This is a genomic window from Bacillus sp. LQ01, assembly GCF_057624735.1.
The window spans coordinates 1,617,169-1,674,839 of record NZ_JBYEZL010000001.1; the positions used below are offsets into that span (position 1 = coordinate 1,617,169).

At 33.9% G+C, this 57,671-nt stretch carries 49 protein-coding genes, 6 pseudogenes and 2 riboswitches (2 of these 57 only partly in view); of the genes and pseudogenes, 42 read left to right on the forward strand and 13 right to left on the reverse strand.

What is annotated here, in order from left to right; genetic code table 11:
• From AC22L0_RS08375 to splB, 11 genes are all read left to right on the forward strand, one after another.
• A protein-coding gene (locus AC22L0_RS08375; RefSeq protein ID WP_487272193.1) for a S8 family serine peptidase crosses the window boundary here: on the forward strand, nucleotides 1-3,866 show its 3' portion. 376 nt of this gene lie to the left of the window's left edge; the window shows 3,866 of its 4,242 coding nt (coding positions 377-4,242); its start codon lies off the left edge, out of view; the stop codon is at nucleotides 3,864-3,866.
• A 260-nt stretch (nucleotides 3,867-4,126) separates the two neighbouring features.
• Complete coding sequence (locus tag AC22L0_RS08380) at nucleotides 4,127-4,726, forward strand: TasA family protein (protein ID WP_000525503.1); 600 nt, start codon at nucleotides 4,127-4,129, stop codon at nucleotides 4,724-4,726.
• Nucleotides 4,727-6,552: 1,826 nt separating this feature from the next.
• Nucleotides 6,553-7,626 (forward strand): patatin-like phospholipase family protein, encoded by a 1,074-nt coding sequence (locus tag AC22L0_RS08385; protein ID WP_000331137.1) that lies wholly within the window; start codon nucleotides 6,553-6,555, stop codon nucleotides 7,624-7,626.
• A gap of 837 nt (nucleotides 7,627-8,463) precedes the next feature.
• Entirely contained in the window at nucleotides 8,464-8,718 is a 255-nt protein-coding gene (locus tag AC22L0_RS08390) for a hypothetical protein (RefSeq protein WP_487272194.1), read from the forward strand.
• Nucleotides 8,719-9,356: 638 nt separating this feature from the next.
• Nucleotides 9,357-10,055, forward strand: coding sequence for a serine dehydratase beta chain (locus AC22L0_RS08395; protein ID WP_087965908.1), 699 nt, complete (start codon nucleotides 9,357-9,359; stop codon nucleotides 10,053-10,055).
• Between the two features lie 21 nt (nucleotides 10,056-10,076).
• Nucleotides 10,077-10,967 carry an L-serine ammonia-lyase, iron-sulfur-dependent, subunit alpha gene (sdaAA, locus tag AC22L0_RS08400; protein WP_000281779.1) on the forward strand — a complete coding sequence of 297 codons (891 nt, stop codon included), beginning with the start codon at nucleotides 10,077-10,079 and terminating at the stop codon, nucleotides 10,965-10,967.
• Between the two features lie 290 nt (nucleotides 10,968-11,257).
• Nucleotides 11,258-12,577, forward strand: coding sequence for an aromatic amino acid transport family protein (locus tag AC22L0_RS08405; RefSeq protein ID WP_087965906.1), 1,320 nt, complete (start codon nucleotides 11,258-11,260; stop codon nucleotides 12,575-12,577).
• A 310-nt stretch (nucleotides 12,578-12,887) separates the two neighbouring features.
• Complete coding sequence (locus AC22L0_RS08410; RefSeq protein WP_087965904.1) at nucleotides 12,888-13,112, forward strand: DUF2187 domain-containing protein; 225 nt, start codon at nucleotides 12,888-12,890, stop codon at nucleotides 13,110-13,112.
• Between the two features lie 288 nt (nucleotides 13,113-13,400).
• Entirely contained in the window at nucleotides 13,401-13,574 is a 174-nt protein-coding gene (locus AC22L0_RS08415; protein ID WP_016110009.1) for a hypothetical protein, read from the forward strand.
• Between the two features lie 175 nt (nucleotides 13,575-13,749).
• The gene (locus AC22L0_RS08420) at nucleotides 13,750-14,013 is read left to right on the forward strand and encodes a transcriptional regulator SplA (protein ID WP_000396091.1); all 264 of its coding nucleotides are present in this window, start codon (nucleotides 13,750-13,752) and stop codon (nucleotides 14,011-14,013) included.
• Nucleotides 14,010-15,038 (forward strand): spore photoproduct lyase, encoded by a 1,029-nt coding sequence (gene splB, locus AC22L0_RS08425; RefSeq protein ID WP_001039641.1) that lies wholly within the window; start codon nucleotides 14,010-14,012, stop codon nucleotides 15,036-15,038. Before AC22L0_RS08420 ends, splB begins: the two co-directional genes overlap by 4 nt.
• Nucleotides 15,039-15,406: 368 nt before the next feature.
• Here the strand turns inward: splB and AC22L0_RS08430 are convergent, their stop codons facing one another.
• Nucleotides 15,407-15,670 (reverse strand): lipid II flippase family protein, encoded by a 264-nt coding sequence (locus tag AC22L0_RS08430; RefSeq protein WP_087965901.1) that lies wholly within the window; start codon nucleotides 15,668-15,670, stop codon nucleotides 15,407-15,409.
• A 221-nt stretch (nucleotides 15,671-15,891) separates the two neighbouring features.
• Between AC22L0_RS08430 and gad the strand changes: the two genes are divergently transcribed.
• Together gad and AC22L0_RS08440 are read left to right on the forward strand one after the other, a co-directional pair.
• A complete protein-coding gene (gene gad, locus AC22L0_RS08435) occupies nucleotides 15,892-17,361 on the forward strand; it encodes a glutamate decarboxylase (RefSeq protein ID WP_087965899.1) in 1,470 nt (489 codons plus the stop codon).
• 207 nt (nucleotides 17,362-17,568) lie between these two features.
• Nucleotides 17,569-18,088: pseudogene (locus AC22L0_RS08440) on the forward strand (linear amide C-N hydrolase); the annotation flags it as partial.
• 4 nt (nucleotides 18,089-18,092) lie between these two features.
• Here the strand turns inward: AC22L0_RS08440 and AC22L0_RS08445 are convergent.
• Nucleotides 18,093-18,512, reverse strand: a complete 420-nt coding sequence (locus AC22L0_RS08445) for a DUF1259 domain-containing protein (RefSeq protein WP_000067577.1) — start codon at nucleotides 18,510-18,512, stop codon at nucleotides 18,093-18,095.
• Nucleotides 18,513-19,250: 738 nt separating this feature from the next.
• On the opposite strand from AC22L0_RS08445, the pseudogene AC22L0_RS08450 reads away from it, so the two are divergent.
• Nucleotides 19,251-19,511: pseudogene (locus tag AC22L0_RS08450) on the forward strand (Ger(x)C family spore germination C-terminal domain-containing protein); the annotation flags it as partial.
• Nucleotides 19,512-19,692: 181 nt separating this feature from the next.
• Nucleotides 19,693-19,761: pseudogene (locus tag AC22L0_RS08455) on the forward strand (HXXEE domain-containing protein); the annotation flags it as partial.
• A gap of 241 nt (nucleotides 19,762-20,002) precedes the next feature.
• Here the strand turns inward: AC22L0_RS08455 and AC22L0_RS08460 are convergent.
• On the reverse strand, nucleotides 20,003-20,950 hold the full coding sequence (locus tag AC22L0_RS08460; protein ID WP_087965897.1) for an aromatic ring-hydroxylating oxygenase subunit alpha: 948 nt from the start codon (nucleotides 20,948-20,950) through the stop codon (nucleotides 20,003-20,005).
• Nucleotides 20,951-21,137: 187 nt separating this feature from the next.
• Complete coding sequence (locus tag AC22L0_RS08465) at nucleotides 21,138-22,259, reverse strand: FtsW/RodA/SpoVE family cell cycle protein (RefSeq protein ID WP_087965895.1); 1,122 nt, start codon at nucleotides 22,257-22,259, stop codon at nucleotides 21,138-21,140.
• 184 nt (nucleotides 22,260-22,443) lie between these two features.
• Nucleotides 22,444-22,620: riboswitch (M-box (ykoK) riboswitch) on the reverse strand.
• A gap of 506 nt (nucleotides 22,621-23,126) precedes the next feature.
• A riboswitch (M-box (ykoK) riboswitch) is annotated at nucleotides 23,127-23,292 on the forward strand.
• Between the two features lie 281 nt (nucleotides 23,293-23,573).
• Between AC22L0_RS08465 and mgtE the strand changes: the two genes are divergently transcribed.
• The 5 genes from mgtE (at nucleotide 23,574) to AC22L0_RS08490 (ending at nucleotide 30,159) form a co-directional block, all read left to right on the forward strand.
• Nucleotides 23,574-24,902, forward strand: coding sequence for a magnesium transporter (gene mgtE / locus AC22L0_RS08470; protein ID WP_087965893.1), 1,329 nt, complete (start codon nucleotides 23,574-23,576; stop codon nucleotides 24,900-24,902).
• Between the two features lie 157 nt (nucleotides 24,903-25,059).
• A complete protein-coding gene (locus AC22L0_RS08475) occupies nucleotides 25,060-26,157 on the forward strand; it encodes a phosphodiester glycosidase family protein (protein WP_000681825.1) in 1,098 nt (365 codons plus the stop codon).
• Between the two features lie 279 nt (nucleotides 26,158-26,436).
• Entirely contained in the window at nucleotides 26,437-28,404 is a 1,968-nt protein-coding gene (locus AC22L0_RS08480; protein ID WP_087965891.1) for a penicillin-binding transpeptidase domain-containing protein, read from the forward strand.
• Between the two features lie 404 nt (nucleotides 28,405-28,808).
• A complete protein-coding gene (locus AC22L0_RS08485) occupies nucleotides 28,809-29,342 on the forward strand; it encodes an RNA polymerase sigma factor (RefSeq protein ID WP_000438327.1) in 534 nt (177 codons plus the stop codon).
• A complete protein-coding gene (locus tag AC22L0_RS08490; RefSeq protein WP_001060751.1) occupies nucleotides 29,332-30,159 on the forward strand; it encodes an SH3 domain-containing protein in 828 nt (275 codons plus the stop codon). The genes AC22L0_RS08485 and AC22L0_RS08490 overlap by 11 nt, the downstream gene beginning before the upstream one ends.
• 14 nt (nucleotides 30,160-30,173) lie before the next feature.
• Here the strand turns inward: AC22L0_RS08490 and AC22L0_RS08495 are convergent, their stop codons facing one another.
• Nucleotides 30,174-31,931 (reverse strand): peptidoglycan D,D-transpeptidase FtsI family protein, encoded by a 1,758-nt coding sequence (locus tag AC22L0_RS08495; protein ID WP_061139277.1) that lies wholly within the window; start codon nucleotides 31,929-31,931, stop codon nucleotides 30,174-30,176.
• A 384-nt stretch (nucleotides 31,932-32,315) separates the two neighbouring features.
• On the opposite strand from AC22L0_RS08495, the gene AC22L0_RS08500 reads away from it, so the two are divergent.
• The 7 genes from AC22L0_RS08500 to AC22L0_RS08530 all read left to right on the forward strand — a co-directional run bounded on the left by AC22L0_RS08500 (nucleotide 32,316) and on the right by AC22L0_RS08530 (nucleotide 39,766).
• Nucleotides 32,316-34,448: a peptidoglycan D,D-transpeptidase FtsI family protein gene (locus tag AC22L0_RS08500; RefSeq protein WP_000678283.1), complete on the forward strand. Its 2,133-nt coding sequence runs from the start codon at nucleotides 32,316-32,318 to the stop codon at nucleotides 34,446-34,448.
• Between the two features lie 218 nt (nucleotides 34,449-34,666).
• On the forward strand, nucleotides 34,667-35,593 hold the full coding sequence (gene bla, locus AC22L0_RS08505) for a class A beta-lactamase Bla1 (protein WP_140160714.1): 927 nt from the start codon (nucleotides 34,667-34,669) through the stop codon (nucleotides 35,591-35,593).
• 257 nt (nucleotides 35,594-35,850) lie between these two features.
• The gene (locus AC22L0_RS08510; protein ID WP_000727194.1) at nucleotides 35,851-36,693 is read left to right on the forward strand and encodes a metallophosphoesterase; all 843 of its coding nucleotides are present in this window, start codon (nucleotides 35,851-35,853) and stop codon (nucleotides 36,691-36,693) included.
• A gap of 214 nt (nucleotides 36,694-36,907) precedes the next feature.
• A complete protein-coding gene (locus AC22L0_RS08515; RefSeq protein ID WP_000548621.1) occupies nucleotides 36,908-37,159 on the forward strand; it encodes a hypothetical protein in 252 nt (83 codons plus the stop codon).
• A gap of 187 nt (nucleotides 37,160-37,346) precedes the next feature.
• Nucleotides 37,347-38,072 (forward strand): ABC transporter ATP-binding protein, encoded by a 726-nt coding sequence (locus AC22L0_RS08520; RefSeq protein ID WP_001187071.1) that lies wholly within the window; start codon nucleotides 37,347-37,349, stop codon nucleotides 38,070-38,072.
• Nucleotides 38,069-39,088, forward strand: a complete 1,020-nt coding sequence (locus AC22L0_RS08525; protein ID WP_087965944.1) for an ABC transporter permease — start codon at nucleotides 38,069-38,071, stop codon at nucleotides 39,086-39,088. The genes AC22L0_RS08520 and AC22L0_RS08525 overlap by 4 nt, the downstream gene beginning before the upstream one ends.
• Before the next feature lie 24 nt (nucleotides 39,089-39,112).
• The gene (locus tag AC22L0_RS08530) at nucleotides 39,113-39,766 is read left to right on the forward strand and encodes a TetR/AcrR family transcriptional regulator (protein WP_001168198.1); all 654 of its coding nucleotides are present in this window, start codon (nucleotides 39,113-39,115) and stop codon (nucleotides 39,764-39,766) included.
• Nucleotides 39,767-39,888: 122 nt separating this feature from the next.
• Here AC22L0_RS08530 and AC22L0_RS08535 read toward each other — a convergent pair whose 3' ends face one another.
• Nucleotides 39,889-40,188 carry a WGxxGxxG family protein gene (locus tag AC22L0_RS08535; protein ID WP_000728151.1) on the reverse strand — a complete coding sequence of 100 codons (300 nt, stop codon included), beginning with the start codon at nucleotides 40,186-40,188 and terminating at the stop codon, nucleotides 39,889-39,891.
• A gap of 233 nt (nucleotides 40,189-40,421) precedes the next feature.
• On the opposite strand from AC22L0_RS08535, the gene AC22L0_RS08540 reads away from it, so the two are divergent.
• The 10 genes from AC22L0_RS08540 (at nucleotide 40,422) to AC22L0_RS08585 (ending at nucleotide 50,497) form a co-directional block, all read left to right on the forward strand.
• Nucleotides 40,422-41,390, forward strand: a complete 969-nt coding sequence (locus AC22L0_RS08540) for a YbgA family protein (protein ID WP_001248645.1) — start codon at nucleotides 40,422-40,424, stop codon at nucleotides 41,388-41,390.
• 216 nt (nucleotides 41,391-41,606) lie between these two features.
• Nucleotides 41,607-42,752 (forward strand): acyl-CoA dehydrogenase, encoded by a 1,146-nt coding sequence (locus tag AC22L0_RS08545; RefSeq protein WP_000397282.1) that lies wholly within the window; start codon nucleotides 41,607-41,609, stop codon nucleotides 42,750-42,752.
• A gap of 15 nt (nucleotides 42,753-42,767) precedes the next feature.
• Complete coding sequence (locus AC22L0_RS08550) at nucleotides 42,768-44,105, forward strand: acetyl-CoA carboxylase biotin carboxylase subunit (RefSeq protein ID WP_000486742.1); 1,338 nt, start codon at nucleotides 42,768-42,770, stop codon at nucleotides 44,103-44,105.
• Nucleotides 44,106-44,131: 26 nt separating this feature from the next.
• A complete protein-coding gene (locus AC22L0_RS08555) occupies nucleotides 44,132-44,347 on the forward strand; it encodes an acetyl-CoA carboxylase biotin carboxyl carrier protein subunit (RefSeq protein WP_001987345.1) in 216 nt (71 codons plus the stop codon).
• 21 nt (nucleotides 44,348-44,368) lie between these two features.
• A complete protein-coding gene (gene mvaB, locus AC22L0_RS08560; RefSeq protein ID WP_000775437.1) occupies nucleotides 44,369-45,280 on the forward strand; it encodes a hydroxymethylglutaryl-CoA lyase in 912 nt (303 codons plus the stop codon).
• Nucleotides 45,281-45,284: 4 nt separating this feature from the next.
• Nucleotides 45,285-46,073, forward strand: coding sequence for an enoyl-CoA hydratase (locus tag AC22L0_RS08565; RefSeq protein WP_087875389.1), 789 nt, complete (start codon nucleotides 45,285-45,287; stop codon nucleotides 46,071-46,073).
• A gap of 2 nt (nucleotides 46,074-46,075) precedes the next feature.
• A complete protein-coding gene (locus AC22L0_RS08570) occupies nucleotides 46,076-47,617 on the forward strand; it encodes an acyl-CoA carboxylase subunit beta (RefSeq protein WP_000886744.1) in 1,542 nt (513 codons plus the stop codon).
• A 49-nt stretch (nucleotides 47,618-47,666) separates the two neighbouring features.
• The gene (locus AC22L0_RS08575; RefSeq protein ID WP_087965946.1) at nucleotides 47,667-49,607 is read left to right on the forward strand and encodes an AMP-binding protein; all 1,941 of its coding nucleotides are present in this window, start codon (nucleotides 47,667-47,669) and stop codon (nucleotides 49,605-49,607) included.
• Nucleotides 49,608-49,942: 335 nt separating this feature from the next.
• A complete protein-coding gene (locus AC22L0_RS08580) occupies nucleotides 49,943-50,158 on the forward strand; it encodes a hypothetical protein (protein ID WP_000236249.1) in 216 nt (71 codons plus the stop codon).
• Nucleotides 50,159-50,203: 45 nt separating this feature from the next.
• Nucleotides 50,204-50,497 (forward strand): hypothetical protein, encoded by a 294-nt coding sequence (locus tag AC22L0_RS08585; protein WP_487272195.1) that lies wholly within the window; start codon nucleotides 50,204-50,206, stop codon nucleotides 50,495-50,497.
• Nucleotides 50,498-50,514: 17 nt separating this feature from the next.
• Here the strand turns inward: AC22L0_RS08585 and AC22L0_RS08590 are convergent.
• The 3 genes and pseudogenes from AC22L0_RS08590 to AC22L0_RS08600 form a co-directional block, all read right to left on the reverse strand.
• Nucleotides 50,515-50,571: pseudogene (locus AC22L0_RS08590) on the reverse strand (exosporium leader peptide-containing protein); the annotation flags it as partial.
• A 197-nt stretch (nucleotides 50,572-50,768) separates the two neighbouring features.
• Nucleotides 50,769-51,137, reverse strand: coding sequence for an FtsB family cell division protein (locus AC22L0_RS08595; protein WP_000526886.1), 369 nt, complete (start codon nucleotides 51,135-51,137; stop codon nucleotides 50,769-50,771).
• A 392-nt stretch (nucleotides 51,138-51,529) separates the two neighbouring features.
• Nucleotides 51,530-51,907, reverse strand: a complete 378-nt coding sequence (locus AC22L0_RS08600; protein ID WP_048535344.1) for a hypothetical protein — start codon at nucleotides 51,905-51,907, stop codon at nucleotides 51,530-51,532.
• A gap of 596 nt (nucleotides 51,908-52,503) precedes the next feature.
• On the opposite strand from AC22L0_RS08600, the gene AC22L0_RS08605 reads away from it, so the two are divergent.
• The 4 genes and pseudogenes from AC22L0_RS08605 to AC22L0_RS08620 all read left to right on the forward strand — a co-directional run.
• Complete coding sequence (locus tag AC22L0_RS08605) at nucleotides 52,504-52,860, forward strand: hypothetical protein (protein ID WP_000535577.1); 357 nt, start codon at nucleotides 52,504-52,506, stop codon at nucleotides 52,858-52,860.
• Nucleotides 52,861-52,965: 105 nt separating this feature from the next.
• Nucleotides 52,966-53,499 (forward strand): GNAT family N-acetyltransferase, encoded by a 534-nt coding sequence (locus tag AC22L0_RS08610; RefSeq protein WP_114160179.1) that lies wholly within the window; start codon nucleotides 52,966-52,968, stop codon nucleotides 53,497-53,499.
• A 45-nt stretch (nucleotides 53,500-53,544) separates the two neighbouring features.
• Complete coding sequence (locus tag AC22L0_RS08615; RefSeq protein WP_000513265.1) at nucleotides 53,545-54,114, forward strand: nucleoside/nucleotide kinase family protein; 570 nt, start codon at nucleotides 53,545-53,547, stop codon at nucleotides 54,112-54,114.
• Between the two features lie 51 nt (nucleotides 54,115-54,165).
• Nucleotides 54,166-54,425, forward strand: a pseudogene (locus tag AC22L0_RS08620) (DinB family protein); the annotation flags it as partial.
• Nucleotides 54,426-54,681: 256 nt separating this feature from the next.
• Here the strand turns inward: AC22L0_RS08620 and AC22L0_RS08625 are convergent.
• Nucleotides 54,682-54,819 carry a DUF3956 domain-containing protein gene (locus AC22L0_RS08625; protein WP_000376554.1) on the reverse strand — a complete coding sequence of 46 codons (138 nt, stop codon included), beginning with the start codon at nucleotides 54,817-54,819 and terminating at the stop codon, nucleotides 54,682-54,684.
• Nucleotides 54,820-54,984: 165 nt separating this feature from the next.
• On the opposite strand from AC22L0_RS08625, the pseudogene AC22L0_RS08630 reads away from it, so the two are divergent.
• Nucleotides 54,985-55,143 (forward strand): annotated as a pseudogene (locus tag AC22L0_RS08630) (DinB family protein); the annotation flags it as partial.
• Between the two features lie 9 nt (nucleotides 55,144-55,152).
• On the opposite strand, the gene AC22L0_RS08635 reads toward AC22L0_RS08630, so the two are convergent.
• The 3 genes from AC22L0_RS08635 to AC22L0_RS08645 form a co-directional block, all read right to left on the reverse strand.
• Nucleotides 55,153-56,169 (reverse strand): D-alanyl-D-alanine carboxypeptidase family protein, encoded by a 1,017-nt coding sequence (locus AC22L0_RS08635; protein ID WP_001160052.1) that lies wholly within the window; start codon nucleotides 56,167-56,169, stop codon nucleotides 55,153-55,155.
• Nucleotides 56,170-56,344: 175 nt separating this feature from the next.
• The gene (locus AC22L0_RS08640; protein WP_001243309.1) at nucleotides 56,345-57,502 is read right to left on the reverse strand and encodes a sensor histidine kinase; all 1,158 of its coding nucleotides are present in this window, start codon (nucleotides 57,500-57,502) and stop codon (nucleotides 56,345-56,347) included.
• Nucleotides 57,492-57,671, reverse strand: the final stretch of a protein-coding gene (locus AC22L0_RS08645) for a response regulator transcription factor (protein WP_001038807.1). Its footprint extends 516 nt past the window's final position; only the last 180 of its 696 coding nucleotides appear in the window; its start codon lies beyond the right edge, outside the window; its stop codon occupies nucleotides 57,492-57,494. Before AC22L0_RS08645 ends, AC22L0_RS08640 begins: the two co-directional genes overlap by 11 nt.

A 57,671-nucleotide genomic window follows, 5' to 3' on the forward strand; every position in this document is an offset into this window, starting at 1 on the left:
AGCTTGAGCAGCTTCAAAAGAATAAAGAGAAAGGGACAAGTGTAAAATCTGCAAAAATAACAAGAGAATATAAGAATGCTTTTAATGGTGTAGCGATTTCTTTACCAGCAAATATGATCGAAGACTTAGTTCGTACCGGTATCGTTAAGCGCGTATGGGAAGATCATGAGGTTAAAATTGATTTGCCGAAAGAAACAACTAAGACTGTTGTTGAACCGAAAATGGCGGATAGTGTACCGCAAATTGGTGTGGACAAGCTGCATGATGAAAAAATAACAGGGAAAGGAATTAAGGTAGGTGTACTGGACACAGGTATTGATTACAACCACCCGGATTTGAAAGATGCATATAAAGGATATCGTGCAAAACAAGGTGAAGATCCAAGTAAAATAGATCCGAACTCCATAAAAGGATGGGACTTTGTTAATAATGATGCTGATCCAATGGAGACAACGTATAAGGATTGGCAAAATTCTGGAGGATATCCAGAGATTTATGAGGGGAGTGCATATTATACATCCCATGGTACGCATGTAGCTGGGACAATTGCTGCAGACAAACAGAATAGTGTGGATTATGCAGTGAAGGGTGTTGCTCCAGATGTAGATTTATATTCATATCGCGTATTAGGCCCATATGGAAGTGGACAAACAAGCGGTATTCTTGCTGCGATTGATAAAGCAGTGAAAGACAATATGGATGTTATCAATTTATCACTAGGTGCGTCTATTAATGATCCTTTATATCCTACTTCTGTCGCAGTGAACAATGCGATGTTAGCTGGTGTTGTTACAGTTGTAGCAGCAGGTAATAGTGGTCCGGAAGAAGGTACCATTGGATCACCTAGTGCAGCGGCACTTCCGATTACAGTTGGAGCCAGTAACGCTGCAATGAAAATCCCAACGTTTTCCGTCGATGCAGGTGATTTACATGTGGATAAGATGATGCTACTTGGAAAAAGCTTTACTGATAAGATTGAAGATTTGAAAGGTCAATCCGTATCAGTTGTATATGCAGGGCTCGGGAAATCAGATGATTTTACAGGAAAAGATGTAAAAGGAAAATTAGCTCTTATCCAACGCGGTGAGATTACATTTGATGAGAAAATTAAGCATGCTAAGGAAGCAGGCGCAAAGGCGGTAATCGTATATAACAATGTAGATGGTGAAATTACAAGTTATCTTGGGGAAAGTACTGCATCTATTCCATCGTTCCGCTTAACAAAAGTAGATGGTGAGAAATTACAAGCAAAAGCTGTACAAGGAGATGTGTCGTTAGCGTTTGGGGAACTAAGTAATATAAAAACAGAGGGAGATCACTTAGCTGATTTCAGCTCCCGTGGTCCTGCAACTAAGACAGATGATATTAAGCCAGATATTGTAGCACCAGGTGTGTCTATTTTCTCAACTGTTCCTGAATATATTAATGATCCAAAAGATGGAGAAAATTATCCGATAGGGTATGGACGTATGTCAGGTACCTCTATGGCAACTCCTCATACTACAGGGGTAGCGGCACTCATTTTACAAGAACATCCAAATTATAGTCCATTTGAAGTAAAAGAAGCACTCATGAATACCGCAGTTGACTTAAAAGAAGAGCGTTCTGTATTTGAGGTGGGCTCAGGACGAATTGATGCATACCGTGCAGTTCATGCAGATACATCAATCGAAGTTGTTGATAAAACATCAAACGTTGTAGGTGATGAAGAAGTAGAAATTGAAGAAAAAACAGGTTCTATTGCATTTGGGTATAAAAATCAAATTGAAAATGGTCCTATTAAAGATAGTCGAAAAGTTTTAATTAAGAACAGCAGTAAAACAGATGGGAAAGAGTTTAAATTAGAGGTGAAATTTTCACCTACAAGTGTAGGTGTGCAAGATGCAGCGAAGAATGGTGTGAAGCTAAACGTACCAGATTCTATTAAAGTAGCTCCTGGTGCATCAGAGGAAATTAGCCCTGAAATTACCATTCCAGAAAACGCTGAATTTGGTAGATATGAGGGCTATATTCATATTTCAAATAAAAACAATGAAAAAGAAGTATATCAAGTACCATTTGCAGTTAAATTCACAGAAAAAGGGATTGCGTCTGTAGATTTACTGAGAGATGCAATGGCAACAGATGCTTCTAAATTCCATCCATTTATGGAAAGACCAAGTTCGCCGTTGACATTTAAATTAAATAGTCCTCTCGAAACCATTGATGCAATTGTAAAGGACCGAACGACAGGGAAGGCATTAGGAGTCGTTGGTACACTTAATGCAAGTAGTCTAACACCGAATGTTGAATATATGATGTTTTCTGGTATGGGAGGGTATGTACTTCCATTCACAGGAGATCCAGCTCATCCAATTGCGGATAAACCTGTTATGTTGCCTGATGGAGATTACGAATTGAACTTCGTTGGATATGATAAAGAAGGAAAATCTTATACAAAAGGCGATAGCATTATCATTGATAATGTAATACCTGAAATGAAATTTAAGGATGTACAACCTGGTATACACGAAGTCAATGATTCTATGTTTAAAGAAGAAGACGGCCAGCGTGCATTATGGGTGCATGGTAATATTTATGATTCTACAGTAGATGCATTAAAGGCAAAAGGCTTGCAATATGATCAAAAAGCGAATCAAATTGTATATTATCAAAACTCAGCCTTCCCATCAGGATGGTTGAATACAATTCAAGCAAATGGTGATTTTAAATTTGGAGTACTTCCAGAGGAAATAAATGAGCCGTTAAATTTAAAATTATTTGGATATGATCTTGCAACTGCAGGGAATATGGCAACTGGATATAAAGATTACGTCTTTGTAAAAGAAGGGACAGAATACGCTGTTCCAAGTTATGACAAAGATAAAATCAAATTAGGAGAGAAAATTACATTAACTTTGAATCTTAATAATGTAAAACAGCTTATGTCAGGTACATTTGAAATTCCTTATTACAAGCAGCTATTTAAATTTACAGATGTGAAACCGAATCCAGCACTTACGGAATATGTAGAACAACATGGATTGAACCTTAAATTAGAAGATCCGAAGATAAGTGAAGCAGGAGCTTGGGAAAACAAGGTGAAAGTTGGCGCATCATTGGAGGGAAAAGAATTTAAAGGATTAGATGGAGATAAACCATTTTTAGATGTTACATTCGAGATGACGAACGATGAATACTTTAATGATTTGACTGCATTTGGAGTAGATAAGTTCTCTTATACAAAAGTTGGTGCATCAGAAGGCATTGAGATTCCTGCGTTTAAAGATAAATCTTTTGCTATTGTTTCGAAACATTCAACGGTTACAGGATATATTGGCCCGGAAGCTTTCTTGAATGAAGAGGGGTATTTAGGTAAGAAAGACTATACAAAACTAGGAGCAAAAGTGTACGCAGTTGGCAAGGATGGAAAGAAATATACAGGAACGATTGGTGATAACGGACAATTTGAAATTCATAGTGTTCCAGTAAGCGATAAGGAATATGATATTTTCGTAGAAATGCCAGGTCATTTAAATAGTAAATTAACAACAAAAATAGGGAAAATGCAGGATGGAGAATTAGTGGGACAAAACTTTAGAGCTGACGTGGATGATAACCTTGCAGGTGATGTAAACGGCGATAAAATGGTAGATATTCAAGATGCTAGAATAGCAGCTTTATCGTATGGAAAAGGAAAAGTATCTGTAAAAGATGGAGATATAAATCAAGATGGTGTTGTAGATGAAATGGATGTTCGTTTAATTGAGAAAAACTTCTTGAAAAAGGGCCCAGATACTAAAGGAAACGAGAAACCGAAAGAAAATGTAGGGCCAGTGACGTTAGAGAAAATTTTACGCTCTATCGGTTTAGAACCCAAAAAATAAGTGGACAAACTTCTAGAGTAAATAAAGCCATCAGACAATGGATATTAAATGAAATGGATTGGTTAACAAATGACCGGTAATGATTTACGGTAACATTACCGGTCATTTTAAGAGTCATAGTCGTTTGGGTACATGAAGTAACTAGTTTAAAGTAAGTTCGCTTTCATTATGGGACAAGGAAGTTGCTTAATTATTATTGTTGTTTGTGGGATGGAAATAAGGTTTGTAGTTTAAACTTTAACAATAGGGGGACTTGTGAAATGGGTATGAAGAAAAAACTTGGTATGGGTGTTGTAACTGCAGCGCTTGGCTTATCCTTAATTGGCGGGGGAACATATGCATATTTTAGTGATAAGGAAGTATCACAAAACACGTTTGCAGCGGGTACTTTAGATTTGAGTGTGAATCCAGAAGTTGTTATTAATGTCGACAATCTGAAACCAGGTGATGAAATGGAACGTGGTTTTCAATTAGTAAACAAAGGAACCTTAGCAATAGAAGATGTGAAACTCCTGACAGATTACAGTGTAATCGATGCGAAAGGGGATAATGGAAATGCTGATTTTGGTGATCATATCCGTGTTGATTTCTTGTGGAACTTGGATAAAAATGAGGTTCCAATTTGGTCTACTACATTATCTGAATTAAAGGTAGCTACGCAAAATGGAAATATTCCTAATCTTGTAAAGAACGGTATTGTAGATCGAGAAGGAAATGGACTTGCTCCAGGTGATGATGATACATTTTATGTAATGTTTACATTCGTAGATAACGGTGAAGAACAAAATGTATTTCAAGGAGATGCGTTGAAATTAAATTGGACTTTTAATTCCATGCAAGCAAGCGGTGAAGAAAAGTAAGGGTAATAATTTGTATACTATATGTGTGAGACATATCGTATACAAATGAAAAGAACTGTTTTGAAATGAAGGCGTTTATCCTCAATGGTAAAACTCCTTATAAAAATATGGGTGAAAAACTTGATGATGATTTCCCTTTTAAAACACATCGTAAAAATATTTTGCGATGTGTTTTGTTGTAAGTTGGAGAGTATAGAAATATTAAATGATTATCCGAATTTTGAGATATTTTGAGGGAATTTAGCACCTTACGCTAGCTTAGCAACTTTCCTGTCCCCTTTATCCCCAAGAAGACGTAATCCAGTTATGATGAGCATACATCCTCATACGCGAAATTGAAAGTAACAACTAGTGCATGCTCACAAAACTTTTCATCCTATGGCAGAGAAGTTCCAGAAAATCAAGAACACCCTGCAGAGAATAAGCTGAGGGACTTATTGGCTCATGTAAAAGAGAAGTATATGAAAGTGAAGGGCTAAATTTTAAAATTCTAAAAAGGGTGAATGGATGATGTTAGGGATAGGGTTGATTGTATTAAGTATTTTACTTGTCAGCATTGTATTTTTACCATGATGCTTTATTCCAAGTGAGACAGAAAACATGTAGTATTTTTATTCGTAATCATCCGAAAAAGAAAGAGGGATATTTGTTACAATCACGGCATTGTAGAAGAAATAGAATAAAAGAGGAAAATATATACTGTTACAAATTAATATTCCATGTGTTTTTTTGAACATACAATACTTATATTTAATGTATATATTGAATATATAAATATATTGTGTTATGATGTGAATTAGAAACTCGCGTGTTTCAAATACAACATTTTTATCTTTTTGATGACCTCTTATCTTTCCGTAAGAGGTCCTTTTTTTATCCCTCCGTATTGTATAGCCGCTAAAATACTATGAAAAGATACTAGAGACTACTACACTGTGATATCCTCTAGTATTTTTTCTTTATCTATATTATCTATTGTTAGGTAAACGACGAATTAGTACTTTTTGTATAATTTTCACAAAATAACTTTGAATCATTATTTATTTCAATATAAAGTAATGAAAGGACATATTTGACTATCGTCTTTAATTTTTCCGACAGCAAGCAAAGTTAGCATGTTTAATGCATAATCAGACGCCTGTAAATGAGCATTACTATTTAAATTTTTACCAGAGAGTAATTTAGTTAATTAGTAGAAAAAGGAAGGGGCCTATTTGGCTCCTTCCTTTTTCTCATACATACATAACGCTTGTTGACAACTTATGAAATAATAGCATTCATCGCTATTAAAATATAACATTAAAAGCAATTAATTAGATATGTAATTTTGCATATATTGTACTATTTCATGAATAGGAACAAAACTATTTATTCCTTTCTGTATGGAGACAAATAGATTTAGGTTTACTTAGGGTAAGAAGACCTGATCATTGATTGCTGGTTAAACCATATTTCTACGTATTTGAAACAAATTATTTCACTGAATTGTATGTTAAAGAGAGTGCGGGATTTATGAAATGTAGATTATTCCTTGATTTCTTACTCGTGATTTTACTTGGACATCGGAAAAGAAGTTACGTTATATACGATTTCAAAAGGGGATATTATTCAGTGCATCCAAAGATGCACTCCGTTTCCTGTTTCCTATCCTACTAAATTACCATTCCAAGCAAATTTCTTCTCTTTCAAACAATTCATCCATTGAATAAAGATAATTCGGCCATACGTATCGGAGGACATGAAACTTTCTTAATACCATTTGGAATATATTTCAATATACTTCCGATACTATAACAGATCGAAAATTTCTTGATTGGAGGTATATAATGGCATATCCATTTCGTAACTTAGTATTTGAAGGTGGCGGGGTAAAGGGAAGCGCTTATATAGGTGCTATCCGTGCACTAAATGAAGAAGGGATTTTACCAGAAATACAACGATTTGGGGGGACTTCAGCTGGAGCGATTACTGCATTACTTTTAGGTCTTTCCATTCCATTCGCAGATCTTGTAAAAATCCACAAAGACATGAATTTCAAAGCGTTTAAAGATGATGATTTTTCGATTGTACAAGATAACATTCGTTTGTTTTTTGATGGTTTTGGTATCTATAAAGGGGATTTCTTCACTGAGTGGGTAGGAAAGATCGTTGAAAAGTGGACAGGGAGTAAGGACACAACTTTTCAGCAGTTGTATGACAAAACAGGAAAAGACGTGTTTTTCCAAGGAACGAACGTTTCTACACACCAGCTTCGTACGTTTTCTCGCGAAACGACACCTGATGTCCCGTTAGTAGTTGCTGTGCGGATTTCGATGTCCATCCCATTCTTTTTTAAATCTGTGGAATGGGATAAAGATTATTATGTAGACGGAGGTGTACTCGATAACTACCCAATTCGTTTATTTGATCGGAAAAGTTTTGTGAATAAAGAAGAACACTTCACGACCACAGATACGATTGACGAGGTTAATAAACTGATAAGCAATATAGAGGATCATTCTACACTAAGAAGCTTACACACGAAATACAATGCATCTTTCTTTGATCCTACAGATGAAATTGTCTACAACAAAGAAACACTTGGTTTCCGTTTAGAATCTCAGGCGGAGGTTGCCATGTTAAAACATATCGCAACCTCAACAGAACATCATATTGGCCATTCTCTTATTCATTTTGCATGGAATTTGTCTCAAACCATGATCAAAGGTCATGAGAGCGGAAAAACCACCAAAGAAGATGCTGCCCGCACTGTATTTATTAATACATTCTTTACGTCGTCGTTTAATTTTGATATCACAGAAGAAGAAAAGAAAACACTCATGAATTCAGGTTATACTTCTACTAAAGACTATCTACATCAGTTTAATACGTCTGAAGTAAAATTGTTTAATCGACCATAAAGCCGAGTGCAATGCACTTGGCTTTTTTTTATCGTCCTGTAAATTCTTTTTTTAGTAGCTAATAAAAATTTAGATAGACTATGCATAGAACAAGAGAGAGGAGATAACAGAAAGTAATAAATATAAGTTTTGATGACTTCTTATTTTGTAAAACTAGGGTGTAGAAAGGGTGAAACAGGTGGAAGAAAAACGAATTATGATTTATACAATTTTTCGGCTAACACAGTACAAAAGAGAAGCCTAAAACGGTGGATAGGAATGTATCAAAAAATGAATAGAGTAGCAAGGCGGATTTATTGTGAAAGTAGGGATTTTCCTTTTTCTTTCTACTGATAATAAAGCGTTATGTAGACTGGGAATGTATAAGGTATTCATTGCTATTCCTTCAAAATGCTGATGTTACATCATATTAAAATAACCTCTAATTTAAGTATTGAAATTCTCTAAATCTCGATGTATTATATTCTTGTATTTTCTCACTTTGCTAAGCCTAGAAAACATCATCACTTCTGAAAGAACTCGAACTCCAGCGGGTTCTTTGAATTTACTTGAACTTATTTTTGAATCATTGTATTATATTTCCGAGTCTTACTCATATAAATCATTATCAGGAGAATCTGCAAATTTGCAGGTTCTTTTTTATTTTATTGAAAGTAAAATTTTAGCCAGTCGTTTATTTTCATATTGTTGGTTTTTATACGTGTTTGGTAAAAATCAATGAGTTGCAAAAAAATACTATGCTGAAATCTAGTTCGGTATAGCAATGTGCATATAAAAGATCCCACTTTGCTATATCCCCTAAAAAGAGTCATAAAAATCTATATTTTTTTAATTCAGTTGCATACTACAAAACTTCTTTTAAAAGAAATGTATGTACATACACATTATATTTTGTTCCATAACTCTCTAACTTTCGTTCACGATAGTCTGTTAAGTACAGGATTATTGGCGGGTGGTGCAATAGGTGCAGAAGATGTGAAAACAAATGAAAAAGTACAAGTTGCTGTTGCAGGTAAAGAGGGAAATGTAACGTATAAAGAAATTGATAAAGTAGAATCTCCATTGTTATTTGGAATGTATCCTTTATGTTAAGATCCTAATAAGAAGTTAGTTTTTTTTTGTTAATTAATATTTATACAAAATGTATAATTAATATACTAAAACGTTTTTAAATTTTATAATGTATTCCTTTTCATATGAATGAATTATTTATTGCAACAGGTTTCCCGTTCAAAATAAGATGTTCAAACAAAAGACAATATAAGTATCTTTATAATGATTTTTCAATATAATCAATGTGTTTATGAAAGGAACTCTGTGTTATTTTTGCTTTTTTACTAACTAATACAGCTTCAAACAAAGGACACAATTGCTACATACTAAGTGTAATTTATTACCTATTCAAAATTCTGTCTATTCAATCTTTCTAAAAATAAAAAAAGATTAAACTTATAAATATACAAGTTATAATGAGGGCGTCGAGACACAATTTATTACCTCTAGAGAAAATATCAAACCTCGTTTTGGATTAAAAATTCTAAAGAACTTGCCAGTAATTTTTTAAAATTGGACATACTGATATGATTACTATACGGAGGATAGCGGATTAGAAGGGAAGTTTATTCAACTCAATAAAGAAAGCGTTATCAAATGAAACTTGTTTTGAATCGATCATTCTAATAACTTAGATTCAACTACAGCTAAAAATAATAAATTATGGGGGTGCTTATATGAACATGAATGTAGCATCTATTAAAGAAAAAAAGATTGTTAAATACAAAAGTTGTTTTGATGTGATTGGGCCCATAATGATAGGCCCTTCAAGTTCACATACTGCAGGTGCTTTGGCTATTGGAACAGTTGCTAATAAATTATTTCAAGGTCTTCCCAAAAAAGTTGTGGTAAAGTATTATGAATCATTTGCTGAAACCCATAAAGGTCACGGAACTGATTTTGCAATTATTGCTGGTATATTAGGCTTAGCTGCTGATGACAGCAAAGTGCCAGATGCTATTAAAATAGCAGAGTCTAAGGGAATTGACATTACCTTTATTGAACAATTGGGTAATAGTCCTGCTGGTCATCCAAATACGGCAGATGTATATGCAGAGGATGAAAGTCGAAGTATTAGAGTAATGGGTATTTCGGTCGGTGGTGGGTTGATTGAAGTCAAAAATGTTGAAATTGATGGATTTAGCTTAAATCTGCAGGGGCCATTGCCAGTTGTTATTGCGATTTCAGAAAGAGCTGACTTTGAATTTGTTTTACGCAGGATCTTTAAACAATATGATGTGGAAATTAACAACTTTCATAGTTTGGAAGATAAAACAAAATATTTATATGCATTCGCTTTGGATTCGATATTGCCAGGTAATGCTCAGAAGGAATTAGGAGATTTAAGCAATATAGCTATTCTTATTATTCTTTAGTCACATTAAGGAGTGAAAAATATGTATATGGCCATAAAAGAAATTGTGGATGCAGCTAATAAAAGCCAAAAGCAAATTTATGAATTAGCAATCGAACAGGAAATCAAACAAACTAAAACTTCTTATGAAGAAGTATGGAGTAAAATGGAACGAAATTTAGCGACTATGCAACATGCAATAAATAAAAGTATCGAGGGCGACGGTGTATTTTCTCCAACAGGTTTGACCGGAGGGGATGCTGTAAAAATTAAAAACTATCGAGAAAATAGGAAAACTCTTTCTGGAGATTTGATGGTGTTAGGGATTCAAAGTGCTATCGGTGTTAATGAAGTAAATGCTGCATTAGGAGCTATTTGTGCAACTCCAACAGCAGGTGCGAGTGGGACGATTCCGGGAGTCCTATTTAGTATTAAAGATACGTTGCAGTTAAGTCATGAAGATATGATTCATTTTCTATTCACTTCAGCGTTATTTGGAACGATAGTCGCAAACAACGCTTGTATTTCAGGAGCGTATGGAGGATGTCAAGCTGAAGTAGGAAGTGCCTCAGCGATGGCGGCTGCAGCTGCGGTAGAAGCTGCGGGTGGAACGCCACAGCAATCTTCTGAAGCTTTTTCGATTGCATTACAAAATTTACTCGGTTTAGTTTGTGATCCGGTCGCTGGTTTGGTAGAAATTCCTTGTGTAAAGAGAAACGCCATTGGAACGGCAAATGCTTTAGCAGCAGCGGACATCGCATTAGCTGGCGTAAACAATCTCATCAATGCTGACGAAGTGATTGAAGCCATGTATAGAGTTGGAAGACAGATGCCTCGCGAATTAAGAGAGACAGGTTTAGGTGGTATTGCAGCTACACCTACAGGAATTTCCATTAAAAATAAAATCTTTGGGGAGAAACAATCAAATCAATAAGTTATCGAATATATTGTGAAGTTTTTAACAATCTTTACTCTATTGTTCGCCTAAGGATGTCTGTATATTGGGGGAGTTATCAATAAAATATACTACTATATAATTAAAATATTTTATAAGTGGTAACAAACCCTTCAGGTTGATGCTTCGCTAATTTTTTGATTTTTATTAACCTAGAAGGGGGATATTCGTTGTGGGGCACTATATAAGCTATTCATTTTTCAAGAACGGTCTATATTCCTATATCTTAAAAAGAGAATTAAGAATAGGACACAAGGAGGAATTATTATATGGATGGGGATACTGCAAAAAACATAGAATTTCAAGCTGATAACACTGCAGTAAAAAATGAGAAATATCTAGACCCTAAAAAGTGGCATAAACAGGATACTACCTGGGCATTGAGCCTTTTTGGAACAGCAATTGGAGCAGGAGTACTCTTTTTACCGATTAATGCAGGTTCAGGTGGTTTATTATCATTGCTGTTAATTACCATACTTGCATATCCTGTTATGTATTATTCACATAGGGCGCTTGCTAAAATGATTTACGCTTCGAACTCTGCCGATGAGGGGATTACAGGTACAATAAGAGAGTATTTTGGAAATAAGGCAAGTATCATTTTTAATATTGTATATTTTGTCTCCATTTATACGATCGTGCTGATGTACTCGGTCGCACTTACAAATACCGCTAGTAGCTTTATCGTGCATCAATTGCACATGTCGGAGCCTCCAAGGTCCATTTTATCGCTTGTTTTAGTACTCGGTCTTATCGCTATACTAAATTTTGGTCAAGATATAACTGTAAAGATCATGAGCATGCTAGTGTATCCTTTTATAGCTTCTCTACTTTTTATCGCAATATCTTTGATTCCACAGTGGAATACGTCAATGCTTAGTTTTTCAGCTGTTTCTACTGCTTCAACAGGAACAGGATATTTAGGAACGATATGGATGATACTTCCAATCATAGTATTCTCGTTTAATCATTCGCCTATGATTTCGTCATTTGTTATGAAACAGAGAGCTACGTATGGAATAGATGCTACTGATGCTAAATGTGCTCAAATACAAAAAGTTTGTTATATTATGACATTCGTAGTTGTTATGTTCTTTGTTTGGAGCAGTACCTTAAGTTTGACTCCAAATGATCTTAAGGTGGCAAAAGAACAGAACTTGTCAATCCTATCATATCTTGCTAATGAGCTTAATTCGCCAGTAATCACTATTGCAGCTCCTATCATTGCATTTGTGGCTATTACAAAGTCTTTCCTTGGTCATTATATAGGAGCGTATGAGGTAATGCGTGACATGATTATCAAGTCCAGTAAAAAACGTGGGAAAGATATAGGAGAAAAAACAGTTAAGACAATGATTCTTACTTTTGTCGTATTAACATGCTGGTATGTTGCTTATACAAATCCAAGTATTCTTGGAATCATTGATGCCCTTAGCGGTCCGCTAGTTGCTGCTATCTTATGTATACTACCAATGTATGCAATCCATAAAGTATCAGTACTTGCTAAATACAAAGGGAAATTGAGCAATGTATTTGTCATTATTATAGGTATTCTTACTGTCCTAGCAAGTATTAAGTCATTATTCTAATCCACTATTGTTAGTATCGATGCAAAAATCGTGGGATATGGAAAAAAGAAAGATTCTTATCGGAACTGAATTCTATATTGTTAAACTAAAGAAATCATATTTTTGGACAAACTCCTCACATTGGAGAGTTTGTCTTTTTTTATTATATGCATAACTTTTATCATTTTAGCCAAGAAGACCCCTTCCTCAAGGAACGCGAAATAAGTAGGTGGGAGATGAATTGGCTAAAATGATAAACTGGTGACCCAGTATGTAGAAGTAAAAAAGGGGAAAACTATTGTATAATTATCGATAATTTAGGGGGCGCCAAATGAAACATAATAAAGAAGTAACACTTGGGGATTACGTTCAATTTTCATATCGTAAAAATCATAATTTGAAATTAATGGGATTTATGGTGAATGTTTTACAAAATACAATTGTTGTAGATATTGCGGAAAGAATGGATATCGAGGTAGATGATTTTAGGCAAGTTGTAAAGCATGGTTATTATAATAAAGTGGTTCATAAGCAAATAAAGAATAGTGTTTCATAAAAAGTGCTCCTATATATATAAATTTAGGAGCACTTTTTATGGAGAGAATTTTCGCAAAGATTTTTTTGTCTGAGGTATAAAATTTTCATATAAAAATACGTTTTGAAGATATTTTCTTATTTGTTAATTAATAATTTTTTCAATCTTTATAGCTGTTATGGATTTAAAATATTATTCATAAGAATTTCACATAATTTTATTAAAAAGAAAAATACTAATACTTGTTTTAATACTTTACTTCGAGTCATTAAAACAAATTTACTAACTACGAAACAAGGAGGCATCACTGTGGACATTCGTGAAGGATTAATTCCAACAGCTTTAGGTGCAGCAGTGACAGCAGCAGGTTATGCTCTTAAACAAACTCGTGGAACTAATAAAATGATTGCAAATACAGTATTTGGTTTTGGTTTAGCACACGTCGTTTTAGGTGTAATCGATCTTGTTGAACATCGTCGTTAGAACGAAAGGCAAGCATTGATATATGCTTGCCTTTTTGGGAGTACATTTATTATTCATTTTTCAAAATATGTTTGTATGGCGTAATCATTATCAATGTAATTAAATAGTTACACTACAAGGAAATTAGAAAGTAAAACTGTGAGCATTGAATTTTATGAAATGAGATGGTGATGGAATGGAATTTTCTTCTGAAAGTAATACGTATCATGCTGGTGACATTGTCTATATTTTTTACCGAAATCCTCATACTCAAGACGTAGCTAACATACAAGCTGCAGCAGTTGTAAATAATCCTGAAAGACCTAATGAATTAGCACTATTTCTTTACGAAACGTATTATCCACTAACAAATGAGATGGCTATATATGCTACCGAAGATGAGGCAAACCAAGCTTACACTTACTATTATGGTGATATTTCAGAGGGGATGTTAGAATGAATAAGCCATTTATGCCTAAGCTCGTATATTTTGAACCGAAAGCATTGGATTATCCTTTGGGGAAAGAGCTGTTTGAGAAGTTTTCAAAGATGGATGTTGAAATTCGACATACTACTTCCCATAATCAAGTAAGAGATTTGCCAGGGGATAACGATTTTCAAAGGTATCGAGTAGCAAAATCCACGCTGGTTGTTGGTGTTAGAAAAACACTGAAATTCGATACTTCCAAGCCTTCAGCAGAGTATGCAATTCCTTTTGCGACGGGATGTATGGGACATTGTCATTATTGTTATTTACAAACAACGATGGGAAGTAAGCCTTATATACGAACGTATGTAAATGTTGAAGAAATTTTAGATGCTGCTGATAAATACATGAAAGAGCGTGCACCTGAAGTAACAAGATTTGAAGCGTCGTGTACTTCAGATATTGTAGGAATCGATTATTTAACGCATACCCTTAAACGGGCCATTGAGCATTTTGGAGAATCTGAATATGGGAAATTGAGATTTGTTACGAAATTCCACCATGTAGATCATTTACTTGATGCTAAACATAACGGAAAAACAAGATTTCGCTTTAGTGTAAACGCTGATTATGTGATTAAAAACTTTGAACCAGGAACTTCTCCCTTAGCTAAACGAATTGAGGCAGCAGGAAAAGTAGCTAGAGCTGGATATCCTCTTGGTTTCATTGTAGCTCCTATTTACCTGCATGAAGGCTGGAAGGAAGGATACTATCATATGTTTGAACGCCTAAATGCTGAATTACCTCTTGATGCACGGGATGATATTACATTTGAATTTATTCAACATCGTTTTACAAAGCCAGCTAAGAGAGTAATTGAAAAAAACTACCCGATGACAAAACTAGAATTAGATGAAGAGAAAAGAAGGTATAAATGGGGGAAATATGGAATCGGAAAATACATTTATCAAAAAGAAGAAGAAGAGGATATAAAAAACTATCTGTATTCCTATATGAAACAGTTCTTTCCTAATGCAAAACTAGAATATTTTACATAAAAGAAACGAACAAAATTCATTATATCATCAATCTAAAAAATTACTCACTCAAAAAAGTGATATTGGTCAACAATTCGCTAATATATCATTTGAAAAATTTATATACGAAAGTCTTTTATGTAAAAATATGTTTCATTATGAACTGAATCCCAACAGTTAAACAGAAAAATACAGCGGTTGTATGAATATAAGTCCGGTATTGTACCGGGCTCATTCTTTTTAACGTTGCATCAATTCTTTTGTGAACATATTAATTTGAACATGTTTAAAAACGAATCATCTTTTGACAATGGTATTAGCGCTTTAGAAAGAACTTTCATAAAAAATGGTACTAATAATCCCTCCAAGTATTACTCCCATAGTAGAATCTAATAACAAAAATCTAATTGTTTAATTAGTAATTCTAATCTACCATTTTTTGCTGTACTATCAACTAAAGAAACAGTAAATGGTTGTTGAAACATATTAGAAAATCGAGCAATTAAAGACATAATATTATATTTAGCAAAAGCCGATGCAACTAAAGCTAATTTCGCCCCAACAAGTTGAACTCCATATCCTAAAACTTCTATAGAAGTCATAAGCATTAAAAATAAAAAGATACCAATTACTTTAAAAGTAATAAACTCCATAATCATACCTCTTAAGTTTCTATAAATACATAACTCAATAATTATATTAAAAACATTCAATATTTTCATTAAAATATAAATCAATTTCTATTTTATAATCAAAAACTATACTCCTTTATTTTGAATGATGGCATCACCTTTTATTAGAATTGTCCCTTGGTTTAGCAAATGTTTTTTTGTAAATAATATATTTGTTAAACCATTAATTAAGGGGGACTAGTATGCCGCAGGATCGAAAAGAAGAAGTGCAAAACGATACATATGAAGGAAAAGAGGTTATGCCAGATAATCCACAATATCTACCGCGTCACGTGCAAATGGAGCTGCCTCCCGAATTTTCTATAAATCCTCTTTTTGCCCGCAAAGGAGAATCAGTCGTTCCGCGCTTTCACATGCCTGATGAAGGCATGTTACCAGAAACAGCGTATCAAATCGTCCATGATGAAATGACTCTTGATGGCAATGCACGCTTGAATCTTGCAACATTCGTTAGTACATGGATGGAACCTACCGCAGAGCACTTATATGCTAAATCATTTGATAAGAACATGATTGATAAGGACGAATATCCACAGACAGCTGAAATTGAGGAGCGGTGTGTCCGCATTTTAGCCAACCTCTGGCATTCCCCCAGCCCCCTTACAACTATGGGCGTTTCAACAACTGGATCGTCGGAAGCCTGTATGCTCGGGGGGCTTGCGTTAAAGAGACGCTGGCAAAATGTACGAAAAAGAGAGGGTAAGCCGGTGGATCGGCCTAATATTGTGTTTAGTTCTGCTGTTCAAGTCGTTTGGGAAAAATTTGCGAACTATTGGGAGGTTGAACCACGCTATGTGAAGGTTAGCCCTGAGCATCCCCGATTAGATCCTCAAGGGGTCCTTGCAGCCGTGGATGAAAATACGATTGGTGTGGTACCGATTCTCGGTGAGACTTATACCGGACTTTACGAACCGGTTGCCGCCATTGCAAAAGCGTTGGACGATTTACAGGAGAGGACGGGACTCGACATTCCTATGCATGTAGATGCGGCTTCGGGCGGATTTATAGCACCGTTTCTTCAACCAGATTTAGTCTGGGATTTTCAGTTGCCGAGGGTGAAGTCCATCAATGTATCGGGACATAAATATGGATTAGTCTATCCTGGCTTGGGTTGGATAATTTGGCGGGAAGCTGATGATCTCCCCGATGATTTAATCTTCCGCGTCTCCTATTTAGGCGGAAACATGCCGACTTTTGCCCTGAATTTTTCACGTCCTGGCGCACAAGTGCTCCTACAATATTACAATTACCTGCGTTTGGGGAAAAGTGGGTACTATGATGTCCAAAGGGCTTCTCAGAAGGTCGCTCTTTTTCTTAGCAAGGCGATTCAGGAGATGGAACCGTTCGAACTTTTGTCCGATGGTTCGGATATTCCGGTTTTCGCTTGGCAACTGAAAAAAGGTTACACATTAAACTGGAACCTTTATGATTTATCTCGACAATTGCGTGTGTTCGGCTGGCAAGTACCCGCATATCCATTGCCTCCAGATCTAGAAGCAGTGACGATTATGCGCGTTGTGGTTCGAAACGGATTTTCTATGGATCTCGCGCATTTATTTTTGAGGAACCTCAAACAGGCCGTTGCCTTTCTGGATTCCTTGGATGGACCTATGCCACATGATACGAAATGTGATAATGGGTTTCATCACTAATTAGGGAGCAGCTCTCGTCGTCGTTAAATTGAGCTCAACACCCATAACTTTTCGAGCTATCGACTGGGAAGTGGTACAGAAAAGCTGATGGTTTCAACCAAGGGATACATGATGATAGGTGATGAACAAATTGATGCCTGAGGGCTTTACAATATCAAATCATACGCCTAGTTTTCAGAAATCTATTGGCTTTTCTTCTGGTTTCAAAAGACACAATTCAAATCTGTTGAAGAGTTAAAGAAATTTGTAGCTAGTATTTCCTTTTGGGAGGTACCATTAGCTGCTTTAGGAGTTACTCCACCATTACATTGGATTTTAGCGGATAAATGGGGTAAATCTATTGTATTAGAATCGACAAGGAGTAGTGACTAATAGTCCTGAGTTTAATTGGCATTTATAAAATTTAAGACAATATATAGGTCTTAAATCGCAGCCATGCGCGGGGGATGTACCATTAAGTGCTTTTGGACAAGGTTCAGGTTCAATGGGACTTAATGGAGATTTCACCCCACCATCAAGGTTTATACGGGCAGCGTATGGTAAACAAAATATTCAGGGTATAGATAACGAAGAAGAGGGTATATCGGTCATTTTTCGTATTTTGTAAAATTGTGAGGTTCCAAAAGGAGGAGTAATAACGGAAGAAGATACATTAGATAATACTATTTATACAAGCGCAACGTGCATGGAGTCTGGTACATATTATTACCATATCTATGATTGTAGATAAATTATTGCCCTTCGATATTAGTAACAGGATAGCTGCTTAACGATAAAAATGAATTTGCCAATTTTCTTGCAAAATGTAACGGGTGCTCTACCGATTGGATATGAATATACATAATTAAGGGATTCATGTATAACCAGTGATTATGTAAAGCACTGACAATAATTCCTTGTTGTACAATTGATTTCATAAATGCAGGAATCTCTTCTTGTAGAACCGCGATTTCTCCTAAATTTAATGCATTGCCATTTTGATCCAACGATTCAAAACTTACTCCGACGGGAACTACATAGGCACTTGGTTTTCCTTGAACCAGGACCTTAAAATTGCGGTGAAAAGACACCGAACAACCACCTTGATTTATTTTACTCTTTCCTTTAAGAATTGCAGCAAATTGATCAGAAATGAAATTTAAATTAGACATAAGTTCAATTCCTTTCCCGTGCTAAATTTATTCATGTAGAAATTTAATTTAAAAAATGTAGTTCCTTCTTTTAAAGAAAAGAACTACTTATAAACAACTTTTCTCTAAAATAAACAGGCTGATATGTGTAATTTGTACCCTGTTTATTTTAGAAGAAATATAAATGTTATTTCCCAACAAACATAACTTAATGAATCCTTTCTATATATCATTATAAAAAATTCATAAAGTAGGCAATTGTACATCTTTATTTTATGTAGGTTAGATAAATATGTGCCTTAATAAGTCTGTGCTTTCTTTATGAAATTCTTATTGGTAATTAATACAACAATAAATTTAATATATTTTAATGATTGTATAGGGTAAAACTTAAGTTGTTTTTTCATTTTTTCTTTTACAATTGCTTGTAGTCCTTTGTTAAAATTGTAGTAATATATTGAACTGTATATAAAGATAGATATTTTAAATTTTTCATCCTAAAATAACTTACTACATCTAGCTAAAAATGTTGTTTTTTCAATGAAGAAGTAAATTTTGGGTGTATGGTTTATTGGTTATATTAAGTGTTTTGTTAATGTTAAACATAACTCTTATTGCACATACATTTTTTTAGATCGCAAAGAAGAATTTATTCGTCTGTCAAATTCTATGTTAACTGGTAAAACAGACTAATTTTAGATGAAAGATTCTATAATAAATCTGGAGAAACAAAAATAATTGAAAACATTTGAGCATGGAGATAAAAAACGCTTAACGAAGGATATTTCAAAAGAGATGGATCAAAGGATTCAAAAATCAATAAAGCTTGTTCAAAAAAAATATAAGGTGGATGTATTAGCATTAGGAGAAGTATATAAGCGGAATAATTATAAAGAATGGAAGAAAATAAGTAAGAATTGGGATCAAGGTGAAAATTATTTTAGTAATGCTGATATTAATGTTTATGTTCATCCAGTAATTGAACATGCAGGCTCAGCTTTACCGAAGAGAGTGAAATAAGGTGATTTAAGTCGTTAGCGGATTAGGAATACGCTAAACGATATTAATGCTGGTTCTGCATTTTCAATCAGTGCAGACTTATGTACTTTAAACGTGATTAATAAATTATATTTGGCTTATTATGATCCTTTGGTTAGCACTAGTTAGAGTTATAGTAAAAATATTAAGCAGAAACGACTTATTTTTAATAATAAGAGGAAATATGTTACTGAAAAGTAAGGAGACAAATTATTATTTTTTTAAAGAGTAATTAGGTCCGTACAATGACGCATTAAAGTGATTCATAAGGGATTCTGAATGCTAAGAGAGTGAGAATGAATTACAAAAGAAAGGTGCATAGGCGCCTTTCTTTTTTTGAAGGGATTTTTTGTTACGAGTTAGTACAAAATTGGGTTCAGGGGGTACTATAAAATTTTAGCTTGATGGCGATGGGGTAGCATCCACGTCTATCAACATCACTACACCTATATTGAATACTGCGTTACGTGCCTTTAATCAAGTGAAAAACAAGACCCATTTTGTAAAAACTGAAACCAACGTTTTCTAAACTGAACTTGAGCCATATCTGCATGAACATGGGCCTCCATTTTTAAAGCTTCTGGTATAGGTCTAGGATGTTGACTTTCTACAATAATTTGATCCTCTTTTAGTACTCTTAAACTAAATTTAGCTAAAATTTGGTCTAGTAAAGGGAAGTACTTTAAAAATGTCCTTCCGGTATATCCCATAATTAATGACTCTTCTTCATCAATTGGTGTAAACGTAATGTACTGAATAAATGACTCATTCTCCTGTTTGCCACTGTGAAGCATCCACTGATGTGGGAATTTGTATTCAAGGTAAGCATCACCATTTGAGAATATAAACTGATCCAGTGTTCCCTCCAGCTTATAATTGGTTGATTCGGCTTTTGTTTTTCTACCAATCGTTTTTTTATGTACATAAGCAAGATGAGCAATATCCAGCACAGATTCGATTGATCGAGTAAGGTGTGCATTCCAAGTGGCGTGGAAGAAAGAGAGTTTAAAAGGAGTGTTCTCCATTACATGAAAAGTTTGCCATTCAGGTGGAGTTTCCTCATTATCAGGATATATCCAAATCAACCCAATCTTTTCTTTTACAGGGTATGAGAGGGTATGAGCAAATTTCGGGATAGGTTTATTGGGTTGGGATGGAATTCTTACACAAGTACCACAACTATCGAACTCCCAACCATGGTAGGGACAGACTAGTTTACCATTTACTACTTGTCCCAGTGATAAGTCAGCGCCACGATGAGGGCAGTAAGGTGATAGAGCCTGAACTTCGCCTTTTTCATCCCGATATAATACAAAATCTTTGCCAGCAACTCTTTTTTTTACTGGAATCTTTTTTATATCTTTTGCATAACTCACAGCATACCAATTACGTGGGAATACTCTATTTATATTTAGAGTCATTTATTTTCTCCTTCTTTTTTATTCACCTAGTAGATATTAGTGGTGTCTACTGTATACTGTCTATTCTATGCTATAAAATATTTTAAATGTTCGTTTAAAATTAAGAAATCTACAGTTTGATCAAATCATTATGAAAGCCTGTATAATCTCTCTAAATGTAACAAAAATGACCATAGTACAATAGATTTTAAAAAGGAGAATGTCTTATTTTATTGAAAATTGAGACATTAAGCAATATTCCTATTGCTATTAAATTGACCATTAAAGAACTTCCACCAAAACTTACAAATGGAAATGGAGTACCTGTAAGAGGAAATAGTCCCGTAATACCACCTAAATTTACAACAGATTGCATACCAATCATACATCCTATACCAATTGCTATAAAACTGCCGAATGGATCTACACATAATTGTGCAATTTTTAAGGAGCGAAGTACTATAGTCAAAACTCCCACCAATAGAATAAATACACCAATAAATCCTAGTTCTTCAGAAACTATTGCCATTATAAAATCAGTATGTGGTTCCGGAAGATACCCTGTTTTTTGTATGCTATTTCCAAATCCGCGACCAGTGATTCCTCCAGAGCCAATGGCAATAAAAGAGTTTACAAGCTGATATCCATTTCCTTGCGCATCAAGAAAGGGATTGAAAATCGTAGTAATACGTGTCTTTTGAACTGCTGATAAACTATATTGAATCAAATAATATAAAATAGGTAACCATAAAATAGAACCGATGGTAGTTCTTTTGATTAGTAGATTTATATTTATTCCTGAACAAAGAAATATGCTAATACCTATACCTAATATTAAAAGTGCAGATCCTAAATTTGGTTGTTTAAAGATAAGAAAAAAAATTGTAGCTAAAAAAAATAAAAGTTTTCCGATACCACTCCAGTTATTTTTAGCTTGTTCTTGTCGCAATGCAAAAAAACGGGCTGTTACAAGTATTGTTCCTAATTTAAGAAATTCAGCTGGCTGTATTCCAAAGATCCATGACTGAGCATTATTTACCACTTTTCCTTTCCATAAAACCATAATTAATAAAAAAATCCCCCCAACCATAATACAGATTGAGACTATTCGTTTTTTCCATATTTCATATGGGAGTAAAGCACAAATTATTAATCCTATTGTTCCTAAAAGTAGCTTTGTTAATTGAGAATCAACAAAATGTCTACTGTTATAACCGTAATGTTGGACAGCGACAATGGAGCTTGCACTATACATCATGATAATACCTAAAGTACATGTTATGAATAGAGGAAGGAGCAATAGATAATCGAGTTTTAATATTTTTTTCATTTTAATATCCTCCTGATTTAAAACAAAACATAATATTACATTTGCTAATGAATAGAATCTTGTTCTCGTCAATTACTAAATATGACTTTTGTTTAGAAAGATTCTATCACTTATTCCCTGTTTTTTACGCAAAAATCCCCCTAGTATGTAACTAGAGGGATTCAAAATGGCATGACTAAATAAGGCTTTTTCCCCCTAGTAGAGCTTTGGCACTATACAACGTAAAGTAATGAAAATTCATTACTTAGCTATCTTAAGAAGAGCCTTAATCCGACAATTCCTGTTCTACCCATTGGCGTCTTTCGACATTTTTGGGCAATAGCCTGTGTTTGCATAGGAGCCTCACCTAACAGGTTAAGCAATATAAATTTTATGTGTTTGTTTCGTGTAGCAAGCATAAATATATTTTTTTTGCTTGTCAAGCAACCGTATTGCTAATTTTATTTGTTTTATTGCTTTATAGTCCTTTGAGAAATGATATAAAAAAATGTCTGTAATCATTCTGTATAAGTACATATTTTTGACTTGTAGTGTATCGTTTGATTAAGTAGTTTAACCATATAAATTTGATAAACAGTAAAGAAGATTTTAATCATAAAAGAAGATTTTTTGTGAATGTTCTTTTTATATACAGAATGACTAATTATTCATCTTTTGTTATAAAGTTGGAATTTGATTAAAAATAATAAGTTTCATATGTTTTATTACGTTTCTTCGAATTAAATCTATTTGAATTCTATGTTTTTTAAGGGGAATTTTAAATTTATAATAAAATATAATTTCATTTTCTATAAAAGATTTTTTTATAAATGGAATTGAAAGTCAGTTGACAAATATTAAATTCTGGTTTAAATTTTGAAGTAATTCAATAAACTTTGTTAGGTGAGGCTCCTGTATAGAGAAACGCTGCTGCCCAAAAATGTCGAGAGACGCCAATGGGTCAACAGGAACGGTCGGATTAAGGCCCTTCTTAATGTAGCTGGTTATAAAAACCTATGCTATACAGTGCTAAAACTCAACGAGGGAGTGGTATACGATTTGATAGAAAGGCACCTCTGTGATTTCGGCAGAGCTGTCTTAATAATCATTTATTTGTATTGTGAAAAAACCTTTACTCCTTTTTGAGTAAAGGTTTTTCTGTTTAATGTTATTTATTTTTATCTTGTCTATATTCAAAAAGGAGGTAATTCTAACTAATGAATTGATTGCAATGTAACTATTATTGCTCTAATAAAAAATTTAAGACAGATAAAATAAAACAAAACCACTCATGAAACTCTAGAGTCTCCCTTAGCAATATGAGGAGGAGTTAACATGAAGAAATTATTAAAGGAATTACTTATAACCAAAAATAACTTGGATGCAGAGAAAGTTTTACGTCTTCCGTCGTATGATATTGCGCAAGAAGTAAAACAGTTTTCAATTGAAGATCAAGTCATATTACTAAATATGATTCCTGTATTAAAAAGCTCTAAAGTTCTTCAATATATGAGTGCAGAAGAAAAATATAATATCTTAATTCACTTATCTGAAAATAAAGCTAAAAAGTTACTGAATTTACAACCGATTGATGAATTAGTAGATTTACTTCTAGCGGTTCATCCGGAAAAACAGGCTAAATTAATGGCGTATCTAGATAAAATTACAAAACATAACGTAAAAAAATTAATGACTTTCAAACCTGAAACGGCAGGAAGTCTTGTTACAAGTGATTTTGTTGCAGTTAGAGGAAATTGGTCAGTAAAAATGACATTGAAGTACATTAGGGAACATTCTGAAAATGTAGAATCAATATCTTATAGTTATGTTCTTGATAGTCATGGTTATCTTGAGGGAATCGTTTCCATACATGAGTTATTACTAGCAGCAGATGAAGAGATATTATCTACTATCATGATGCCAGAGGTAATTTCAGTACACGCTGAAGTTGACCAGCAAGAAGTTGTAAAAAAGCTACTGAATTATAATTTAGCAGCAATACCTGTCACAACAGCAAATAATAAAATGATTGGTATTATAACATTTGATGACGTAATGAATGTTATGGAAGCAGAAGCTACAGAAGATATTCAAAAGTTAGGCGGAAGTGAACCATTGAATCAATCTTACTTTGAAGCTAGTATTTGGAGCATTTTCCTAAAACGTCTACCATGGTTATTACTTCTTTTTGTTGCTGAGGCATATACAGGTACAGTATTAAAGTATTTTGAAGACGAAATTGAAACTGTAGTTGCCCTTGCTTTCTTTGTTCCATTATTAGTAGGTACTGGAGGGAATACAGGAACACAGGTTGTAGCAACAATTACTCGTGCAATTGGTATTGGAGAGTTAAAATTTAAAGACATTTTCCGTGTAATGAAAAAAGAATTTGCAATTGGTATGCTTCTTGGACTTGCACTTGGGATAGCTGGGCTCATTCGTGCTTATATGTTAGGAGTTGGAACAGAAGTTGCGCAAGTTGTAGCAATTACTTTATTATTTATTGTTATTTGGGCTTCTCTTGTAGCAGCTGTTTTACCTTTAATTCTAAGAAAATTAAAACTAGATCCTGCAGTTGTTTCAGGTCCATTTATTACAACATTTGTTGACGGAACAGGATTAATAATTTACTTCATGGTTGCAAAAACGTTATTAAATTTATAAATATACACTAAAAAAACGAAATCCGGAATAAGTATGTTGCCTTAATTGCTAAAACATAGTGGGGAATTCAGGCATGAGGAAATCAAACACTTTTGTCTTTAGATAAATAATATTTTAATGGATTTATTGAATGTAATGAATGCTGGAGGATAAAACTATGAAACATCTAAGAAAAATCTTCAAACGAATTTTGCTTCTATTTTCTATTTTAATGATTATTGGCGTAGGAATACTATTTGGTACTAGCTATGGCCGAGAGCTTCGTATAACAATCGCTGGGAGTATATTAACTTCTCAGCATCCACAATATGCGAAATATACATTCCTATCCCAAAAGGAACTAGATAAACTGCAAGATAGAATTAATCATCCAAAATGGTCAAACAGTGATGAGCATATTTATAAAAAAATAGTAGGAAAAAGATTAGAAGAATTAAAAAATCAGCCATTAGAAATTGATGTAGAAACGATTAAAAGTAATAAAGATAGTCGCTTTCTTTTCGAAGGAAAGTTAGTCACAATTAGTAATCCTTTCAATGTTAAACTTGTTAGCCATCAAGGAACACAGGGTGCTAACAGGGGAGAAAAAATTAGTGTAATGGCAAAACGTAATCATGCACTTGTTGCTGTGAATGCAAGTGGATTTGCTGACGAAACAGGAAGGGGTGGAGGAAATGTTGCTACTGGAATTGTGATAGAAAATGGGAAAGCTATTGATACAAATATGGATAGAAATGCCCCTACAATTATTACGGGATTAACAAAGTTTGGTCAAATGATAACAGGAAATTATTCTACCCAACAACTGTTGGATAAACAAGTCGTTTCCGCAGCTGGATTTATGCCACAGTTAATTGTAAATGGAGAAAAAATGATTACAGAAGGAGACGGCGGTTGGGGGTCGGCTCCAAGAAGTATTATGGCCCAAAAAGAAGATGGTACAATTATGTTTCTAGTTATTGACGGTAGACAGACACATAGTATAGGAGCTACGTTGAAAGAGTGTCAAGATATTTTATATGAAAAAGGAGCTATAAATGCAATGGCAATGGATGGAGGTTCTTCTGCTACCCTATATTTAGGAGGAAAGGTTATAAATTCACCGTCTACATTATCCCATGAAGATCGTTATTTACCGAACGCTTGGGTGGTAACAGCAAACCAAAAACAAAAAATAAAGATGACAATTGATGGGAGAAAAATAGATACCAAAACATCAGATGAATTTGATGCGAACATTTCAACAAATTTATGAATTATTAAAAATAGAACAAATACATGATTTTTATCCCGTTAGTCGGAAAATTGAAATTGTTTTTAAAAATTAGAAATTCTTATTTCATATTCATGATTTGCACAATATCAAACGAGGGTGATGAGGATTCCAAATTTACGGAATTCTTATCACTCTTTTTTAGTTTTTTGTAAATATGGAACAATATCATTACTTTCACTGTCTATTAAGCGTTAGAACATTTTTTATTAAATAAATTAAGAAAGGAATCATCATTTTTAACTAAGGGAGAAGATTGAATTGAAAAAATTATGGATGCTGCTTTTCGTTTGTTTTGCGGTTATGTTGGTAGGATGTAATAAAAACGAACCGCCAAAACAAGCATTTGAAGAATATATCAATTTATGGAATGATAGAAAATTTACAAATATGTATGATCATTTATCAGATCATGCAAAAAAATCAATTTCTAAAAAAGAATTCACAGAAAAATATCAAAAAATCTATGAGGGGATTGGAGCTAAGAATTTAAAAGTTAAAATGAAAGGAGAGAATACGAAAGATAAAGAGCTTTTTCTTTTTGAAGTTAAGATGGATACGGATGTAGGATCAGTTTCATTCATCCATGAAGCAAAACTTGTGAAAGATAAAGAGTCTTGGAAAATAGATTGGACACCAGACTTCATTTTTCCAGGAATGAAAAAAGATTACAAAGTACGTATGCAAATAGAGCAAGGAAAACGCGGAGAAATATATGATCGAAATGGAAAAGGGCTTGCAACGAATGGTAAAGCGACTGAGGTTGGAATTATTCCAGAGAAACTAGGCGAAACAGCAGCGCAAACGAAAGAAATAGTAGCACAATTACTTGATATGTCTACAGAAGAGGTTGAACAAAAGCTCACAGCGAAATGGATAAAACCAGACTCCTTTGTACCAATTGGTATTTTAAAAGAAGGAACCAGACAGAATGATTATATTGAATTAGAAGGAGTTTCATCTCGTCCAGTAAATATTCGTACGTATCCATTAGGTGAAGCAGCGGCACACTTAACTGGATATATAGGAAAGGTGAATGCGGAGGAGTTAAAATCACTTCAAAAACAAGGTTATCAAGTAGACGATTTAGTAGGTAAGACCGGTTTAGAGAAAGTGTTAGAAAATAAATTGCGTGGTGAAAAGGGTGGACGCGTATTTATAGAAGATGAGAAGGGGAAAGAGATTAAAAACGTAGCAAAAAAAGAAACAAAAGAGGGAGAAACTGTTACGTTAACAATTGATGCTGTAATTCAAGAAAAAATCTTTAATGAGATGAAAACTGAAGCAGGATCTAGTGCAGCGGTCAATCCTAAAACGGGTGAAACAATCGCACTTGTAAGTAGCCCTGCTTATAATCCAAATATAATAGTTAGAGGAGCATCGAAAGCCCAACGAGAAGCATGGAGTAACGACTCGAAACTACCAATGATGAATCGCTTCACACAAGCATTTGTACCAGGTTCCGTATTTAAAACGATTACAGGTGCAATTGGTTTGGAAACAAACACAATAAATCCAAAGGAAGAATTTAAAATTCAAGGATTGAAGTGGACAAAAGATTCATCTTGGGGAAATTACTATGTAACTCGTGTGAAGGATGCAAGTCCAATTGATTTTGATAAGGCAATGAAGTACTCTGATAATATTTATTTTGCTCAACAAGCTTTGAAAATGGGAAAAGATCAGTATGTAAATGAATTTAAAAAGTACGGATTTCATGAAAAATTACCAATCGAATACGAATTTCCTATTTCAATTATTGCAAAAGATGGGATAAAAAATGATATTCAACTAGCAGACACGGGTTATGGACAAGGACAAGTATTAATGACGCCACTTCATTTAGCATTAACATATGCACCGATTGTGAATGAAGGGAATATTCCGTCGCCACACCTTTTAAAAGAAGCAAAAGTAGCGGGGAATTGGAAAGAAAATGTGATTTCTAAAAAGAATCAAGAGATATTAAAGAGTGCATTAATTAAAGTCATTAATGACCCTGATGGCGCGGGGAGAAGTGCAAAGGTTAATGGTGTAACGCTTGCTGGTAAAACTGGTACAGCAGAACTGAAAGAGTCGAAAGAAGCAGACGGAAAAGAACTGGGATGGTTCGCAGCTTTCGATGCAAATGCGCCAGACATGATTGTTACAATGATGATTGAAGATGTAAAAGGAAGAGGAGGAAGTAACGTTCCAGGTGAAAAAATAAAACATGTATTTCAGAAATAATACTTAATTATAAGGTGAATTTTTCACTAAATTTATTACATGTTTGCTTAACTCAAAGATATAAATTGGGGGAAATATAGAACAATTAAATTTCAAAAAAGCATTCTTTCTAATCGAGAATGCTTTTTTGCTGTCATTCTAGAAAAGTTGACATTGTTAATGGTAAATAGAAGGGAATAGCAAATTGAAATGGACAAGTAGAGTGTTACGTTAAATTCAAAAAATAGATTATTGTGAGTGGATTTTTATCATTGTATGCTTTACTTGTTTTTTAGTAGTATTATTCTGCCTGAAAAAAGATAAACAATGGAACAAATGAAACTTGTATTTTGTCTATATATTGAAACCATAATAAAAAAGTGAGGGCAGTTTTATGTTTATTCAAATAAGTTTGAGGTGTGGAAATGGAACAGACGTTTATTGAAAAGTGTAATCATGATGAGCTGGACTATGTTATAAAAGACTATTGGCAAGATGTATGGAATTATTCATTTATTATTACGAAAGATCCACACTTATCAGATGATATCACGCAAGATGTATTTATAAAGGTGTTTAAAAATTGGAATTCATTTCGAAAGGAGTCATCTATTAAAACGTGGATTTTAAAAATCACAAGAAATACGGCAATAAACTATTTGAAATCCTCCTATTTTAAAAGGATATCTTTAATAGGATTTTTTAGTGACGATAAGCAATCCCTGTCAGCAGAACAAGAATTTTTTAAGCAAGAAGAAATGAATGATGTGTGGAAGGTGGTATTAGAACTACCTAAAAAGCACCGTGAAATAATTATATTGGATGCAAAATATGAATTATCTTATGAAGAAATGGCTGAAACATTAGGAGTATCCATTGGAACTGTAAAATCGAGATTAAGTAGAGCGAGAAGTAAGGTTTCAAAATTAATAGGGGAGGGTAGTAGTGATGAACAATAAACAAAATCCTGACTGGTATAGAAAAATAAAAAAAGGCCCAATGGAGAATCGTAAAGATGAAGAAGAATTTATTTCTAAAATAAAGCAGTCTATATATGAAAATAATGAAGTGGATTTTGAAAAACATAAAAGACCATTTCGTAAAAAAGCATTACCTATTGTAGTTGTTTTGGTTTGTACAATGTTATTTTTCATTGTTCAACAACCTTGGCTTGATGATAATAAATCGCCGGTACAAAGTAGTACTCAAATTAAGCCTAAAACAAAAGATGAGTCTGCTCAAGATCCATCATTAAAACAATTTATGAATGAACTATATCAAAGTACGAACTCAAAAAATGAAAATAACTTGTACAAAGCGTTAAATGATGAAGTTCTATTTAAAGGAAAGAGTTATAGGAAGGATGAATTGAAGTTTGATGAAGATATCTTTCATGAGTTGCAAGTCGCCCTTACAATGGGAGGAGAGTTTGCAAAAGATACAAAGCAAGTATATAAAGTACCAAGTGGATTGACAGAAAGTAACCAACCAAACCAAGCGCATTTTATATATGCAACTGTTACTGGAAATAAAACGAAAATTTTAGCTGAACCAAAGCGAGAATCACAAGTTTTATATGAAGTATCTAATGAAATGGTAAAAGCTTGGATTCCAGAAAAAGTACAGAATAATGGATATATAAAAATATCTACAATTAACGGTAATACTGGATATGTACAGAAAGAGTATGTTTTAACTGATATTAAATATTCATTTATGTTCGAAAAGAATAATGAAGGTATATGGAAAATAATAAATATAGATTCTATATGGTAAAAGAGGAAGGTTCATTAAAGTGAACCTTCCTCTTTATTTTTATTTTCGTTTTGAAGAGTATTCCAGTACTCTAAAATTTCTGATGTAACGAGAGCGGCAATGTTTTTTTCTGAATTACTACCAGGGATAACGACAGAAACGGCAATTTGTGGATCTTCCGTAGGAGCATACGCAATGAAAAGAGAGTGATTTATCATTCTTGCTTGCTCATTCGGAAAACCTGTAATACCTGTTTTACCTGCGACGTCAAAGGGCAACTTTTTAATTTCCTCTATATTTTGACTCATCCCACCTTGCACGACACTCCAAAAGTTCATCGGGTAACGATTTGAACTTTCTAAAATGGGTTTAAACTTTTTGGTTTCCTTACCATCTTGACCAATAATCGCACTTACGATTTGAGGTTTATATTTGTCGCCTTTACTTGCCAAAGTTGCTGCATATTGAGCGAGTTGAAGAGGAGTATGCACTTCATTTCCTCCCCAAGAGGCATTTAATAAAGCTGAAATCCCATTTTCAAATTTATTAGATGGATGGAATTCATATTGTCCGTCTTCTTCAAAGGGTAAATCAATCCCAGTTTTAGAACGTAGGCCGAATTGCATTAAATAATCTGTCCATATATGTGCCACTTTTTCTATATTTCCATTATTTTGGTTGAATAAGGGCAGAGCTACTTTTGCTGTCATAAATGTGTTAGATGAATTAATGATAGCCTGCCTCGGTGTAATCTCCCCTGTTGGTGTTCCAGGCGCATTCGTAATGTTATTTTGATTATCATACTGAAAAGTACCTTTATCTAAATAAGTATCTTCTGGTTGGAAAAGCTTTTCATTTAATCCAATTAAAATAGTGAGTGGTTTTATAGTAGAAGCCATATTTACATAAGATTCACCATACTTTAATTTTTGAATTGCTTTATTTTGCGAAAGAGATTTAATGTTTTCTTTTCTAGAAGATACATGTGTATTTAATATATTTGGATTAAAAGCTACCGAGTTGGCCATAGTTAAAATTGCGCCAGTTTTTGCATCGCTCACTATAGCATAACCAGCTTTAGCATCAGGTGTTTTCTTAATTTGAGATTTTAATGCTTCTTCTGCCTTTTGCTGCAACTCAGAGTCTAAAGCTAGCCGCACATCTTTTCCTTTTTGTACTTTTTGAATGTTCCATAAGAACTTTTTATTATTCAATTTAAAAATAAGAGTTTTGCCTGGTTTTCCTTTTAAATCATTTTCATATTGCAGCTCAATCCCGCTTTTTCCAACAGCCATATGCTTGGACTTAAGGTCATTTTCTACATACCCAATTACTTGTGAACCAATTTCGTGTTTAGGGTAATATCGAATCCATTCATCTTTAATTATTACATTATTGGGTTTGTTTTTGTTTATGAATGCAAGTTCATTCTCATTTATATCAGAGTATAACGGTATATCATTCATAGTCTTCTTTTTACAAGATTGTTGTAATTGAGATTTTATGTTCTCTGTAGAAATATCATGTTGAAACTCGCTTGAAAATTGGTTAAAAAAAGCTAATGTGTTTGATGTATCTTGTTTCGATAGCTTTTCATCATTAGAAGTGCAATATAGAGACTTAACTTTCTTATTTGTAGCTAGCATTACACCATTTTTATCAAAAATCTTTCCTCTTTCAGCTGAAGAAGTTGCGATAGTAATTGAAAAGAAGTTGATTTTTAATAAAATTAGTAAAATCAAACCTACAATAGAAAGAACCGCAAAAAATCTCCATCTTCTTGTATGTAACATATAACCCTCCCTTATGTAGCCTATTTCATCTTATATTTAATTATTTTTTTTGTAAATGTGGAACAACTTTATTGTTTAGGTTGTCTATTAAGTATTACAGCATGAAGAAAGGAATAATTAGCATGAAAATTTACTAGCAAGTTTATATGTAAGTTTAATAAGAGTTATTATACAGTTTAGCACTTCTAATGCAAGTGGCAAAAAAAATAGAGAGAAAACAAGAAGGGAGAGTTATTAATTCCGTAGCTAAACGAAAAGGAATGGTTGCTTACAAGGATTAAGCAAAAAATTGAGGCGATATTTATAACCGATTATCGGTATCTAATATATAAGGAATGCTTTTAGTATTTGTAGCAATTCCTGAAAGGATTAAATGGAGGATTTATGAAAGGACAAAAAGGCAAGAAGCAGAAGACATATATATCTATTCGATTAAATATAATGTTCCTTTGCATATTTGTACTATTCTCAGCTATTATTATGCAGCTAGGAAAGGTACAAATCGTTGAGGGAGAGGCTTATAAGAACCAAGTGGAAAGTAGTCAAAATGCAATAACTAGTATTCCAGTTCCACGTGGACAAATTTTAGATCGAGAAGGGAAAACAGTTGTTAATAATAAATCTCTTCGCACAATTACGTATACAAGGGTGAAGGGAATTACGAGTGAAGATATTTTAAAAACAGCAAAAGACTTGGCGAAAGTACTTGAAATGCCTGAACAAGATATAAATAAATTAACAGATATCGATAAAAAAGATTTTTGGATGCAGTTGAATTTGAAACGTGCGGAGACAAAGATTACTAAGAAAGATATAGAAAAGTTTAAAGAAAAGGGTATAGAGGGAAAAGAGTTAGATAAAAAAATAGAAGACTTAAGACGAGGTCGTGTTACAGAGGTAGAATTAGCAGAATTAACAGCACAAGATTTAAAGGTGTTAGCTATTAAAAGTAAAATGAGTTCAGGTTATCAACTAACACCACAAATTATTAAAAAAGATGTAACAGATGAAGAGTATGCGCGGATAAGTGAAAACCTTGCGAATTTTCCAGGAGTAGATGCAACTGTTGATTGGGAACGTAATTATGTAAATGGTAATTTATTTCGTTCTGTATTAGGAAATATTACGAGTAGTGAAGAAGGATTACCGAAAGAAAATTTAGATTCTTATTTAGTACGTGGATATAACCGTAATGATCGTGTTGGAAAAAGTTATATTGAACAACGATATGAAGATGTATTACACGGCACAAAAGAAGAAGTGAAAAATATTACTGATAAATCAGGAAACATTGTTAGCACAGAAATAATCTCTAAAGGAAAAAGTGGTAATAGTTTAACATTAACGATTGATATGGAATTACAAAAGAAAGTGGAAGAAAGTATAGAGAAAAACTTGAGAGCTTTTAAGAGTTCAGAGCCACTGCTCGATCGAGCTTTTGTTGTCATGACGAATCCAAATAACGGACAAATTTTATCAATGGCAGGCAAAAAGATTGTAGAAAAAGAAGGAAGAATAGAGGTTGAGGATTTGGCATTAGGTAACATGACAACTTCGTATGAGCTAGGGTCAGCTGTAAAAGGTGCTACTTTATTAACTGGATATGAGACAGGGGCAATACATCCAGGAGATCAATTTTATGACGCGCCGATGAAATTTAAAGGTACACAAGCTAAGAAATCGTGGAATGTATCCGGATTTGGTAATATTAATGATTTACGGGCTTTACAAGTATCTTCGAATGTATACATGTTCCAAACAGCTTTAAAAATTGCGGGAGTCAATTACGTACCAAATGGCTCATTGGATATTAAACAAGGAGCATTTGATACGATGCGCTATTATTTCAAGCAATTTGGTTTAGGTGTCCCAACAGGTATTGATTTACCGAATGAAATAATTGGACAAACGAGAAAAGTAGATAGTCAACCTGGGTTTTTACTAGATTTTTCTATCGGTCAGTATGATACGTATACGCCGTTGCAATTAGCGCAATATATTTCAACGATTGCGAATGGTGGTTATAGAATGCAACCTCAAATTGTACAAGAAATACGAGAACAATCAATAAAAGAAGAGGTTGGCAAAGTTATACGTTCCATAGAGCCTGTCGTATTAAATCGAATTGATATGAAGAAAGAACATATTGATCGGATAAAAGAAGGGTTTAGATGGGTATTCCAAGAAGGTGATGGAACTGGCGTGAAATATTTCAAAAACGCGCCATATAAACCAGCAGGAAAGACAGGAACAGCCCAAACTGTATATGGTGGAGATGACCCGATTGGTAGAAATGCAAAAGGAGAACGTATGGAATGTTACAACTTAACGTTAGTTGGATATGCTCCATATGATAATCCAGAAGTAGCATTTTCCGTAGTAGTTCCATGGCTTCATGATGATAAAAATGGAATTAATTCTATAATTGGAAAGGAAGTATTAGATGTATACTTTGATTTGAAACAGCAACGTATACATGGTGAAGCTACTAGTACAGGTAGTTCTAAGCAAAATTAGAGTACTTTTCTCAGGGAAGAGACCCTGTTCATATAAAGCCATTTATAAGTAAAAAAATGAAATATGAAATAAGAGATAGAGGCGTCGTAGCTACTATCTCTTATTTTGTTAATAACTCTCATACTAGCTATAATTTTTTTAGTTTGTGGAACAAATTTGGTTCGGTGATTGTCTATTATGTGTACGTATAAAAAGGCGCTAAAAATTTGGAAGGAATGATGATTTTGAAAAATAAGAGGATGCTAAAAATAGGAATATGCGTTGGTATATTAGGTTTAAGTATTACAAGCCTAGAAGCTTTTACAGGAGGGGCACTGCAAGTTGAAGCGAAAGAAAAGACTGGACAAGTGAAACATAAAAATCAGGCGACGCATAAAGAGTTCTCACAACTTGAGAAAAAATTTGATGCTCGAGTAGGTGTATATGCGATTGATACTGGTACAAATCAAACAATCTCTTATCGATCTAACGAAAGATTTGCCTTCGCATCAACCTACAAGGCTTTAGCAGCAGGAGTATTACTACAGCAAAACTCAATTGATACATTAAATGAAGTAATCACATTTACGAAAGAAGACTTAGTGGATTATTCACCTGTTACAGAGAAACATGTAGATACTGGAATGAAACTAGGAGAAATTGCTGAGGCTGCTGTTCGTTCAAGCGATAATACTGCAGGGAACATTTTATTTAATAAAATAGGAGGACCGAAAGGATATGAAAAAGCGCTTAGGCATATGGGGGATCGGATTACTATGTCTGATCGCTTTGAAACAGAATTAAACGAAGCTATTCCAGGAGACATTCGTGACACTAGTACAGCGAAAGCTATTGCTACGAATCTTAAAGCTTTTACGGTCGGAAATGCACTTCCAGCTGAAAAACGTAAAATTCTTACAGAGTGGATGAAAGGAAGTGCTACAGGGGACAAACTTATTCGTGCAGGCGTACCAACTGAATGGGTAGTTGGAGATAAATCAGGTGCTGGTAGTTACGGGACAAGAAATGATATTGCTATCGTTTGGCCTCCAAATAGAGCACCAATTATCATCGCAATTTTATCTAGTAAAGATGAGAAAGAGGCAACCTATGATAATCAACTCATTGCAGAGGCAACTAAAGTTATAGTTAAGGCTCTTAAATAGTATTTTAGTTTTCGCATTTTTAACATGAAAGTATTAAAAGTATAAAGTTAGAAAACGACTCTTTTCTTGTGATAAGAGTCGTTTTTGTATTCTTATTATTAAAAAGGTAAAAGTAAAAATATAACGAATATATATGACATATCTCATACGAAATTTCATGTACTGTATTATTTTATTAATTTAAATAAATTTCAAGAAAGTATAATATAATTCAGTTAGCATATAGAAGTGTTTGATGAGAATGTAAAGGAGAAAATATGAAAAAGAAAATTAATAGAATTGTAATGATTATTTGTATATTAGTAGGTTTTACAATCTTTTTATATTTACAGAACAATTTAATAAGTATAACTGAGGTTAAAATAACCTCTAGTAAAATACCATCCTCTTTTAAAGGGTATAAAATTCTACAAATTTCAGACTTACACAATAAAAAATTTGGCGATAATCAAGATGTGTTAATTCAAAAAATAAAAAGTATAGACCCAGATATTATTACGATTACGGGTGATTTAATTGACAGTAAATCATACGATGCAGAAGTTAGTATGCAATTAATACGAGAAATGGTAAAGAAGTATCCTGTATATTTTGTGACAGGAAACCATGAACAATGGTCTGGAAAGTATAACAGTTTAGAAAAAGAGTTGAAGAAATATGGTGTCAATATTTTAAGAAATGAACATGTAGGCATTCGAAAGGGTGAGCAAGAGATAAACTTGCTAGGTATTGATGATCCAGAGTTTGGTACTGGAAACCGTGATGAAGGAAATATTATAATAGATGAAATTAAAAAAGCAAAAATTGAAATGCAGCCAGATAGATATAATGTATTATTATCCCATAGGCCTGAATTTATAAAGGAATATACGAATGAGAGGTTGGATTTGGTTTTATCGGGACATGCTCATGGAGGGCAAGTTAGATTGCCATTTATCGGTGGATTAGTTGCTCCAAATCAAGGTGTTTTACCTAAATATACAGCAGGTTTATATGTAGAACAAAATACATCAATGGTAGTGAGTAGAGGATTAGGAAATAGTATCATTCCGCAAAGAATTTTGAATAGGCCAGAGATTGTAGTCGTGCAGTTAAATTAAGCTGTACGATTTTTTTATACAAAAGTGAGTAAAGAGATTTTATGTATTTTACAGGAGTTAACATTACAATTTTGTTAAAAATTTTCTACGTTACATAAAGTAACAAAATTTGACCCTGATTGTTTGTTATAGTGTAAATAATCAAAAAACTTAAAATTTGTCGAGTGAAAATTGTGATAAGTAATTCATGTAAAAAACTTAAAGGGGTGTACACATGCATAAAGAATATGAAATTGAAGAATACACGGCGATTGAGGAACAAATACATTATTATTGTAAATGTTTATTAGTAAGTCATCCTGATCAAATAATAAAGTATTTAGAAAAAAGGTTAGAAAAATATGCAGAAACATTACAATATGCACATTTATATCCTGACACAGTTATTTTACCGTTACAGCAATTAGTTATTGAATATTCTTTAGATGTTGCTAGAATTCGGAAGTATATGAATTTAAAAACGTAAAGTGAAATTTATAGTTTAAATGAAACAGAGTCGACTTTAGGAAATGAAATTCTAATGTCGACTCTGTTTCATTGTTTAATATCGTTGATTGAACATACATACTAATCAATGAAGTTTGACATATAATTAAGCAAGGGTAAAATAAAAGTGAGTACTCACTCATTTTATTGGAAAAGGAGGATGAAACGTGCAACAACCTTCCATTATTTTACGGACTGTATCAAAAAGTTTTGGGAAAAAAGAAGTGTTACACAATCTTTCATTGCAAGTTGAAAAAGCAGAAATTTTTGGTTTTGTTGGACCTTCTGGATCGGGGAAAACAACGCTCATTAAAATGATTGCAGGTATTAATGAGGCAACGAAAGGTGAAGTGCTTGTTAATAATACTAATATGCCTAATTTAAATGAAATGAAAAGAATTGGTTATATGGCCCAGGCGGATGCATTATACGAAGAATTGTCAGCATATGAAAATGCAGATTTTATAGCAACGATGTATGGACTAAAGGGAAAACGTAAAAAGACAAGAATTGCAGAGGTTTTTGAACTTGTACAATTGTCTCAGTATATGAAAAAGCAAGTACAACAATTTTCAGGTGGAATGAAAAAACGCTTATCATTAGCAATAGCGCTCCTTCACGAACCAGAAATATTAATTTTAGATGAGCCTACAGTGGGGATAGATCCGCTTCTTAGAAAAACGATTTGGGAAAAATTTTATGATCTTAAAAAGAAAGGCACAACGATTATTGTAACGACGCACATTATGGATGAAGCTGAATTTTGTGAGCGTCTAGGGTTAATTAGAGAAGGGAAACTAGTTGCGGTTGGAACAACTGAAGAATTGAAAAAACGTGTGTCATCTGGACGGATTGAAGATGTCTTTTTGCTAGAAGAGGTGGTGCCATCATGAGAGTTACTGGTGTAATTATACGTATTACTCGTCAATTTTTTCGAGATAAGCGTTCGTTAGCAATGATGTTTGGAGCACCGATGTTATTACTTTGGCTTTTGTCACTAGTGTTTACACAGAAAGACTATATACCGCAAATTGCTGTTGTTGATATGCCCGCTCAAATAGTAAAAGTGATGAAAAATCAAGAAGCGTCAATTTATGAATACAGTAAGGAAAAGGCGATTTCTGAGTTGGAAAAACAAAAGGTAGATGCAGTATTTCGAATAGAGAATGGAAAAATGAAACTTCTGTTGGAAGGTAGTGATTCGTCAAAAAATCGTGCTGTACTTCAAGTATTGCAAAAAAGCACAGAGAAGAATGATGTATCGATTATGAAACCTGAAGTAAATTATTTACATGGCTCTAAAGACTTTACGATGTTTGATGGGCTTGGTCCTGTATTAATTGGTTTCTTTACATTTTTCTTTGTATTTATATTATCAGGTGTATCTTTCGTAAGAGAACGTTTAAGTGGTACGCTAGAAAGGTTATTATCCACCCCAGTAAGAAGATGGGAAATAGTCGCAGGTTATATTATTGGTTTTGGAATCTTTGCCTTTATACAATCCATTATTATCGTAAGCTTTTCCGTTTATATTTTAGATTTATACGTAGCTGGCTCCATATGGCTCACGCTACTTATTACATGTATGCTCTCTTTAACTGCACTAACATTAGGTACGTTTTTATCGGCATACGCAAATAATGAATTTCAAATGATTCAATTTATACCGCTTGTTATTGTGCCACAAATCTTCTTTTCTGGATTGTTTCCAATGGAATCTATGAATAAGTGGCTACAAATGTTAGGGAAAGTATTTCCACTCACATACGGCGCTGACGCAATGAGACAAGTGATGATTCGGAATCAAGGGTTTACAGAGATTGCATTAGATCTTACTGTATTATTACTTTTTTCACTATTATTTGCAGTAGGGAATGTATTTGCTTTAAAGAAACATCGCAAAATATAATAATGACAAAAAGGAGCTTTATAAATGCAGAAGGATTGGCTGGAGGAATTAATAGCTGCAACTAATACGGATAAACGAAATGAACGTCAAATGCGAATATTAGAGGCGGCTGTTGATATGTTTGGAGAAAAAGGATACGCTTCAACTTCAACAAGTGAAATTGCAAAGCGTGCTGGTGTAGCGGAAGGAACCATCTTCCGCTACTATAAGACGAAAAAAGATTTATTACTAGCGGTCGTAATGCCAACTTTAACTAAGTTCGTTGCACCATTTTTCGTACAAACCTTTGCAAAAGAAATATTTAAATCAGAGTATGAATCGTATGAAGGACTTTTAAGAGTTGTAATTCATAATAGATTTAAATTTGCTCAAAAACACTTTCCTATGATAAAAATATTAATTCAAGAAGTACCATTTCAACCAGAACTAAAAAATGAAATACAGCAATTAGTAGAAACAGAACTGTTTTCACATTTCAAAAAGTTGATTGTGAAATTTCAAGAAGAAGGAGAGATTATTGAGATACCACCATCTTCCGTACTACGTCTTACTTTATCAGCTGTATTAGGTTTATTATTAACACGATTTTTATTATTACCTGAAGAAAAATGGAATGATGAAGCAGAAATTGAAAATACGATTCAATTTATATTGTATGGATTAACTCCACGAATTTAATCGTCGAAGTGTGAATTACATATATTACTTTTTAAGTAAAAATAAATCGCCTTTAAAAAGGCGATTTATTTTCGTTATATATTTTTGATAAATAAGTACTTGTTTATTAAAAACATTCTAAATCAGCGTGTTTCTTTGTCTCTTCTTCTAAGACCTAATAATCCTGCTAGTCCTAATAAACCAAGCCAAGCCCAATTATTATTTCTATCACGATTATCATTTAAATCATTTGTTGTATTTACATTTCGAGTTCTTACATCATTATTAACTCTGTCTAAATTATTGTCATTTACTCGAGTTGAAATATCAGTGTTATTCACTCTATTCATATTATTTCCATCGTATTCAGCTTGCGCAGATGTACCTAAAAACATAATAGAGAGTGCTAAAACACTTAAAATAGATGATAATTTCTTTTTCATAACAATTCCCTCCTTTCTTAATCATTAATTTCTCCGGAGCATCTGTGTATTATTCATTTCACAATATCTAAACCAGTATAATAGGGCGCACATTTATTGAAAATAGAGTTGAATGATTGTTAATATATTATTGGATATATATTTCTCATAAAAATAAATGAATCAAACTTTGCTTAAAATGTTAATCTTAGTACAATTTATAGTATACGGACTAGCACTAAGGAGGTAATGAGATGCGGCAATTTGCAAAACCTACAATCGTCGTAAGTAAATGTTTAGAATTTGATGCTTGTCGATATAATGGAGAGATGATTCCAGATGTAACAATACGAAATTTGCAGCCATTTGTTACATTTATACCTGTTTGTCCAGAAGTGGAGATTGGATTGGGAACTCCTCGTGAAACGATACGAATTGTAGAAGAAAATGGTGAGAACAGACTTGTGCAACCGTCGACACGAGAAGATGTAACTGAAAAAATGGAGCAGTTTTCAAATGACTTTTTACAAACGATATCGGATGTGGATGGTTTTATTTTAAAGAATCGTTCACCAAGTTGTGGTACGCGTGATGTGAAAATTTATTCTGGTTTTGAAAAAGCGCCAGCAAAGGGAAAAGGATCGGGCTTATTTGGCGGAGCAGTAGTAAAAAAATTTTCGCATCTTCCTATTGAAGAGGAAGGCAGATTGTCGAATTTTATTATTAGAGAGCATTTCTTTACAAGACTATTTACAATCGCATATTACAAAATGATTAAACATAATAAAAATATGAAAGACCTTGTATCGTTTCAGTCGGACAATAAATATTTATTTATGGCATATAATCAAGTGAAACAAAAGGAATTAGGGCGTATAATTGCAAATCACAAAAATGAAAAGATTGAAGTTGTATTCGAAAACTATGAGAAGACTTTATATGAATTATTTATGCGCACCCCCCGCTATACATCGAATGTAAATGTATGCGAGCACATTTTTGGATACTTTAAAACAAAGCTAAAAAAACAAGAAAAAGATCATTTTATAGAACTGTTACAAAAGTATGCAGAAAAGAAAATACCACTTAGTAGTTTACTTACAATTTTAAAATCATGGGCCATTCGATTTGATGAAAAGTATTTATTAAGACAAACGTACTTCGAACCATACCCTGAAGCATTAGTAGAAATTTCTGATTCGGGAAAAGGTAGAGATTATTAAACAATAAATTACATAATTCGACACAAAATATCCTATGTTGTTGTAGAACAATGTAGGAATTTTTTTGTGCATTAGTACAGAATCTGTTTTAAAATTAAGTTATGACAGAATTATAGCAATTGTCTAACTAATATTCTTGTCTTTTAAGTTGTTATGTTTGTAGTAGAAACTCGCACGCTGTCGAAACTCAATATTCGATAAGGGGTGTGTAGCGGAATGGAATTTACTCTAACTCGCGAAAAACAAATGATTAAAGAAATGGTACGTGACTTTGCTGAAAAGGAAATCGCACCGAAAGCTGTATATTATGACAAAACTGCAGAGTTTCCATATGAAACATTTCAAAAAATGGGCGAACTAGGATTATTAGGCATCCCATTCCCAGAAGAGTATGGAGGTTCAGGTGGCGATACTGTATCGTATGCGTTAGCAGTTGAAGAAATTGGTCGCGCTTGTGGTGGCACTGGTTTAAGCTATGCTGCAACAATTTCATTAGGTGCTTCTCCAATTTATTATTTCGGTACAGAAGAACAAAAACAAAAGTATTTAGTTCCAATGGCGTCAGGTAAAACATTAGGTGCCTTCGGATTAACGGAGCCGAATGCTGGATCAGATGCAGGTGGTACTCAAACGAAAGCGGTACTAGATGGCGATGAGTATGTAATCAGTGGTGAGAAGTGTTGGATTACAAACGCAGAGTATGCAAATACCATTATTGTAACCGCTGTCAACGGTGTTGAAGAGAATGGTAGAAAACGCATTTCAGCATTTATCGTACCTACTACTAGTGAAGGATTAACGATTTCTAGTCCTTACGATAAAATGGGCGTTCGCGCTTCTAATACTTGTGAAATCGTACTTGATGGTGTTCGTGTACCGAAAGAAAATATTCTTGGTGATGTAAATAAAGGTTTTAAACAATTTTTATATACACTTGATGGAGGACGTATTTCAATCGCAGCATTGGCAGTTGGTATTGCGCAATCAGCCTTTGAACGTGCATTGCAATATGCGAAAGAACGTCAACAATTTGGAAAGTCAATCTCTAATTTCCAAGCGATTCAATTTAAATTAGCTGATATGGCGACTGAAGTAGAGCTAGCACGTAATTTAGTACATAAAGCAGCTTGGTTAAAAGATAACGATAAACCTTTCGGTAAAGAAGCGGCAATGGCAAAACTATTTGCATCGGAAGCGGCAAGCCGTATTGCGAATCAAGCAGTACAGATTCATGGTGGATATGGCTATATGCGTGAATATGAAGTTGAACGACATATTCGTGATGCGAAACTATTAGAAATTGGTGAAGGAACTTCTGAAATTCAACGTCTCGTAATTGCTAGACATTTAGGATGTAGATAAAAGGGAGGAATCACTATGTTTCAAAAAATATTAATTGCGAATCGCGGGGAAATCGCTGTTCGTATTATGAAAACTTGTCAAAAACTTGGCATTCGCACTGTTGCTATTTATTCTGAAGCAGATGAAAATGCCCTTCATGTGAAAATGGCAAATGAAGCTTACTTAGTAGGTGGACCGCGTGTTCAAGAAAGTTATTTAAACCTTGAAAAAATTATTGAAATAGCTAAGAAGACAAATGCAGAAGCGATTCATCCGGGTTATGGTTTATTATCAGAGAATCCGTCTTTTCCGGTTCGCTGCAAAGAAGAAGGAATCGTATTTATCGGTCCTTCAGAAGAAATCATTACGAAGATGGGAAGTAAAATCGAATCACGTATCGCAATGCAAGCAGCAGATGTCCCAGTAGTCCCAGGTATTACTACAAATATTGAAACTGCTGAAGAAGCAATTGAAATTGCAAAACAAATTGGTTATCCATTAATGCTTAAGGCATCCGCAGGCGGCGGAGGCATTGGTATGCAGTTGATGGAAACTGAGCAAACGCTCACCAAAGCGTTCGAAAGTAATAAAACAAGAGCGCAAAACTTCTTTGGTAACGGAGAAATGTATTTAGAGCGATATATAGCAGACGCGCATCATATTGAAATTCAGCTTTTAGCAGATACACATGGTAACACAGTGTATTTATGGGAGCGTGAATGTTCGGTACAGCGCCGAAATCAAAAAGTAATCGAAGAAGCACCTTCACCATTTTTAGATGAAGGTACACGAAAGGCGATGGGAGAAGTTGCTGTACAAGCTGCCAAAGCACTTGGTTATACAAATGCAGGTACAGTTGAGTTTCTTGTAGATGATCAGAAGAACTTCTATTTCTTAGAGATGAATACGCGATTACAAGTAGAGCATCCAGTGACAGAAGAAATTACGGGATTAGACCTTGTAGAACAACAACTTCTGATTGCAAGTGGAGAGAAACTATCATTTACTCAGGATGATGTAAAACGTAGTGGTCATGCCATTGAAGCTCGTATTTATGCAGAGGATCCGAAAACATTCTTCCCGTCACCTGGGAAAATTACAGATTTAACATTACCGTCAAATGTACGGATTGATCACTTCTTAGAAAATCATGTAACGATTACACCTTTCTATGATCCAATGATTGCGAAAGTCATTGCACATGGGGAGACTCGTGAAGAAGCAATTTCGAAATTACATGATGCTCTAGAAGAATTAAAAGTAGAAGGTATTAAAACGAACACGCCAATGCTACTGCAAGTTTTGGAAGACGAAGTGTTCAAAGAGGGTATTTATACAACAGGCTTTGTAACGAAACAACTCGTTAAAAAATAAGATTTAACAATATTAAGGGGGAAAAAATGATGACGAAAGTATACGCATCGATGGCAGGAAACGTTTGGAAGATTGTTGTAGGAGTAGGAGATACAGTAGAGGAAGAGCAGGATGTCGTCATTTTGGAATCTATGAAAATGGAAATTCCAATCATTTCAGAAGAAGCTGGCACAGTTATGAAAATTAATGTGCAAGAAGGCGATTTTGTAAATGAAGGAGATGTATTATTAGAAATTGAATAGGGAGATATAGGGGGAAGCGAATTGAAACTACCTAATTTTGCTGTCATTAAAGAAGTCGGGCCACGTGATGGCTTACAAAATGAAAAAAAGATTGTTGGCACAAAAGATAAAGTAAAATGGATTCAACTACTTACAGAAGCGGGATTGTCGTATGTTGAAGTTTCCTCATTCGTTCACCCAAAATGGGTCCCTGCATTAGCGGATGCAAATGATGTATTTTCTGAGCTGAAAAGGGATCCCAATGTTACATATGCTGCGCTTGTTCCGAATCAAAATGGTTTGGAACGAGCTTTTTTGCAAAATGTAGATGAGGTGAATGTTTTTTTATCAGCAAGTGAATCTCATAATAAAAGTAATATTAATAAATCGATCAAAGAAGCATTAGTCGTAATTGAAGATATAACAAAACAGGCATTATTCGAAGGGAAAAAGGTAAGAGGCTATGTTTCTACTGTATTTGGATGTCCTTATGAAGGGAATATAAGTCTCGCAGCAGTTGACGAATTATGTAATCAACTATTTTCATACGGTATTTATGAAGTTTCTCTAGGGGATACAATCGGTGTAGCGAATCCATTACAAGTAGAACAAGTATTAGAACACCTATTAAAGAAGTATGATGCTTCGCAGTTTGCAATGCATTTTCATAATACGTATGGAATGGCTCTAGCGAATGTAGTTAAATCATTAGAATACGGTATTACAACGTTTGATAGTTCTTGTGGTGGACTCGGGGGCTGCCCTTATGCACCAGGAGCATCAGGTAATGTTGCTACTGATGACCTAGTACATATGCTCCATAAATTAGGAGTCCAAACGAATATAGACGAAGAAAAGTTATTGAGAGCTAGTCAATTTATTCAAAGTAAGTTAAATATCCAATTACCGAGTCATGTGTATAGAGCGCTTCAACATAAAACGATAAGTAGGTGAGAAGATGCTACAATTACAAAATATTTCAGTTGATTATGTAACACCTCACGTTGTAAAGATTTCGTTATATCGTGAAAGACAAGCAAACTCATTATCTTTAGCGTTATTAGAAGAGTTACAAAACATATTAACTCAAATAAGTGAAGAGTCCAATACGCGTGTAGTTATTCTAACAGGTGCTGGTGAAAAAGCGTTTTGTGCTGGTGCAGATTTAAAAGAGCGTGCCGATATGAATGAAGAACAAGTTCGCCATGCTGTTAGTATGATTCGCACTACTATGGAGATGGTTGAACAATTACCACAGCCAGTTATTGCTGCTATAAATGGAATCGCACTTGGTGGTGGTACGGAATTAAGTTTAGCTTGTGATTTTAGAATTGCTGCTGAATCTGCAAGTCTTGGTCTTACTGAAACGACACTTGCAATTATACCAGGAGCGGGTGGTACACAGCGCTTACCGAGATTAATTGGTGTTGGTAGAGCGAAAGAATTAATTTATACAGGTAGACGTATTTCAGCGCAAGAAGCAAAAGAATATGGTTTAGTAGAATTTGTTGTACCAGCTAATTTACTTGATGAGAAAGCGATTGAAATAGCAGAGAAAATTGCTAGTAATGGACCTATTGCTGTTCGATTAGCAAAAGAGGCAATTTCAAATGGTATTCAAGTTGATTTACATACCGGATTACAAATGGAAAAACAAGCGTATGAAGGTGTAATCCATACGAAAGATCGAATAGAAGGATTACAGGCATTCAAAGAAAAACGCAAACCGATGTATAAGGGGGAGTAAATATGTTAGACCAAAAACAACAATCTAATTCATTTGAAGAACGAGTTGAAACAATTAAACAAGGCGGGGCACCGAAATATCATGAGCAAAATAAAGCAAAAGGAAAATTATTCGTTCGAGACCGTTTAGCGCTTCTATTTGATAATGGCGAATATGTAGAAGATGCATTATTTGCTAACTGTGAACAAACAGGCTTACCTGCGGATGGCGTTGTAACGGCAACGGGTAAAATACATGGTCGTACTGCGTGTGTAATGGCCAATGATTCTACTGTAAAAGCTGGATCATGGGGATCACGCACAGTTGAAAAGATTTTACGTATTCAAGAAACAGCTGAAAAACTACGTGTTCCGTTATTTTATTTAGTCGACTCTGCTGGAGCGCGTATTACAGATCAAGTAGAAATGTTCCCAGGGCGCCGCGGTGCAGGAAGAATCTTCTATAATCAAGTGAAGTTATCAGGTAAAGTTCCTCAAGTATGCTTGTTATTTGGACCTTCTGCAGCTGGTGGTGCGTATATTCCAGCCTTTTGTGACGTTGTAATGATGGTAGAGGGAAATGCATCTATGTATTTAGGATCTCCTCGTATGGCTGAGATGGTTATCGGTGAGAAGGTAACTTTAGAAGAGATGGGCGGAGCTCGTATGCATTGCTCTGTATCAGGATGCGGAGATGTTTTATGTAAGACAGAAGAAGATGCGATTACACAAGCAAGACAATACATTTCATATTTTCCAAACAACTATTTAGAAAAGACTCCATTGGTTACACCTCAAGAACCGAAACAATTCGATAAAACGTTAGAACAAATCATTCCAGAAAATCAAAATGCTCCTTTCAATATGAAAGATCTCATTAATAGAGTTATTGATGAGGGTTCATTCTATGAAGTAAAAAAATTATTTGCTCAAGAGCTAATTACAGGCTTAGCACGTATTGATGGTAAGCCAGTTGGTATTATTGCAAATCAGCCGCGTATGAAGGGTGGCGTATTATTCCACGATTCAGCTGATAAAGCTGCTAAGTTTATTAATTTATGCGATGCATATCATATTCCATTATTATTCCTTGCGGATGTACCAGGATTTATGATCGGTACAAAAGTAGAGCGTGCCGGTATTATTCGCCACGGTGCAAAAATGATTTCTGCAATGAGTGAAGCAACTGTACCGAAGATTTCTATCGTTGTTCGTAAAGCATATGGTGCTGGTTTATATGCGATGGCAGGTCCGGCATTTGAACCAGATTGCTGCCTGGCATTACCGACAGCCTCTATTGCGGTAATGGGTCCAGAAGCTGCGGTTAATGCTGTATATGCAAATAAAATTGCAGCTTTACCAGAAGAAGAGCGTGCTAGCTTCATTGCTGAAAAACGTGAAGAGTATAAGAAAGATATTGATATTTATCATTTAGCATCAGAGATGGTGATTGATGGTATTGTTCATCCAAACAATTTACGTGAAGAGTTAAAAGGACGTTTCGAAATGTATATGAGTAAATATCAAGTATTCACGGATCGTAAACATCCTGTATATCCAGTTTAAAAGCCCTATTTAGGGCTTTCTTGCTCAAAAAGTTAAGGAGGGGAAAACATTGAAACAAGCAGTTTGGTTTCCAACAGAAGAGTACAAGGAAAAAACACGTTTATATGGTTGGATGAAATCATTGGGATATGAAGATTATGAAACTTTTTATAATAAATCTATTGAGGAAACAGCTTGGTTTTGGGGAGAGGCAGAAAAAGCAGTTGGCTATCAATGGATGAAACCTTATACAGAAGTATTAGATTTAGAAAATGGTACACCGTTTGCACAGTGGTATAATGGCGGAACATGTAACGTTGTAGAATCAGCTTTATCCCGCTGGCTTGCGGATGAAGAGACGAGAATACAGCCAGCACTTCAGTATGAAGGGGAAAATGGAACTTCAAAATCATTTACATATGAAGAGCTTGATAACTGGGTAAGCCGTGTTGCCAATGGTTTGAAACACGCGGGTATTGAAAAAGGTGACCGTGTAACAATTTATATGCCAATGATTCCAGAAACAGTTGTTGCGATGCTAGCTGTAATGAAAATTGGAGCAATTATTTCACCAATATTCTCAGGCTTTGCGTCTGATGCAGTTATGACACGTGTGCAAGCGGCAGGTTCAAAAATGATTATTACCGCAGATGGATTTTCACGCCGAGGTAAAATTGTTTCTTTAAAAGATGAAGTAGATAAAGCTTGTGAACATTGCCCAACTGTTGAAAAAGTGGTAATCGTTCGTCATGCAGGAAATGATTTTACACCACATAACTATGACTTTTCGTGGAGTACGCTAGAAAAAGAAAAACCATTCATACATGCCGAAGAAATGCAAAGCGATGATCCATTAATGCTCATTTATACATCAGGAACGACTGGTAAGCCGAAAGGAACAGTACACACGCATGCAGGATTTCCTTTGAAAGCAGCCTTTGATGCAGGAGTTGGAATGAATATTAAACAAGGTGATCGTGTATTATGGGTAACTGATATGGGCTGGATGATGGGGCCATTTCTATTATTCGGTTCACTCATTAATGGAGCAACGATGGTTATGTACGAAGGTGTTCCAGACTTCCCAGAAGCAGACCGGTTATGGGAGACAGTTGATAAATATGAAATTACTCATCTAGGTATTTCGCCAACGTTAATCCGAGCATTAATGGCAAAAGGTGATGAGTATGTCAATAAACACTCTTTAAAGAGTTTGGAAGTATTCGCATCAACAGGAGAACCTTGGAATCCTGATCCATGGATGTGGCTGTTTGAAACAGTTGGAAAAGGAAATGTTCCAATCTGTAACTACTCAGGTGGAACTGAAATCTCTGGTGGGATTTTCGGTAATGTTCTTATTAAGCCAATCGCACCGATTAGTTTTAACGCATCTTTACCAGGAATGGCAGCTGTCGTACTGGATGATCAAGGTAAACCAATTCGAGATGAAGTCGGAGAATTATGCTTAGAGAAACCTTGGGTAGGTATGACGAAAAGCTTCTGGGAAGATGATGAACGTTACGTGAACACATATTGGTCACGTTTTGAAAATAAATGGGTCCACGGTGACTGGGTCATTTACGATGGTGAACAATATATCATCACAGGGCGTTCAGACGATACGTTAAATATTGCAGGTAAACGTATTGGACCTGCTGAATATGAATCTATTCTTGTGAAACATAACGATGTAATTGAAGCTGCTGCAATTGGTGTACCTGACGAAGTAAAAGGTGAAGTTTGTCATTGTTTTGTAGTATTAAGAGATCATGTAACATTCACAGGAGAATTAAAGAAAGAATTAATGAGTTTAGTAAACTCTCATATTGGAAAAGCGTTGTGTCCTAAAGACATCCACGTTGTAGAAGATTTACCGAAAACACGTAACTCTAAAGTAATGCGCCGTGTTATTAAAGCAGCTTACTTAGGAAAAGAGTTAGGTGATTTATCATCGCTTGTAAATCCTGAAGTAGTTCCGTTTATTCAGGGGTTACAGTCTAGTAAATTATAAAGTTAGAAAGGATCTCTATATAAATAGAGATCCTTTTTTATGTTTATAAAAAGAAAAGAAGTGAATTTGATGAAGAAGAAAAATTCTACTATTAGTGTTAAGTATGTCTGTTTTATAGTTTTTATTAAAATACGATACTGTGGCATGTTTATTCATTGGAGTAATTAAATTTTGTTAAGGATGAAATTCAATAAAAGCGTTATTTTAATAGGCTGTTACGAAATTTAATTTGAAAGGCACATCCAAATGATAAAAAAAGAGCACTATAAAATCAGTGCTCTTTTTATTAGAAATTGCTTAGTTCTTAAAAATAAAATCATTACGGACAATTCACAATGGTAATAATGACGCTAGCCATTGTTCCAGGAGAATCAAGAAGAGAAGCAGTAACGGTTACTGTTCCAGGCCCATTAGCGGCTAGAAATACAGCGGTAAAGTTACCTGAGGCATTGGTAATGACAGCAAGAGGAACCATGAAAGCAAGAGATGGGTTACTAAACGAAAAACTGACCACTACCCCTGGAGTAGGAATACCGTTTACTAATACTTGACCCGAAAAAAATAAAGTATTATTTCCTTGAGTGGATACACATGCTGTGGTTTCGTTAGAAGTCAAGGTAATAGATGCAGGTCCAGCAGGAAGATTAAATCCAGTTGGTCCAGTTGGTCCAGTTGATCCAGTTGGTCCAGTTGATCCAGTTGGTCCAGTTGGTCCAGTTGGTCCAGTTGATCCAGTTGATCCAGTTGATCCGGTTGGTCCAGTTGATCCAGTTGATCCAGTTGATCCAGTTGATCCGGTTGGTCCGGTTGATCCGGTTGGCCCAGTCGGTCCAGTTGATCCGGTTAATCCAGTAGCTCCTGTAGAACCGGTGGGACCGGTAGGGAATTGAAAAGGTTGAACAGTTGGAAGTGTAGGTCCAATAGAACCGGGATTAAGTGCAGCAAAAGATAAAAACTCGTCCATTATTTATCACCTCTAAAAATCGTATTACTAATAGTAAATGTAATGATAGAGCAAAGTGAAACGGACAAGCGGTTTTATTTTAACAAATTAAACAAAGTAGTTATATGATAGAAAGAGAGATTAGTATGATTCCTTTAGAAATTAAATATAAAAAGGCGATTATCTTCAAATCGCCTTTTAGGTAATGCCGTGTAATTTTATTCAGTTATTTGAAATATAGTTTCATTCGGTTTGGAAAATCCATACAGTTTCCTTGCGAATTTTAAAATTTCTTCTTCACTACTTGTTAAAGCCTTGACATCCTTGTTAAGGGAATGACCATCCTTCTTTACAGAAGATAATTTTTGTTGTTCCGTATTAAGTGTGATTTGTTTTTCTTTAATCATTTCTTGTTGGTTATTCAGAGAATATTGAAGGACAAAAATTATAGGTAATATAAAAGCCAAAGTAGTTATAATACGGCGTCTTGTTTTTTTTATGCTACCTTGTTGGGTATTAGGATTCACTTGCTGTGAGGGTATATTAGGATTTGATTGGTGTGATGATACTTTTGGGATGTTTCCCATTAAAATGCCTCCATTACTGATTGTCGAATTTAAACCGTTTAATAGTATTATAAATGTTCAATAAGGATTTTAGAAGATATTTTAATATAGGTGAGTTTTGTAAAGTTTAAACAAAATCTTTATTTAAATAAAAGAAACCCCGCTTGTCTCTGGGGTTTCTGAAGGCAATGAAAGTACTCGACTAATTAAAGATTCCATGAATTTTTTGCTGAAAATACTGGTGAATTCGTCTGAAGTAATGAGGGCATCTAAAGCTTTATACGTACGTGAAGTAATTAAAAATCGATTTATAAGAGTTAGCTTGTTTTTTCTTAATAGCCCACCTAATCAGTAAATACATATGTCTGTTGAAATCTTTACGTGTTCATTGATAAAAAGCTGATTATATTCAGTCAGCTTTTTGTATAATACATTCTAGTATTTATCGGTTCCAAAAGACATATTCTTTCCTTTAAGTTGGCATCGAAAATATTACCAATTTTTCCTTTTACAATGGCAACAAATAAAGAAACATTTACAACGACACTTATTTCGTTTAGAACTCCAATCATCATCACGATGACACTTTTCTTTAGATTTCCACCAATCATCATTACAATGTTTTTCCTGAGAACTCCAATCGTCATCACAATGACACTTTTCTTTAGATTTCCACCAATCATCATTACAATGCTTTTTCTGAGAACTCCAATTATCATCACAATGATGTTTTTCTTTAGATTTCCACCAATCATCACAACAATGCTTTTTCTGAGAACTCCAGCAATCATTTTTCCAGGACATTTATTTCTACCTCCTTTCAATAGTGTTCATATTATTCTATGTTTTAATAAAAAAATTGCTTGTTTATTAACCTACTATTTTATCTTTATATGATAGAGTGTCTTCTACTCGATATAGAATTCATACAAACTATGCTAATTTTTAAGAGAAAGTGGAGAGAACTACTACTAGTTATGGTATTTTTCAATAAACACTTGTTGAAGAAAATGTTCTGATTACAAATAATATCTTATTTTCGAGTACGCTTTTTAAATGTATATTTCACAATGAAAAATGGGAAATCCACAAATAAAGTCTATGTATATGTGAGTTAATGGGAAAATCTAGTGTGTTTTTAAGGGGCGTCTTATTTAAAAGAAAAAAGGTTTGTTTTAGAAAGTGGTGTCTAAACATTAAATGGAGTAGGACTAAATTCACGGTCGCTCATTAAAAAGCTTTTAATTAGGAGAAGTCTGTTTTTATAATGAATAATGAAAAGAAAGTTTGGTACAATTGTTTGTTTTTTTCTTTTTATGTGTTTGCCTCGTACCCTTTTAAGCTAGTGGACATACTTTACTAATAGAAAGGATTAGGGGGTGAGGTATTGGGTTCTCGATTTAATAATTGTAAAAAGAAGTGTACATGTAAACAAGATGATTGTTGGGAAGTATTCGAAGAGTGTAAAAAAGAACAGCATGAGAAATGTGATAATTCTTGTGTACAAGGAATTAGAGATGAACTTAAGAAATTAATTAATCGAACAGTTCAAATTAATACAGAGGGACGTACTTATGTAGGTACTGTTTCGTCTGTAAGTTGTGATGTAGTTAGGCTTGCGGCTATTCCTGGATCGGTTGGAGTAATTATTTCCATTTGCAAAATTGAAGCAATTTTCCCACCGGTTACAACGGTTACTGCTGACTTTGATTTTAATGGTATTGATGTAGCAAACAAAGCATAATTATGCTGCTTTTTTGTAAAGCCATTCACATGAATGGCTTTATTTTAATTTTATATAAAAGGAGAATATATTCTTTATATAGAAATAAGTTTGAGGTTATAAAGCATGATGTACGAAAGGAACAAGGAAGTGATTAAACTAGAAAGCTTTAAGAAATCTGATTTTAAACAATTAATAAATTGGATTAATTCCGAAGAATTTCTAATACAATGGTCAGGAAATGCATTCACATTTCCTTTAGACGAACAGCAATTAGAGAAGTATATAGAAAGTGCAAATACACTCGCTTTCAAAGTGGTAGATGAAGAGACTTCAGACGTTATTGGACATATTTCGCTTGGGCAAATAGATAATATTAATAAGTCCGCTAGAATTGGAAAAGTATTAGTTGGTAATACGAAGATGAGAGGACGTTCTATAGGAAAACATATGATGAAAGCAGTACTTCATATTGCTTTTGACGAATTAAAACTACATAGAGTAACTCTTGGTGTGTATGATTTTAATACATCGGCCATTTCATGTTACGAAAAAATAGGGTTTGTAAAAGAAGGCTTATTAAGAGAGTCAAAAAGAGTAGGAGAAACGTATTGGAATTTATGGGAAATGAGTATGTTAGAATATGAATGGAAGAAGTAGCAACGATAGTAATTTATAATTATATTATGTTAACAAAGGGGTTTGGTGGGTATAGTGGATAATAAAACAAAAATAATTTCAATTGCAGCTGTTTCGGGGGGAGGTAAAACTACAATTACAGAAAGATTAAAGCATAAGTTTAAAAACTCAAAAGCTCTATATTTTGATAGTTACACATTTGATAAATCTCCTGCTGATATTTGTAAATGGATTGATGATGGGGCGAATTACGACGAGTGGGTATTAACACCATTAATTCATGATATTGAGCAACTTATACAAAATAATACCTTAGACTATATTATTGTAGATTATCCTTTTGCATACTTAAATAGTGAGATGCGAAAATTCATTGATGTAACTATATTTATTGATACGCCTTTAGATATTGCGATGGCTAGAAGGATTTTGCGAGATTTTAAGGAAGGTACAATAGATGAAATACATAATGATTTGGAACATTACATGACATATGCGAGAAAAGCTTATTTAGAGGCAATTCATACTGTTAAGCCGAATTCAGATATCATATTGGATGGTTCTTTATCTGTAAGTGAAATAATTAATCACGCTGTAGAGGAACTTGGCCGAAGAGAAGTGATTGTCAATGGTTAAATGTATAACAGATGCTGTTAGGTGGATAATTGAAGTAAGAGAGAGATAAATGTGTACACTTTATTTCAATATAATTGGCAAGTAAGAGATGATTGGTTTAAGTGGTGTGAACAACTTTCAGAGGAAGATTTACTTTGCAAACTGGTGGTATTTTAGAAACATTATTTCATATTGTAGATGTAGAGTATAGTTGGATTAGTGCTCTTTAAGGATAAGAAGATAGAGAACAGCAATTTAAAGATTATCAATCGATTCAAAAAGTGAAAGCGTTATTTAATTTATATAAACGAGAACTTGAAGTTTTTTTGCAGTCATAATTATCTAGCCTAGAATGCTAGCACACTTAAAATAAGCCGTATAAAAAGTTAATCATTGTGTGCTTTGATTATATAATGTCGGCGAAATAAATAGTGTGAAGGACAGCTATCTTAACAAGTGTTTCATGTAACGTTCATATACTTTAATTTTTTATAATTAATTAAATTTGAATTTTGTTTGTTGTTAAGAAAAGGTGAGAAGAAAATAAAAAAAGAGGGCTAATGCCCTCTTTTTCTTTTAATTTGGTAATTAATCACAGATTGGTATCCCAAGCACTCTTAGAGCTAATGCTACTTGAAGGGAAATCTCTAATCTAGCAATTTCAATACCAGCTACTGAAAGAACTAAAAAAGGTTGTCCGTTTACAAATACAACGCAACTATCCATAGTTAAACCTCCTTTCTAGTAATTTACTATAGTATATGAGTAGAACTTTAAAATGTAATAGTTCAATTGTTGGATTTAATAGAATTAATAGATTAACCCATTTAAACTAAACAAACGAACACAACGAAAGGAAACAGAGATGGATGTATGCCTCAAAAAACATAGGTTTTAAGACATGTAATGGGATATGAAATTCATCATATTGGTCAGCTGTCTGTATGGGCGAGGAAGTTAAACTTGCAACCAGTTTCAGCAAATTTGAAGAGGATGATAGAATTAAAAACCGACTTGCATCTTAAGCGCAAGTCGGTTTTATATATATAAGAAGATTTCTTAATTGAAATCCTCGGATTTTTTCTGACGTATATGTAAAAACATTAAGGTGGTAATGATTAAAAAAATCATTATAGTTTGTATAATTAAATTTTTAAACTGAAGCAATATTGTCCAAGATGTAAGGGCGTCTTTAAAAGCTTGGAGTGCAGAGTACGAGGAAGGATCAAAACCATACTGTAGCAACTTTTTTGTTTCAATAAATGAAATGTTTTCTTCATCTGCATCTAATATTACTGAAATTAGTCTAGTATCTCCAAGTTTTGCTGTACTGACAAAACTATAATTACCGTTAGTTGAAAAACTAGTTTGTAAGCCATCAACACCTTGAAGTTTAATGTTTTCATTAAGGGAATATATCATTTTATTCGTATTGAAAACCTGGGAATCTTTGAAGGTAAATTGGTAAGAGGTTAGTTTCGTAATATTCAATACATCTGGAAAATCTTTTACTAATTTTGCTGCTAGTTTAGCTGCGTCTATCGCTGTTGTAGTTGATTGTTTATCTGTATCATTATTAATTCCAGTAGAGTTTAGAAATGGAGATGGTTGTAATAACTTTAGTTCTTTTGCTTTTTTATTCATTAATACTGTAAAGTTATCTTCATTTCCAGCAATGTGTTCTGCTAGAGCGAGTGCAGAACGATTATTCCCTGCCAGTAGCAATGCATGAAGTAAATCACGAACCGTTGTTTTATCATTCGATGTTACTTGTATAGGGCTTGTTTCTACTCGGAAAACTTCGTTACTTATTTGTACTAAGTCATCTAACTGTATTTTTCTATCATTTAGTTGCTCCAATACGATATATTCTGTCATTAATTTAGATAAAGCAGCTGATTGTACCGGAGTTTCTTCATTTTTTTTATAAACAATTTCACCTGAATTAGCATTTATTAAAATAGCTGATTTAGCTTGAATAATCGGACCATTTACATAAAGATAAAAATATAAAACGATAAGTGCGGTAATAAAAAAAGATAATAATAAAATAGCGAATTTCTTTAAGAATTGCATAAGCGATCCTCCTATTATGACATCAATACTAGTATTGTAAAAAGGAATGCTTAATTAGGAAGAAAGAAAAGGTAAAGAATTTCTAAAGAATTATAAAGGATTATTAAATTTTGGTTATTAATGGAAAAAGTTCAATTTCTTATATGATAAGAAATTGAACTTTTTATTTATAATATTAACATTTGTATGGGAGTAGTTTTACAGTGAATGTTGTTTTTTCATCATCACTATATACTTCAATTGTTCCTTTATGCAATTCGACTATACTTTTTGCAATAGCTAATCCAAGTCCAGATCCACCAGTGTTTGTAGAGCGAGATTTCTCAACGCGATAAAAACGTTCAAAAATATGAGGTAAATCCGTACTAGGAATAGGTTGCCCGTAATTTGTTATATCAATTGTAATCATATTATTGCTTTCATAAGCAGTAAGGTCAATATAGCGACCTTCGCTTCCATAAGCGATAGCGTTTATAATAAGATTTTCAAACACACGCACTAATTTTTCACCATCAGCTAATACCATGAGCTTTTGAGATGGGAAAGAAGGTCGACATTCTATATTTGCTTCTTGAAATTGTATACGGAATTGAACAGTTAATTGCCCAAGTAACTCTACTATGTCAATAGGGACAGAATACAAGCTTAACTCTTTATTTTGAACACGTGTATATTCGAACAAGTCATTCATTAATGCATTAAGACGAGTTACTTTATCGTAAATGACTTGAATATAGTATCGCAATTCTACTTCATCTCTATAATTATCATGATGGATTAAATTTACGTATCCAACTATAGAAGTAAGGGGAGTGCGTAAGTCATGTGATACATTTGTAATAAGTTCACTTTTTGCTTGTTCCGCTTGTCTTTCTTCATCAATGGAGACTTTTAATTGTTCAACAATTTCATTGACCCCGATTGCTAATTCTTCTAGATAATTATGATTTACAATAGAAACTTTATGATTGAAGTTTCCATTTGCAATATAACGAATTTCTTCTATCATTTTTTTAATACAAGTTTCATAGTAAAGTTTTTTCTCGTGACGATAAAAAATGTAAAGATAGGATGAAAAAATAGAAAATAAAAACAAATAAGATACAATCATCATCCATAACGATTCTTTAATCCCTTTATACTTTTCATAACCAAAAATTCGAATGAATTCTTTACCGAGTTCAGTTAGAGTAAGTGAACTCTCAATTACACTCGTAACGAGGCGATAAATAATTAATTCAGTAATAGGCGTGAGTGTGATAGCCAATAAGAGCCAAAAAATAAGTTTCCATTTAGGGATATCTTTTAATATATCAAATGCTTCATTTCTCAATTTTATAGCCAACTCCCCAAACAGTGTGAATAAATTTTTCTCCATTTATTACTGTTTCAAGTTTATCCCGTAAGTTGCTAATATGGACCATTACAGTCTTATTTGAACCGTAACCATCTTCATTCCAAACGCGTTCAAAAATTTCTTCTGAACTAAATACTCTTCCTGT

Excerpts from the sequence above, each read along its gene's own strand:
- AC22L0_RS08555 (WP_001987345.1), top strand. The coding sequence starts at position 44,132 with ATGATGACGAAAGTATACGCATCGATGGCAGGAAACGTTTGGAAGATT.
- AC22L0_RS08405 (WP_087965906.1), top strand. The coding sequence starts at position 11,258 with ATGGATGGGGATACTGCAAAAAACATAGAATTTCAAGCTGATAACACT.
- splB (WP_001039641.1), top strand. The coding sequence starts at position 14,010 with ATGAATAAGCCATTTATGCCTAAGCTCGTATATTTTGAACCGAAAGCA.
- AC22L0_RS08535 (WP_000728151.1), bottom strand. The coding sequence starts at position 40,188 with ATGAAAAAGAAATTATCATCTATTTTAAGTGTTTTAGCACTCTCTATT.
- AC22L0_RS08475 (WP_000681825.1), top strand. The coding sequence starts at position 25,060 with ATGAAACATCTAAGAAAAATCTTCAAACGAATTTTGCTTCTATTTTCT.
- AC22L0_RS08550 (WP_000486742.1), top strand. The coding sequence starts at position 42,768 with ATGTTTCAAAAAATATTAATTGCGAATCGCGGGGAAATCGCTGTTCGT.
- mgtE (WP_087965893.1), top strand. The coding sequence starts at position 23,574 with ATGAAGAAATTATTAAAGGAATTACTTATAACCAAAAATAACTTGGAT.
- AC22L0_RS08430 (WP_087965901.1), bottom strand. The coding sequence starts at position 15,670 with ATGGAGTTTATTACTTTTAAAGTAATTGGTATCTTTTTATTTTTAATG.
- AC22L0_RS08515 (WP_000548621.1), top strand. The coding sequence starts at position 36,908 with ATGCATAAAGAATATGAAATTGAAGAATACACGGCGATTGAGGAACAA.
- AC22L0_RS08570 (WP_000886744.1), top strand. The coding sequence starts at position 46,076 with ATGTTAGACCAAAAACAACAATCTAATTCATTTGAAGAACGAGTTGAA.
- AC22L0_RS08385 (WP_000331137.1), top strand. The coding sequence starts at position 6,553 with ATGGCATATCCATTTCGTAACTTAGTATTTGAAGGTGGCGGGGTAAAG.
- AC22L0_RS08530 (WP_001168198.1), top strand. The coding sequence starts at position 39,113 with ATGCAGAAGGATTGGCTGGAGGAATTAATAGCTGCAACTAATACGGAT.
- AC22L0_RS08410 (WP_087965904.1), top strand. The coding sequence starts at position 12,888 with ATGAAACATAATAAAGAAGTAACACTTGGGGATTACGTTCAATTTTCA.
- AC22L0_RS08395 (WP_087965908.1), top strand. The coding sequence starts at position 9,357 with ATGAACATGAATGTAGCATCTATTAAAGAAAAAAAGATTGTTAAATAC.
- AC22L0_RS08420 (WP_000396091.1), top strand. The coding sequence starts at position 13,750 with ATGGAATTTTCTTCTGAAAGTAATACGTATCATGCTGGTGACATTGTC.
- sdaAA (WP_000281779.1), top strand. The coding sequence starts at position 10,077 with ATGTATATGGCCATAAAAGAAATTGTGGATGCAGCTAATAAAAGCCAA.
- AC22L0_RS08625 (WP_000376554.1), bottom strand. The coding sequence starts at position 54,819 with ATGGATAGTTGCGTTGTATTTGTAAACGGACAACCTTTTTTAGTTCTT.
- gad (WP_087965899.1), top strand. The coding sequence starts at position 15,892 with ATGCCGCAGGATCGAAAAGAAGAAGTGCAAAACGATACATATGAAGGA.
- AC22L0_RS08600 (WP_048535344.1), bottom strand. The coding sequence starts at position 51,907 with ATGATTGCTGGAGTTCTCAGAAAAAGCATTGTTGTGATGATTGGTGGA.
- AC22L0_RS08545 (WP_000397282.1), top strand. The coding sequence starts at position 41,607 with ATGGAATTTACTCTAACTCGCGAAAAACAAATGATTAAAGAAATGGTA.
- AC22L0_RS08445 (WP_000067577.1), bottom strand. The coding sequence starts at position 18,512 with ATGTCTAATTTAAATTTCATTTCTGATCAATTTGCTGCAATTCTTAAA.
- AC22L0_RS08460 (WP_087965897.1), bottom strand. The coding sequence starts at position 20,950 with ATGACTCTAAATATAAATAGAGTATTCCCACGTAATTGGTATGCTGTG.
- AC22L0_RS08465 (WP_087965895.1), bottom strand. The coding sequence starts at position 22,259 with ATGAAAAAAATATTAAAACTCGATTATCTATTGCTCCTTCCTCTATTC.
- AC22L0_RS08500 (WP_000678283.1), top strand. The coding sequence starts at position 32,316 with ATGAAAGGACAAAAAGGCAAGAAGCAGAAGACATATATATCTATTCGA.
- AC22L0_RS08380 (WP_000525503.1), top strand. The coding sequence starts at position 4,127 with ATGGGTATGAAGAAAAAACTTGGTATGGGTGTTGTAACTGCAGCGCTT.
- AC22L0_RS08495 (WP_061139277.1), bottom strand. The coding sequence starts at position 31,931 with ATGTTACATACAAGAAGATGGAGATTTTTTGCGGTTCTTTCTATTGTA.
- AC22L0_RS08635 (WP_001160052.1), bottom strand. The coding sequence starts at position 56,169 with ATGCAATTCTTAAAGAAATTCGCTATTTTATTATTATCTTTTTTTATT.
- AC22L0_RS08485 (WP_000438327.1), top strand. The coding sequence starts at position 28,809 with ATGGAACAGACGTTTATTGAAAAGTGTAATCATGATGAGCTGGACTAT.
- AC22L0_RS08610 (WP_114160179.1), top strand. The coding sequence starts at position 52,966 with ATGATGTACGAAAGGAACAAGGAAGTGATTAAACTAGAAAGCTTTAAG.
- AC22L0_RS08595 (WP_000526886.1), bottom strand. The coding sequence starts at position 51,137 with ATGGGAAACATCCCAAAAGTATCATCACACCAATCAAATCCTAATATA.
- AC22L0_RS08565 (WP_087875389.1), top strand. The coding sequence starts at position 45,285 with ATGCTACAATTACAAAATATTTCAGTTGATTATGTAACACCTCACGTT.
- AC22L0_RS08490 (WP_001060751.1), top strand. The coding sequence starts at position 29,332 with ATGAACAATAAACAAAATCCTGACTGGTATAGAAAAATAAAAAAAGGC.
- AC22L0_RS08525 (WP_087965944.1), top strand. The coding sequence starts at position 38,069 with ATGAGAGTTACTGGTGTAATTATACGTATTACTCGTCAATTTTTTCGA.
- AC22L0_RS08540 (WP_001248645.1), top strand. The coding sequence starts at position 40,422 with ATGCGGCAATTTGCAAAACCTACAATCGTCGTAAGTAAATGTTTAGAA.
- bla (WP_140160714.1), top strand. The coding sequence starts at position 34,667 with ATGATTTTGAAAAATAAGAGGATGCTAAAAATAGGAATATGCGTTGGT.
- AC22L0_RS08580 (WP_000236249.1), top strand. The coding sequence starts at position 49,943 with ATGGTAATAATGACGCTAGCCATTGTTCCAGGAGAATCAAGAAGAGAA.
- AC22L0_RS08510 (WP_000727194.1), top strand. The coding sequence starts at position 35,851 with ATGAAAAAGAAAATTAATAGAATTGTAATGATTATTTGTATATTAGTA.